Below are 56,240 nucleotides of genomic sequence, written 5' to 3'. Positions count from 1 at the left end.
CGCGCCATCATCAGCGGGGCGCGGCTGATTGCTGCCGGTCTGGCCGACGTAGCGCTGGTGGGCGGTGCGGACTCGCTCAGCCGCATGCCGATTAACGGCTTTGCCAGCCTCGATTCGCTGTCGGAACATCACTGCGCACCGTTCAGCGCCGGACGCGACGGAATTTCGATTGGCGAAGCGGCGGCGCTGCTGCTGCTGACGCGCGAGCCGCAGCCGCTGGCGCTGCTGGGTTGCGGTGAATCGTCAGATGCCTGGCACATGTCAGCGCCGCATCCGCAGGGCGTGGGCGCGGAAGCCGCCATGCGCATGGCGCTGCAGCAGGCCGGTTTGCAGCCGCACGAGGTGGGCTATATCAATCTGCATGGTACCGCCACGCCGCTCAACGATCAGGTTGAAGCGGCGGTGATTCACCGCCTGTTTGGCGATGCCGTGCCGTGCAGTTCCACCAAGCACCTCACCGGCCACACGCTGGGCGCAGCAGGCGCCACCGAAGCCGCGCTGGCGGCCCTGATTATCCAGCAACAGTTGTCGCTGCCGCCGCAGGATTTTTCGCACGCGACGCAGGATAGTACGCTGCCAGCCTGTGGACTGCTGACGGTGACACAGCCGCTGGCGCGCCCGGTGATTGCCTCCAACTCATTTGCCTTTGGCGGGAACAATACCTGCCTGATTGTAGGATCTTCGCATGAATGATTTTTTGCCGGTGGGCGATTACCTGCCGCACCGTGCGCCGCTGCTGCTGCTTGAGCGCGTGCTTGATGTCACGCCAGACAGTGTTGTCTGTGCAGTCACGGTGAGCCCGCACGGCGTGCTGGCACCGTTTCTCACGCCGCAGGGCGAGCTGCCGGCGTGGTTTGGCGTCGAGATTATGGCGCAGACCGTGGGCGTCTGGTCCGGCTTTCATGCCCGCCAGCGCGGTGCCAGTGACATCCGCCCCGGCATGCTGCTGGGCGGGCGCGGCTATCGCGCCAGTGCGTCCACCTTCGCGGCACACAGTGCGTTGCAGATTGAGATGCACCTGCTGATGCGCGATGACAAGCTGGGCAGTTTTGAGGGCGAGATCCGCTGCGGCACCAGCCTGCTGGCCAGCGGACGACTGAACACCTACCAGCCCGACGACGACGAATTAACCCGATTAGCGCAACAAGGAACCGAGTGATGACCCGCAGCGTATTAGTAACCGGGGCCAGTAAAGGTATTGGCCGTGCCATGGCTTTACGTCTGGCCGCCGACGGATTTGATATTGTGGTGCATTACCACCGCGACGCAGTCGGTGCACAGCAGACGCTGGCGCAGATCGTTGCCGCAGGCGGCCGCGGCCGCACGCTGCAGTTTGACGTGGCACAGCGGGAAGCCACGCGTAACGCGCTGGAGCAGGATATCGCCGCGCACGGGGCTTATTATGGTGTGATCAGCAATGCGGGCATTACCCGCGACGGTGCTTTTCCGGCGCTCACCGAAGACGAATGGGACAGCGTGATCCACACTAACCTCGACAGCTTCTACAACGTGATTCATCCCTGCGTCATGCCGATGATCGGCCTGCGCCAGGGCGGACGCATCATTACCCTCTCTTCGGTATCCGGTATGATGGGCAACCGCGGGCAGGTCAACTACAGCGCGGCCAAGGCCGGTATCATCGGCGCCACGAAAGCGCTGGCGATTGAACTGGCGAAACGCAAAATCACCGTTAACTGTATCGCGCCAGGTTTGATCGATACCGGCATGACCGATCTTGAGCCGCAGGTAATCGACGAAGCGCTGAAAATCATTCCGATGAAACGCATGGGCGCGGCAGACGAAGTCGCTGGCCTGGCCAGCTATCTGATGTCGGATATCGCTGGCTACGTTACGCGGCAGGTGATTTCCATCAACGGAGGGATGTTGTGATGCAGCGGGTAGTGGTTACCGGTATGGGCGGCGTCACGGCTTTCGGTGAGAGCTGGAGCGCGGTGGCGCAGCGCATTAAACAGGGCCAGAATGCGGTACGTAAAATGCCGGAGTGGCAAGTCTATGATGGCCTGCACACGCTGCTGGGCGCGACAGTCGATGACTTCACGCTGCCGCCGCACTATACGCGTAAACGCATCCGCGCCATGGGCCGCGTCTCACTGCTGGCGACGCGTGCCACCGAGCTGGCGCTGGAGCAGGCCGGCCTGATTGATCATCCGGTGCTGACCAGTGGTGAAACCGGTATCGCCTATGGGTCTTCGACCGGCAGCACCGGTCCGGTGAGCGAGTTTGCCACCATGCTGACGGAAAAGCACACCAACAACATCACCGGCACCACCTACGTGCAGATGATGCCGCACACCACGGCAGTCAATGCCGGACTGTTTTTTGGTCTGCGCGGTCGCGTGATCCCCACGTCCAGCGCCTGCACTTCCGGCAGCCAGGCGATTGGCTACGCGTGGGAAGCCATTCGCCATGGCTATCAGACCGTGATGGTCGCGGGCGGGGCAGAGGAGCTGTGCCCCTCGGAAGCCGCCGTGTTCGATACGCTGTTTGCCACCAGCCAGCGTAACGACGCGCCGCACACCTCGCCGGCACCGTTCGATCAACAGCGCGACGGTCTGGTGATTGGCGAAGGGGCGGGCACGCTGATTCTGGAATCGCTGGCACATGCGCAGGCGCGCGGCGCGACCATCTATGCGGAGCTGGTCGGTTTTCACACTAACTGTGACGCGGCCCATATCACTCAGCCGCAGCGTGAAACCATGCAGATTTGTATTCAGCGCGCGCTGGACAGCGCAGGGGTGACGGCAGCGCAGATTGGTTACATTAACGCACACGGTACCGCCACCGATCGCGGCGATATTGCTGAAAGCCAGGCGACGGCAGCGATTTTTGGCAATCGTACGCCCATCTCTTCGCTGAAAAGCTACTTCGGTCACACGCTGGGTGCCTGCGGGGCGCTGGAAGCCTGGATGAGTATTGAGATGATGCGTGAGGGCTGGTTTGCGCCAACGCTGAATCTGACGCAGCCCGCCGCCGAATGCGGTGAGCTGGATTACATCACTGGCGCGCCCCGGCAGCTACAGACCGATTACGTCCAGTCAAACAACTTTGCTTTTGGCGGTATCAACACCTCACTGGTGTTTAAACGCTGGCGCGACGCCTGAGTCTCTCTGTTTACCTTTTATTCCCGTCGTCCGGCGGGAATCTTCCTCCCCGATGATGCCTCTGGCGGTAACACACCGCCGGATTTCGCTTGCATTTAGCTGTACGCTGCGCATAATCGCAAACCGCAATAATAATGATTCTCAGTATAGTTTGCATCAGGGGATAACCATGCGCAGAACGCCTTTCAATCCCGGAATGAAACCGACGCTGCTGGCCATGCTGGTCAGCGCCGGTTGTTTGCCAGTGATGGCTGCTACCACTAACACCAGTAATGCTCCTCAGGGCGCTAACGAACAGCAGACGCTGACCGTTACCGCCACGCCGCAGAGTGAATTCAAACCCGGCGGCAACGACTTAGTACCGGCCTTTCTTGACGGCCAGATTGCCCACGGCGGTCGCCTCGGCATGCTGGGCGAGCAAAACGCCATGGACGTGCCGTTCAACGTCATCGGCTATACGGCAAAAATGATTCAGGACCAGCAAGCGCAAACCATCGCCGATGTGGTGCGCAACGATGCGGGCGTGCAGAACGTCAAAGGTTACGGCAATTTCGCTGAAACTTACCGCATTCGGGGGTTCACTCTCGACGGCGATGATATGACCTTCGGCGGTCTGCCCGGTGTGGTGCCGCGCCAGGTGATGGACGCTTCGCTGATCGATCGTGTGGAGATCTTCAAAGGCGCGAACAGTCTGGTTAACGGCGCAGCCAGTTCCGGCGTCGGCGGTATGATTAACCTCGAGCCGAAACATGCCGAAGATACGCCGATCAATCGCGTTGGCCTCGATTACACCTCCTCGTCTCAGGTTGGCGGAACGCTGGACGTGGGGCGTCGCTTTGGCGATAACAATCAGTTTGGCGTGCGGGTTAACGCCGTGCATCGCGAGGGCGAAACCGGCGTTGACGGCGAGAAAAAACGCACCACGGCGGCCTCGGTCGGTCTTGATTATCGCGGCGATCGGCTACGCACCTCGCTGGACGTTGGCTATCAGAAGAAAACCTTCCATGACGGCTTACAGGGCGTGAAATTCGCCAGCGCCGGCGTGATCCCGGCGGTGCCGTCAAATTCGCACAACTACAGCCAGAAATGGGTGTACAGCGATATGGAATCTGAATTCGGTATCGCCAAAGCAGAATACGATATTACCGACAGCTGGACGGCCTATGCCGGTCTCGGCGCACAGCACGCTCATGAAACCGGCAACTACGGCGCGCCGACCATTACCAACAGCAACGGTGACGGCACCATCAGCAGCTTCTACTCCAACCGTATTCAGGACAACATGAGCGGCATGGTGGGGCTGCGCGGTGAGTTCCACACCGGTTTCGTCAGTCATAAAGTCAACGTAGGTTACTCGGCGCTGACCACCAATGCGAAAAATGCCTACGACATGTCGCTGGTGGGCACGCCATTTAATATCTACCACAGCGGCGACGTGGCTGAACCGGCGGCCACCTTCGCCGGCGGCAAGTTCTCCGATCCGCTTACCACTTCGCGCACCCGCACCCAGGGCTATCTGCTGAGCGATACGCTCGGATTACTGGACGATACGCTGCTGGTGACCGTCGGTGCTCGCCATCAGAAAGTGGTGGTGCGCAGCTATAACTACAACACCGGCGCGGAAAGCGTTGATTCACGCTTCACCAACGACCGCTGGATGCCAACGTACGGCGTGGTTTACAAGCCGTGGAAAGAAGTGGCGCTGTACGCGAACCATACGGAAGCGCTGCAGCCTGGTGAAGTGGCCCCCAAAGACGCCGTCAACTATGGCACCGTGACCGGCGTGGCGCACTCGAAGCAGAATGAGATCGGTGTGAAAACGGATTTCGGCCGCATCGGCGGCTCGCTGGGGCTGTTTGAAATCCAGAAACCGTCCGGCCTGATCAACAGTGACAATGTCTACGTCATGGATGGCGAGCAGCGCCATCGCGGCGTGGAAGCCAACGTGTTTGGTGAGCCGGTGCTGGGCCTGCGCCTCAACGCCAGCGCCACCTGGATCGATCCGGTGATGAAGAAAACCGCCGGCGGCACTTACGATGGCAAACAGGCGATTGGCGTGCCGCGCTACACCTACGTGCTGGGCGCGGAGTATGACATCAAGCCGGTGGAGGGGCTGACGGCCACGGCGCTGCTCAACCACAGCGGCTCTCAGTATGCCAACTCGGCCAACACCCTCAAGCTGGACAGCTATACCACGCTGGATCTTGGTATGCGTTACCGCATGAAGGTGAATCAGAACGATCTGGTGTGGCGCGTGGCGGTCGAAAACGTCACCAATGAGAAGTACTGGTCAAACGTTGATGACACCGGCACCTATCTCGCGCAGGGCGACCCGCGCACGCTGAAAATCAGCATGAGCTACGATTTCTAAGCGGCCACCACGGGGCGTAGTGACGCTCCGTGGTCTTTTCCGACAGAAATAGTGCTGTACGTTGGCCGCTATTCCATTACACTCTGTGCGGCAATCCCGCTGAAAAACGCCTCTTTCCTGTTGAGTCATCATGAGTTCACCCGCGCCACCTGACGATCACGACGAACCTTTACGGCAACCGCTGGATGATGCGCACTTCGCCATTGTGGTACTTGCAGTGACCTCGGTTACCCTTATAATCTTCGTCCTGATGCTTACATTATGGATGAGCTGAGGCCAGCAACCGACTACGGACGCCCGCAAGGAGATGTCGATGGAATCCCGGGATGACAAACTGATCGCCATCATTGGACTGCTTTCCGCCTGCCTGATCGGCGTAGTGTTCCTTTTCACCATGACCTGGCTGACGGACGTGCGCCATCCAGCCGATCCGTCACTGGATGTACAAACCTGCCCGCCCAAAACCGCCAGCCCGGTGCAGCACTCTTAATCCTGGGTGCGCCATTTAATCTGCTGACTGCGTAACTCCAGCGCCAGCGCTTCGTGCAGGGTGCGATTGCCATTGGGATCGCCCAGACCAAACAGCGCGCCAGGCGAGCGCCGATCGTCAGCCCACGCCGGATACTCCACCACCGGATAGAGCGAAATGCCTTCCAGCGCCACGCCCTGCGCTAAGGCCAGCCGCGCTTCCTCACTGACATGCCGCAGCCAGGTCGCGCGCGCGTCGCCTTCCGCGCCGGTTTCCGCCAGCAGCAGCGGGCGCTGATAACGCTGCCAGCACTGCATCAGCAGCCGGTGCAGTGGCTGACGCTGCGGGTGGTCGGGCGGAATGGTGTCGCCGGAGAAGAACCAGTGGTTGTCGGGATAATAGTTCAGCCCCAGGATGTCGAGAAAATCGGGCTGACCACCCAGCTCCGGCGCATCGCGTCCCGCCAGCCAGTCCCAGGCTTCAAACTGCGCCTGATGCTGGCTGTCGGCATAGGGTTTGCTGTCGGGGTTATGCGGATCGGCGGCGATCTGCACCAGCGGGTCGGTCAGCACGAAGCGGGCGTCCGGATAGACGTCGCGAATGGCGTGCATGGCCGTCAGCGAGGCGCGCACCAGCTGACGTTTCAGTTCGCGACCTCGCGCGCTGGCGTAGGGATCGAGCCACGAGACATCGGCGCCGGCCCAGGACCAGAAGGATATCTGATTGATAGGCGTAAAGAACGGCTGCTCCACGCCCTCATCCCGCATCAGCTCAGCCATGGCGCGCGCGAAGCGGCCAAAGTGCTCCACAAACGCCGGCTTCCAGATATCGAGATGATCGGGGTAGCCAAAGTGCGCCAGCTCCCAGATGATTTGTAAATCATGGCGCGCCGCCGCGTGAATCATCGGCAGAAAGGTGCGCCAGTCGTATTCACCTGGCGTGGCCTCAATCAGGTGCCAGCGGGCGCCGTCGCGCGCGGTGCGCAATCCTTCCTGCGCCAGCGCGGCGTAATCTTTCTCCAGCAGCATGTCGTGGCCGCTGCTGATGACCATATCCAGTCGTCGCCCGCCGCTGCGGCAGGCGGTAGAGCAGGGGAAGCTGCCCTGAAAAAAGCTGCGAAATAGCCGGGGCTGATGGCGCGGGGATAGCTGAGTCATGATCTTCTCCTCACGAAGAACGCCGGATGCAGAACGCCTGGCTAAGTCTAGACTAAATTAACGCCGCACCTGACGCGGAAGTAGACGGCTCTGATTGCCTTTACGTGCGGTGATACCAACAATAACAGCTTCAGGGTAAGCAGGGATTGAGTATGAGCGAAGCGGCACTGCGTTCCTCACGCGAACGGCCGGGCGACGGGCTGAGAGAACATGCGCAACAGCAATGTGCCCGTCATCCGGGACTGAGCGGCATTCATCCGCTGAACGATGGGCTGGATGCATTTGCGGCACGCTATCTGCTGATGGGCATGGCGCAGCACACCATCGACGTTCAGTATTACATCTGGCACAACGACATGTCCGGACGCCTGCTGTTCAGCGCGCTGCTGGATGCGGCGGAGCGCGGCGTGCAGGTGCGCCTGCTGCTGGATGACAACAATACGCCCGGGCTGGATGAAACGCTGGCTGAACTCGATCGGCATCCGAATATCGCCGTGCGGCTGTTTAATCCCTTTTCGTTTCGAACCCTGCGCGCGCTGGGCTATCTGACCGACTTCGCCCGCCTGAATCGCCGGATGCACAACAAAAGCCTGACCGTGGACGGCGCGGTAACGCTGGTGGGTGGCCGTAACATCGGCGACGAATATTTTGGCACCGGCAATGAGCCGCTGTTTACCGATCTCGACGTGCTTGCGCTGGGGCCGGCGGTAGATGAAGTGGCGGAAGATTTCGCCCGCTACTGGCACAGCAAAGCGGTATCGCCATTGCGCAGCGTCGTGGACACCGGCGCACCGCCGCATGAAGCGGTGCGTTTACCGCCGGAGTGGCAGCAGAGCGAGGCGGTGCAGCGCTATCTGGCGCGGCTGGAGAAATCCTCGTTTGTCAGCCAGCTGGAGCAGGGCTCGCTGAGCATGACCTGGGCACACACGCGGCTGTTAAGTGACGATCCGCGCAAAGGGCTGGGCAAAGCGAAGCGCTCCTCTTTGCTGCCGCAGCGCATGCTGGAGGTGATCGGCACGCCGCAGCAGCAGTTCGATATCATCTCGGCCTATTTTGTCCCGACCCGGGCCGGCGTGGCGCAGCTGCTGGCGCTGAAGCGGCGGGGCGTTAAGATCGCCATCTTAACTAACTCGCTGGCCGCCAATGATGTCACCGTGGTTCACGCCGGCTATGCGCGCTGGCGCAAGAAGCTGCTGCGTCACGGCATTGCGCTCTACGAACTGAAGCCGCAGGCCAATGCCGCGGATGCCCCGCACGATCGCGGCCTGACCGGGAATTCCGGCTCCAGCCTGCACGCCAAGACTTTCACCGTCGATAACCGCAAAGTGTTTATTGGCTCGTTTAATTTCGATCCGCGTTCGGCGGTGCTGAATACGGAGATGGGGCTGGTGATTGAGAGCGAAGCGCTGGCGCAGCAGACCCATCAGCGCTTCAGCAGCGGCATGCGCGACCGCGCCTGGGCACTGCGACTGGATAAGTGGGGCCGCGTTAACTGGGTGGAGTACAGCGGCGAAGCGCGGGAAGTGGTGCATAAGCACGAGCCGCAGTGCACGCTGTTGCAGCGTTTGCTGGTGCGGCTGGTATGGCGTCTGCCGGTGGAGTGGCTGCTATAGCCGGGCTGCAACGCGCGCAGCCCGGCGGGTAAGTACGCCGTTACGTCTGCGCGGAGGTCTCTGGTTTGCGCTGCGGCTTGCCGGAGAACAAAAAGCGCAGCAGCGGGATACGCAGATGAATCTCGTACAGGGCAAAGGCAACGCCAAACACCATCAGCAGGCCGACAAAGAAGCCCAGCGTATTACTGCTGATGTGTGGCGTAACGTAGATGCCGTACAGGATGGTCAGCGGATGGTGCACCAGATAAATAAACAGCGACGCGTTCACCAGATACATGATGCGCGGCGAGTGGCTGTTCAGCAGCTTGTGGCCGAAGCTAAAGCAGACGTTCAGCATACACAAGCCCATCAGCGTAGAAATGATGGCATCAAGCTCGTACAGCCAGCCTTCACCGCTGCTGTAGCGCTGATTCAGGCTGTACGCGATAAACACCGCAATGGCACCAAAGCACATCACCGGATTAAAACGCACAAACAGCGCTTTCAGCGCCTGATGTTTCCAGCTCAGCGCACCCAGCATAAAGAACGGCAGGAAGAACAGCGACTGCATAACCGCAATGCTGAACAGGCCATCCATTAACAGCGCGGGAGCAAAGTGGAAAATCAGCCGGCGGAAGGCGCACCACACCAGCGCATAGGCCAGCAGGGCCAGCGTCAGCTTGCCCCAGCCAACCTGCTGATAATCGATGCGGCGCTGCTGATCGCGCAGCCAGCGGAAGCTCAGCATGCCAAACGCGGTGAGAATCACCAGTACCAGTAAAAACCACAGGTGCGAAATCAGATCCCACATCAGCGCGTTGTACTTGTCATAAAGCGAGAAGTTTGCCCAGTCGCCGACTTTGCTGGTGAGATTTTTCAGCATAAAAAACTGTGGCAGGGTAATGAGCGGCACCGCAGTTAACAGCGGAATGCCGACGCGCTCCAGCCGCACCTTCAGCCAGCGGTTGGGCTGATAGCGCAGATAGAGCATATACGAGAAATAACCTGAAATAACAAAGAACACCTGCATGCGGAAGGCGTGAATAAAATCATTCAGCACCGTCAGCCACAGTGAGGCGTCCTGGCTGTTAACCGACCAGCGTTGGGTCGAGTAAATCAGCGAGACGTGGAAAGGCACGCCCAGCAGCATTAAATACGCTCGAATCGAGTCGAGGAAATATTCACGTTCGGGTTTGGCTGAACTCATAAGCTTCCGGTTTGTCAGTTTACTTGCCGGTTTCACCCTGAAACCGGATTATGCCGGACGAAATTCTACCGGCTGTAAACAGCGTATACTATCAGGTGAATCTGTTTCTTAATCTTCCGGGTTTAATTATCCGAAAAGTACACTTTCGGCTTACGAATCAGGGGAACAATCTTTTACATAAGCTGTCGGAAAACCGAATAATCCTTTAAGATAAATGGGTTTGATCTAAGCACACGAAAGGGGGGGATGTGCTGACTAAAGTGAAGAATAATGGCGGGCTGGTGAAGATGCGCTGGGTAGGCGCAGCAGTTCTGCTGGCGTTGTACGCCAACAATAGCTGGGCGTTCAACATTGATGATGTGGCAAAGCAAGCTAAGGCGCTGGCAGGGAAAGGTTTTGAAGCGCCAAAAAGCAATTTACCCTCTCAGTTTCGTGAAATGAAGTTTGCTGACTATCAGCAGATCCAGTTTAACCACGACAAAGCATACTGGGGCAAACTGCGCACGCCGTTTAAGCTCGAGTTCTATCATCAGGGCATGTATTTCGACACGCCGGTGAAAATCAATGAAGTCACCGCGTCTTCGGTACGTGAAATCAAATATAACCCTGACTACTTCAATTTCGGCAACGTGAAACACGATGCCGATGCGGTGAAAAATCTTGGTTTTGCCGGTTTCAAAGTGCTGTATCCTTTAAATAAAAAGGGTAAAGACGATGAGATCACCAGCTTCCTGGGTGCCAGCTATTTCCGCGTGATTGGCGAAGGCCAGGTGTATGGCCTGTCGGCGCGTGGTCTGGCGATTGATACCGCGCTGCCTTCCGGTGAGGAGTTCCCGCGCTTTAAAGAGTTCTGGATTGAGCGGCCGAAGCCGCAGGATAAACAGCTGGTGATTTATGCGCTGCTGGATTCTCCGCGCGCCGCCGGTGCCTATCGCTTTGTGATCCAGCCGGGCAAAGAGTCCACCGTGGACGTGCAGTCTAAAGTGTATCTGCGTGACAACGTCGGCAAACTCGGCGTAGCCCCACTCACCAGTATGTTCCTGTTTGGCGCTAACCAGCCGTCGCCGGTCAGCAACTTTCGTCAGGAGCTGCATGATTCGAACGGCCTGTCGATTCACGCCGGAAATGGCGAGTGGATCTGGCGTCCGCTCAATAACCCGAAACACCTGGCGGTCAGCACCTTTACCATCGAAAACCCGAAAGGCTTCGGTCTGCTGCAGCGTGGCCGTGACTTCAGCCATTACCAGGACCTGGACGACCGCTATGATCTGCGTCCAAGCGGCTGGGTTGAGCCGCAGGGCGACTGGGGCAAAGGCCGCGTAGAGCTGGTGGAAATCCCGACGGCAGATGAAACCAACGATAACATCGTGGCCTTCTGGACGCCGGAGAGCCTGCCAGAGCCAGGCAAAGAGATGAATTTCAAATATCGTCTGCACTTTACGCGTGATGAAAACCAGCTGCATCAGGACGATGTGGCCTGGGTGAAAGACACGCTGCGTTCTGCGGGCGATGTGAAGCAGTCTAACCTGGTGCGTCAGCCGGATGGTTCCATCGCCTTTACCGTGGACTTTGTCGGTAAAGCGATGAGCAAGCTGCCGGAAAACACCCAGGTGGCGCCGCAGGTCAGCGTCGGTAACAACGCCGACGTGGTCGAGCAGAGCGTACGCTACAACCCGGTCACCAAAGGCTGGCGTCTGGTGCTGCGTCTGCGCGTGAAAGACAACAAGCAGCCGACCGAAATGCGTGCGGCGCTGGTGAGCGGCGACAAGACATTGACGGAAACCTGGAGCTATCAGTTACCTGCCAATGAATAAATCGACTTATTTACCTCAATCTTACGTGGAGGCGCTGCCGCTTGATGCGGCAGCACGCGCCACGCTCAGCGCCACGCTGCAGAATGCGCAGGCGTTTCATGCCATTCACAGCGCGCTGGGGCAGGATATCGCCGCCAGCGAACGGCCGGACGATGCGCCGCTGAAATCGGTCTCGTCGCGCGTATCCATGGCGTGGCCGGATTCGCTCGCCGATGGCCAGCAGCTCAGTAAAGATTATCTCGACCGCACCACGCTGAAGGCGATGCCGCCGGTGAAGCGTTCGCTGATGTTCCCTGAAGCCTGGCGGACTAACCCGATTGCGCGCGCCTGGGATTCCCTGCGCGGGCAGAAAGGCAATCCACGCTATGCCACGGTGGAAGAGCAGAAAGCGGAAGACAAATGGCGCCACGTGGGTTCCATGCGTCGCTACGTGCTGCTGATTCTGACCATTCTGCAGACCGTGGTCGCCACCTGGTACATGAAAACCATTCTGCCGTATCAGGGCTGGACGCTGCTCGATCCGGTCGAGCTGTTTAACCAGAACTGGCTGCAGTCGGTGGAGCTGATCCTGCCGTATATTCTGCAGACCGGCATCCTGTTCCTGTTTGCCATCCTGTTCTGCTGGGTATCGGCTGGTTTCTGGACCGCGCTGATGGGCTTCCTGCAGTTGCTGATCGGCCGCGATAAGTACAGCATCTCGTACTCGACCACCGGGGATGAGCCGCTCAATCCGGAACATCGCACCGCGCTGATCATGCCAATCTGTAACGAAGACGTGGAACGCGTGTTCGCCGGTCTGCGCGCCACCTGGGAGTCGGTGAAACGCACCGGTAACGCGGAGCATTTCGACGTTTACATCCTGAGCGACAGCTACGATGCCGACATCGCCATCGCCGAGCAAAAAGCGTGGATGGAGCTGGTGCGGGATGTCGGTGGGGCAGGCAAGATCTTCTATCGCCGTCGTCGCCGCCGCGTGAAGCGTAAAAGCGGCAACATCGATGACTTCTGCCGTCGCTGGGGCAGCAACTACAGCTACATGGTGGTGCTGGACGCTGACAGCGTGATGAGCGGTGAGTGTCTCACCGGTCTGGTGCGCATGATGGAAGCGAACCCGAACGCCGGTATTATCCAGTCGTCGCCGAAAGCGTCAGGCATGGATACGCTGTATGCGCGCTGTCAGCAGTTCGCCACCCGCGTTTACGGGCCGCTGTTTACCGCCGGTCTGCACTTCTGGCAGCTGGGCGAATCGCACTACTGGGGGCACAACGCCATCATTCGCGTGCAGCCGTTTATTGAACACTGTGCGCTGGCACCGCTGCCGGGTGAAGGCTCCTTCGCCGGTTCGATCCTGTCACATGACTTCGTGGAAGCGGCGCTGATGCGTCGTGCCGGCTGGGGCGTGTGGATCGCCTACGATCTGCCGGGTTCTTATGAAGAGCTGCCGCCGAACCTGCTGGATGAGCTGAAGCGTGACCGTCGCTGGTGCCACGGCAACCTGATGAACTTCCGCCTGTTCCTGGTAAAAGGCATGCACCCGGTGCACCGCGCGGTGTTCCTGACCGGCGTGATGTCCTACCTGTCGGCGCCGCTGTGGTTTATGTTCCTTGCGTTGTCGACCGCCCTGCAGGTGGTGCATACGCTGATGGAACCGACCTACTTCCTGCAGCCGCGTCAGCTGTTCCCGGTGTGGCCGCAGTGGCGTCCGGATTTGGCGATTGCGCTGTTCTCCACCACGCTGGTGCTGCTGTTCCTGCCAAAACTGCTCAGCGTGGTGCTGATCTGGTTTAAAGGGGCGAAACCGTACGGTGGCGCATTCCGCCTGTTCCTCTCGCTGCTGCTGGAGATGCTGTTCTCGGTGCTGCTGGCACCGGTGCGCATGCTGTTCCACACCGTATTTGTGGTCAGCGCGTTCCTCGGCTGGGAAGTGGTGTGGAACTCGCCGCAGCGTGACGATGACGCCACGCCGTGGAGCGAAGCGTTCCGTCGCCACGGTTCACAGATGCTGCTGGGCATTGTCTGGGCCGTCGGGATGGGCGTGCTCGATCTCAACTTCCTGTGGTGGCTGGCGCCAATCGTCTTCTCGCTGATTCTGTCGCCGTTTGTCTCGGTGATGTCGAGTCGCGCCACGGTCGGGCTGAAGAGTAAGCGTGCCAGGCTGTTCCTGATCCCGGAAGAGTATGAGCCGCCGAAAGAGCTGGTCGACACCGATCACTATCTGCAGCTGAACCGGGAACGTGCGCTGAAGCATGGCTTTATGCATGCGCTGTTCAATCCGGCGTTCAACGCGCTGGCGACGGCGATGGCGACATCGCGCCATAAGCAGAGCGCACTGCTGGATCACGCACGCGATCGCCGCGTCGATCAGGCATTGAGCGATGCACCGGAAAAACTGAATCGCGAACAGCGTCTGCAGCTGATCAGCGATCCGGTGGTGCTGGCGCGCGTGCACACGCGTTTGTGGGAAAGTGCGGATAAATATCATCAGTGGGTAGAGAGTTATCAGAAACTCACGCTTAACCCGCAGGCGCTGCCTCAGCGCGCCTGACAGGCTAACGGTGATGAAAAAGCGGCAGCGATGCCGCTTTTTTTATGCCTGCGCTTCAGCGAAGTGCTTAACGCGCCTCACACAATCTTTACGCATAAAGACATAGCGGTTTAGCTGCACCCGCAGCTAAAATGGCTCGATGACACGTGCCAGTGTTCCTGAGCACATTTAAACAGTCACTGACGCACATCAGAATCAGGGGTGTCAGTTCAGGGTGAGTAAATGCAGTGAAATATTGCCTGAAGTTAATCGCGCTGTGCGCCGCCATTTTGCTGCTGACGGGCTGTGGCAGCATTATCAGCCGCACCGTACCCGGACAGGGGCACGGCAACCAGTACTATCCAGGCGTGCAGTGGGATGTGCGTGACGGGCCGTGGCGCGTGCTGACCATTCTCGATCTGCCGCTGTCGCTGGTGATGGACACGCTGCTACTGCCGGTTGACGCACAGCACGGCCCGTACGAGTAACTTACGCCCAGTTGTCTGACGGACTGTCGTCGTCTTCCCACTCTTCGGCCGCTGCTTCGCCTTCTTCCAGGTCGCGCGGCGGCTCCAGCTGAAATTCGCCTTCATCCCATTCGTGCAGGGTATTTTCCGACTGCCACTCCTGGCGCAGCTCAATTTCATCGAAATTACCGTCGAACACCGCCTGCGCCGCTTCACCGCTGCAGATTGGCAGGCATTCGCCCTGGCCGTCTTCGTCAGCGAAAAACTCCGCCTGCCACATAATGTCGCCATCCTGCATCACGTACTTCTGCAGCGCAAACTGGCTGACACTGGCGTCATCCTGCTCCAGCTCAGGCTGGCTGGCGAGGAACTCTTCGCGTGCGGCTTCAATGGCTTCTTCTAACGTACTATACAGGCTCATCTGCAACTCCTTGTCAGTGCAAAAAGGGATTTCACAGAAGAATAGACGAAAATTGGCGGCTGTCAGGGCGGGAGAGAACAATGACGGGGTGGATGCGTAAAAAGTCATCCACCCGCGCCGGTTACATCATTTTTTGCGGAAAGTGCAGAACCGGTCGTACCGACTCGCGTAACACGGGTGCAGAATAACGGATGCAGCATTTAATACAGGGCTTCACCTTTTTAAAATTAATTCGTGCGGTGGCCAAAGCCTGATTTAAATTATAGAGCGTACCGATGAACACCATATCCTCCTTAACCGGCAGACGTTTACACTCTTTCCGATGCAGCAGATGGTAACCCTCCTGATCGGTACTGATCGTCACGTAGTAGTAGATACCTTTATTCATATTATGTGTCCTGAATATATTTGCTGTGTGTAATCTTTTTATATTTTTAAACGCGCAGTTAACGAGCTAACTGTCAGGGTCGAAACTAACTGGATTCGATCGGGCTAACCAATTCCATAAAGATATATTAAAGATGAATTTTTAATCAAAAAAGAATATGGCAGTTAACTTTCAGACAAATACTTGTTTAATCAGTAAAATTTATTAGATAAGTAAACAAGACGGCAAGCCTGAGTAAAATTAAATAGGAAAAGGCCTGGAAGTCATCAAAATCAGATCCGCACCCGTCATATTTACGCATATTGCCGTACAAACTCAGGCAATGAAAAGCAGCGGCGGGCGAGGGAGAACGCGTCGGCGTAGCAGCGAAAAACCGTGATTAATTCGTAAGATAGCAGCAGTCAGCGTAAAGGGTGTCGTTGACTTGAGTGTCGCCGTGTGGAAGGCATAGCAGTTCAGGCTGGGCCTTTTTTTGCGTGCCACTGCGCAGACAATCACGTGAATTAAGGCAAATGTGCGGTAAATAACGCGGGGCATTGATAATACCCCGCAACCGATTAATAGCGTGAAGGCTGCCCTTCAGGCCGGGTTTTAAAGCGGCGATGCAGCCACATATACTGCTCAGGCGCCAGCAGCACCGTCTCTTCCACCACTTTATTCATTACGATAGCGGTATCCAGTTCACTCTCCAGTGAGAATTTGTGGCGGATATCCGGCATCATTTTCAGTTCGTAGCCGCGGCCGTGCGGCAGGCGGCGTGCTAGGAACGGCACCACGCTCGGATTAGCCAGACGAATCAGCATATGCGTGCCGGTGGTGGTCGCGGCTTCCTGAACGGCAAAGAACGGGGCGAATACACTGCTGCGCGGGCCGTAGTCGTGATCGGGCGCATACCAGATGATGTCGTTGTTCTTCATGGCGCGGATCATGCCTTTCAGATCTTTGCGATCCAGCATGCTTTTATTGGAACGCATGCGTCCCCAGGTTTGCAGCCAGTCCAGTAACTTGTTGTCGTTAGGGCGATACACGCCAATGCCCGGGTTGTACATGCCAAACACGCGCGCACCCAGTTCCAGCGTCAGGAAGTGCATGCCAATCAGCAGGATGCCGCGCTTTTGGGCCAGCGCCTCGGTAACGTGCTCCAGGCCGCTGGTGCTGACCCATTTACGAATACGCCAGTCCGGCCAGAACCACGCCATGCCGGTCTCAATCAGCCCCATTCCCACCGATTCGAAATTGTGCTTCACCATGGCTTCACGTTCGCTGGTCGGCATATCCGGGAAGCACAGCGCCAGATTGCGTTGCGCAACCTGGACACGACGCTTCATAAAACGCATGGCAAGGCGTCCCAGCCCGCAGCCAGTCACGTACAGCAGCGGGTAGGGCAACAGCACCAGTACATAGAGGAAACCGATGCCCAGCCAGGTCAGCCAGTAGCGTGGATGAAGGAGTTCGCGGGTAAATTGCGGAAGTTGCGTCATGGAAATATCAATGTCCTGCGTCGTGTACCAGAGAGTCCGGTTTCTGTAATTGGCCGGGATTATGCCATTTTTTCTCTCTGACTGAAATCAACCATCCGTGCGTCAGCGCACGGCGAACAGCATTTCTGCGCAGATATTAGCGAGCACAACGCAGAACCCCGTCGATTGTGGCTGATGGCAGGAGAATTGCACCAGAGGCTTTGCATCACGCTCAATTCAGGTATCATATGCGCGCTAAATTTCTCTGATTGCTAACAGGTGTTCACCATGCCAGTGTTACACAACCTCGTTTCCAATAAAGAGCTGAAAGAACGTATGCTGGCCGAAACCGAGCCGCGTACCACAGTCTCTTTTTACAAATACTTCCAGATTGCCGATCCACAGGCATTCCGCGACCGTCTCTATGTTGCCTTAACCCAGCTGAAGGTGTTCGGCCGCGTCTACGTGGCGCAGGAAGGGATTAATGCACAAATCAGCGTGCCGGCCAGTCGCTATGAGGCGATGAAGGCGATGCTCTATGCCTTTGACCCGGCGCTGGACAATCTGCGCATGAACATCGCGCTGGATGACGACGGCAAATCGTTCTGGGTGCTGCGCCTGAAAGTGCGCGATCGCATCGTGGCTGACGGTATTGAAGACGGTAGCTTCGACGCCAGTAACGTCGGTAACTATCTCAAAGCGGCCGAAGTCAACGCCATGCTCGACGATCCGGATGCGGTGTTTGTGGATATGCGTAACCACTACGAATACGAAGTGGGCCACTTCGACAACGCGCTGGAAGTGCCAGCCGATACGTTCCGCGATCAGCTGCCGATGGCGGTGGATATGCTGCAGGCGCAGAAAGACAAAAAAATCGTCATGTACTGTACTGGCGGCATCCGCTGTGAAAAAGCCAGTGCGTGGATGAAGCACAACGGTTTTGATGATGTTTACCACATTGAAGGGGGCATCATCGAATATACCCGTCGCGCGCGCGAGCAGGGTTTACCGGTGCGCTTCAAAGGCAAAAACTTCGTGTTTGACGAGCGTATGGGCGAGCGTATCTCTGACGATATTCTCTCCAGCTGCCACCAGTGTGGTGCGCCGTGCGACAGCCACACCAACTGCGTCAATGACGGCTGCCATCTGCTGTTTATTCAGTGCCCGAGCTGTGCGGAAAAATATCAGAACTGCTGCAGCCCGCTGTGCATGGAAGAGTCGAAACTGGCGCCGGAAGAGCAGCGCGCGCGCCGCGCTGGCCGTGAAAATGGCAACAAAGTGTTCAATAAATCGCGCGGTTTACTCAACATGACCATGGCGATCCCCGCGCCGGACAAAAAGTAACGGCTTAACAGCCTGGCGCATTGCCCGCCAGGCTGTACTGCTGATTACTGACGCACACCTTCGACTGAAATGATCAGCTCGGCTTTTTGTGAGGCCGGACCGAGATCTTTGCTGATGTTAAACTCTTTCAGCACGATTTCGCCGCTGGCAGCAAAGCCGGCGCGATAACCGCCCCACGGATCCTTGCCTTCCCCAATCAGCTGCGCATCCAGCGTGATCGGCTTCGTTACGCCGTTGAGCGTCAGGTTGCCGGTGATCTTATAATCCTTGCCCTGTTTTTTAACCTCAGTCGAGCTGAAGCTGGCCTGCGGGAATTTGCCGGTATTGAGGAAATCCGCGCTGCGCAAATGCTTGTCGCGCTCGGCATGGTTGGTATCGAGGCTGTTGGTATTGATGGTCACGTTGACCTTGTCCGCGGCCGGATTGGCTTCATCAAAGGTAAAGCTGCCATCAAAATCTTTAAAGCTGCCGTACAGCCAGCTGTAGCCAAGATGCTGAATGCGGAACTGGACAAACGCGTGCTGACCCTCTTTATCAAACTTATACTCAGCCGCGCTGGCACTCAGGCTGGTCGAAAAGAGGGCAGCGGCGCTGAGCGCCAGCAGGGTTTTCCTGATCATATTACTTTTCCTTTTCAGAGGTTAAGGGGATGCGATAACCGAGCATCCGTTTCAGCGTCATGTCGCGATCGACAAAATGGTGTTTCAGCGCGGCCAGGGCGTGCAGGGCAGACAACAGCACCAGAGCCCACGCCAGCCATAAATGGACCTCACCGGCGACATCGGCCTGCTCACCCGCGCCGGTAAACAGTGCCGGTACCTCAAACCAGCCAAACACTGAGACCGGCTTGCCGTCTGCGGTAGAGATCAGATAGCCGCTGATCAGCAACACCAGCAGCAGGCCATACAGCAGCCAGTGCGCAGCATGGGCGGCACGGCGTACGTGCGGCGAGTAACTGTCGAGCGGTGCCGGCGGCGGCGATATGACGCGCCAGCACAGGCGCAGCAGCAGAGCAGCAAACAGTAAGATGCCGATGCCTTTGTGAATCTCAGGGGCGCTGTGATACCAGCCGTCGTAATAGCCAAGTCCGACCATCCATATACCCAGCGCGAACATACCGTAAATCGTCAGCGCCATCAGCCAGTGCAACGCAATGGTTAACGCACCGTAATGCCGTGGAGAATTACGCCACATAGTTAAGCCGTTATCAGGAAATAAGTGGTAATGAGAATCTACAACCTGAAATAGAAAATCAATCGTCCTTACTTTTCTATAACTTTGAATTTACGGGTTCGATATATATGGCGAAAGGTTGGTGGTGTAATTCAATAATTCTGAATAGATAAGCAAATAGCAGTTTTAATCCTGGCGGCAATGGGTATTGCTACACCAAATGCGCCATAAACGCGGGCGTAAAGTAAATCTGTGTCAGGAAAGGTCAACAACTGCCAGTGCGCTCCGCACCGGCAGCAACAAAATCAGGCAAAACGCGAAAGTGAGAAGGGCGTGAGGTCAAAGGAGAACGGTTTATTCTGCGCAAATTCGCTGGCCAGTTCACCCAGCACGCTGGCGAATTTAAACCCGTGGCCGCTCAGGCCGGTGATGATCAGTCGGTCAGGCTCACCGGGCAGGGTATCGATAATAAAATCTTCATCCGGCGTGTTGTCATAGCTGCAGGCTTCACCATGCAGGCACACGCCTACGCCTGGCAGAAACTGGCGCAGGAAGCTAAAGGCTTCGTTACCGTCAGCGGCGATGCTGCCGAACGGTTTGCGGTCCGCTGGCGTCTGCATCGGCTGACCGCCATCGTGGCGTCCCACTTTCAGGGCATTATTGTCTGCCGGGAAACCGTAGAAATGGCTGCCATCCGGCATCTCTACCGTAAAGCCGGGGAACTGGTTATTTTCGCTGTAGCGCCCATCGGCCTGATACCAGGCAAACACCTTGCGCACCGGCGTAACGGGCAGATTGTCCACCAGCTGACTGACCCAGGTGCCGGCGCTGATCAGCAGCTTGCGCGCGCGGAATACGCCATCGCTGGTGGTGACCTGCTGCAGATCGCCCTCGCGGCCAATCGCGCTGACCGGGCAGTTAAACAGCTGCGCGCAGCCGGCCTGTTCCGCCAGCTGCACCCAGCTGCGCACCGCCTGTTCACATTTCAGGAAGCCTGAGTTGGGCTCAAATACGCCTACGTAGCCGTCCGGAACGCTAAGCTGCGGCCAGCGTTTACGCACCTCATCGGCCTGTAACACCTGCACCGCTAACTGCCAGCGGTTAGCACTGTCGATTACGTTGTGAATGAAATCCGAGCTGGCCGGCGCCAGATTAAGAATGCCACTGCGGTGCATAATGCGTTCGCCGCTCTGGCGCTCCAGCTCATCCCACAGCGTCTGGGCGCGCAGCACCAGCGGCACGTAGCGTTCACCTTCGCCGTAAGCATGACGAATCAGGCGGGTTTCGCCGTGATGCGTCCCCTGGCTGTGGGGCGGGTGCGCGCTGTCGATCATCAGCACCGACAGGCCCGCCTGGGTTGCGTAGAAACCCGCGGCAGCTCCGACGGAACCACTTCCCACCACAATCAGATCATAAACCATGACGACATCACTCCTGTAAAACGGCGATTTTTTTCAACAGCATATCAAAAGAGTGCGCCCATGAAAAAGGCACCCTGTAGGGTGCCTTTTCACGCGATGGTGATGATTAGTGCTTGCGATTATCGCGTAGGTATTGCTCAGTGGACTCGATCTTTGCAATGCCAGCTTCGAGGATAGAGATAAACTGTCTGGCTACGTCAGTTGTCAGCCAGTATGTTGGGCCCACGTCAGCTTCTTCTTCTTTCTGGTCCTGCGATGATAGCGAGTGCAGGCGGATCATCATGGCGTCATAGCTGTCAACGGTGCTGATATCCCATCCCACCAGCGGATGGGTCTGGATGACGTCTTTACTTCTGTCCATTATAACCTCCTTATTACTCGTTAAACGAAGTGCTTTCGAGGTTCAATGCGTCTGTATCTTGCACTAGCGAGATAATTATAACATGGAATTAACAGTACAGTAGTTAAAAAGTGTGGTGACTAAAAACACAGCAAAATAAAAGCAGCCAAAAGCCGGTTTTCAACGAATAAATAAACGCCTTACGCAGCTGGGTATTTATTGTCGCAGCGCAACGTGTCGTCATACCGATTATCGGCATCTCAGCATTAAAACTTTAACGGGCTGAACGCCAGGGTAAAAATCTGAAATTATCCCTGCGACTCGGCAGGCAACTGCCCTTTGCGTCGATGGATCTCGTCGGCCAGCCGGGCAAAATGCTGCTGTAACTGAGCGTCATGATTCTGGTTTTGCGCTTCGAGCGTCAGATTGTGAGCCAGCAGCTGGCTGGCGCGATCGTCCAGACAGAAGGTCAGCGTAGCAAAGGCATTTTCCAGCACGGTCAAACGGCGTTGCTGTTCAGCAATGAAGGCCAGTAATTCCCCAAACGTCATCGCCTCTTCTGGTTTTTCAGTAGTCATGTGCAACACACCTCCTGTAAGCACGACGAGGCAAGAATAGGACATCGTTTAATCAGAGTCTAGCTGGCGCGGGTTTTTCTGGCGAGCGGGAAATAAAAACAAAAAAGCCGGGCGGCGGGCCCGGCAAAAACGGCACAGTGGCGGTTAATCGGTAATAAACCAGTCGTCAGCGCTTTCCCAGGTTTCCTGCAAAATATCGCTGATGCGGTCGCGTGATTCTTTACAGCCGCCAAACACGCTGAGCTGGTTACCACCGGCATAGCGCACTTTGACGTGATGATTGTCGTCGGGAAAATCGCGGGAGATACGGCGAGTGAGTTCAGCGCTCAGTGCATCCAGTGCACCGGCGGGAAGGGGCTGAGTCTTTGCTACGGTAATTTCAACACGCATAAACGCCTCCGGGATAATATACTGGTTATTTGTACAGTATAAAATTCCCGAAGGCAAGCGGCAGATGATTATTCTTTGATGCGCCAGTTAAGGGTTTCACCGGCGAGGAACGGAACCAGCGTATCGTCAGCGACCGTGATGCTCTCCTGCACCGTCCACGGCTCACGCACCAGCGTCAGGGTACCGTCGTTGAGCGGCAGGCCGTAGAACCTGGGGCCGTTCTCAGAGCAGAAGGCTTCAAAATGCTCCAGTGCGCCAAGCTCTTCAAACACGGTCAGATAAGCGGGCAGCGACGTCGGCGCATTAAATACGCCGGCACAGCCGCAGCTGGCTTCTTTCAGATGGCGCAGGTGCGGTGCCGTGTCGGTGCCCAGGAAGACACGACGGTTGCCGCTTGCCACCAGGTTACGCAGCGCTTCCTGATGAATGTTGCGCTTCAGAATGGGCAGACAGTAGAGATGCGGGCGCACGCCGCCCACCAGCATGTGGTTGCGGTTGAACATCAGATGCTGTGGCGTAATGGTCGCGCCAAGCAGTTCATTGCCGGCGGCCACATACTCCGCAGCTTCCTTCGTGGTGATGTGTTCCATCACCACTTTCAGGCCCGGGAACTGCTGGCGCAGCGGCTGCAGCACGGTTTCGATGAAGCGCGCTTCACGATCAAAGATATCAATGTGCGCATCGGTGACTTCGCCGTGCACCAGCATCGGCATACCGATTTCCTGCATGCGCTCCAGCACGCTGGCAATTGAGGCAATGTTGGTGACGCCATGGCTGGAGTTGGTGGTGGCGTGTGCCGGATAGAGTTTTGCCGCCGTAAAAATACCGCTGCGGAAGCCGCGTTCGATTTCGTCCGCATCAAGCGAATCGGTGAGGTAACAGGTCATCAGCGGCGTGAAGTGATGCTCAGCAGGCAGCGCCGCCATGATGCGTGCGCGATACGCTTCGGCAGCCGCAACGCTGGTGACCGGCGGAACCAGATTTGGCATGACAATCGCACGACCATTCACCGCGCTGGTATAGGGCAGCACTGCATTGAGCATCGCGCCATCGCGCAGGTGGATGTGCCAGTCGTCAGGGCGGCGAATCGTGATTTGCTGGGGTTGGGCTGTCATTCAAAAAGGCTCCGGCTGAGGTGAAAACGAAATGGCTCGTTTAGGCCGGGGACTAATCATAAGGGGGCGGGCAACCGTTTGCACGGGATTTTGCAGTGCGGGAGAGAAATAACCGCAGGCGCGGCAGGTTGCGTAGTTGCGTGGCAGGCGCGGGCAGAATCATGCCGGCATCCTGCCACGCTATGCAGGGCCGCCACTGAGAACGGCCGCTTGCAACGTTAATCGGTAAACGGAATCACCAGCTGGCCAGGCTTCACTTCCAGCCCTTTAGCCAGTTTCTTCGCCAGCGCCTCGCCTTTGCTGCGGTCGGCGCTTAGCACGTAGGCGGGTTTTTCATTGAAATAGCGCTTGAGGGATTCGTTCAGATACGGCGTAAGGGTTTTCATGATCGACGCCATCTTCTCAGGTTGCACCTGTGCGTCGACGATTTCGAGGTCCTGCAGATAAATGGCGCCCTGCTGCGCGTTATACACCGGTTGCGCTTTCATCTTCAGCTGCATTTCGGCCTGCTGCGGACCAAACAGCGAGCTGACGTTGATGTTGGCTTTACCAGACAGCGTCACTTTGCCGGGTTCTTCACGGCCAATCTGGCTGCTCAGGTCGGTCAGTACAATATGGGCATTCACCAGCCCGGACACGCCGATGTCTTTCTCGTAGTTGTTGCGCTTTTGCAGCGCCTGATTCACTTCCTGCTCGCTGATGGTGTATTGCGTCAATTGGTTACAGCCGCTGAGCAGCACGGCAAAAAACAGGGCAAACAGCCCGGGAAACGCCTTCTTCATGATTTCTTCTTCCTGGTTGATACGGCCAAACAGCCTTAAGCCTGCCTGATTCAGGGCCAGGTGTCACCAGGAGAGAGATGAGAAACGCAGCCGCGCGCTTCTCATCACAGCGTCATCAGGCCGCAATCGACGACAGCAGATTCACCTGCGTCTGTTTCGCCATATTATCGCGGTAGTCAGCAACGCGGCTCGGCCACTCGATACCGGAAACCAGCGTCAGCGAGCGCAGCAGCGGAAACAGATGAATGTCATCCTCAGACAACTCGCCGTTCACCGCATTGGGTTTGACGATCAATTTATCCAGCTGGCGCAGATCATCGCTGATATTTTTGATGAACCCCGGGGCATGCTTACGCAGTTCGGCAAAGTCACCGAGGCTGGCCTGTTTCTTTTCGCGGAAGTAATCACGTGCTTCGGGAGTGGCGAATTCAGCAAACGCGGCCTCGGCGATGCGCGGCAGCAGCAGCTTGTTGATGTAGCCATTGACCCGTCGCAGCCAGTCGGCGATGGCGGGATTTTGCTTGCCGGTCAGCAGCGGCTGGCGATCCTGATTATCGACAAAGCGCACGATATCCATGCTCTCCGGCATCGCACTGCCATCGGCTTTTTGCAGAATCGGCGCCATTTTCTGGCCAATCAGCTTTTTCGGCGTTGCTTCATCATCATTGAGCATCACAATCAGCTCAACCGGCAGGTTTTTCAGGCCAAATATCATGCGTGCTTTGACGCAGAAAGGGCAGTGATCGTAGATGTAAAGTTTCATCCCGTTTCTCCTGTGGTTCTCAGGGTGACAGAGGTCACCCTTTTTCCGGACGTGCGGGAAGTATGGAAGAGAACGCCTGAACCGGCAAACTAGCTGCTGAAGATCGCCGGTGCCACCTGGCGCGGCTGGAACTGCCACCACAGCGCCAGCAGCGTGATGATACCGACGGTGCTGAGCAGCATCCACGGCAGCTCCGGGAGGGCCAGCTGCTGGCCCATATCGAACATCCAGCCGCCACCGGAGTAGCCAATCAGCCCGCCAATCGCCAGACCGAGCCGGCTGAACCCCATGTAGCTGCCGCGTGCCCGGGCGCTGGCCAGGGAGGCACTCAGGGTTTCACGCGCCGGTTCAGCGATGATCGATCCGAGATAGAAGACGGCGATCAGCAAAAACAGCGACGGCAGCGAATCGGTCATGCCAACCGGCAGCAGGCTGAAGGTCATCAGAAACAGCCCGGCCATCAGGCGTGTCTCAAGGCGAAAGCGCTTTTCACTCCAGCGCGCCAGCGGATAGAGCAGGCTGAGTGACAGCAGCGCTTCAATCGCGTACATCCACTTCACCGCCGCCGGTGCGCCCGCCACCTGATTGACCATGACCGGCAGCATCAGCATCACCTGCACGGCGAGGATGTAATAGCCGGTCAGGGTAAAGACATACAGGCGGAAACGGCGGTCGCGCCACACACGCTGCATTCCCTCGCGCATGGCGATACGCTCCGTAGAGATGCGCCATGCTGGCAGCCACACGGCGTTAAAGATGGCGGCGACGACAAACACCGCCGCACCGACCCAGCACACCAGACGGAAATCCCACGCCAGCAGCCAGCTGCCAATCAGCGCGCCCAGCACCGCGCCGGCGCTGTCCTGCATCATCAGCAGCGAAAAGAAGCGTCCGCGCTCGCGTGCCCGCACCAGTTTCACCACCAGCGCGCTGCGTGGCGGATCGAACAGCGTGCCGCCCAGTCCGGACAGCAGACAGGCCAGCCACAGCAGCCACGGCTGATGCGCCAGTGCCATACAGGCGAAACCGGCAGCGCGCATCAGCATGCCGGTGACAATCAGCGGCCGCGCGCCAAAACGGTCAGCAATGGCCCCACCGAAGATGCCAAGGCCCTGCTGCACCAGCTGACGCAGGCCGAGCGCAATGCCCACCAGCAGCGCGGCCCAGCCAAGCTGTTCCACAAAGTGAATGGAGATCAGGGGAAACACCACAAAGAATCCCATTACCACCAGCATGTTATCGACTAACAGAAACGTTTTTCCAAGGCGTCGTGCCCGCGCAACCCGTGACATGCTGAATCCTGAGCAAGTGAGAGGGAAAAGTGACCAGTTGGTCTATTTTCTGCCTGCTCAGGCGGGAAAAATAGCGTTTTCAGGATGATATTTTTTTATCCAGCCTGAAGAGAAATTAATCCTTAATCGGAATCAATTGCCGTGAGCGATGCGCGGGGTTTTACCGCAGCCGGGGTGACGGTTATAGTGAGAAGTAACGCCGCTGGCGTACATCTTTCTTTCGTTATGGATTTCAGGAGTCATGATGTTTGGCTATCGCTCTGCTGGCCCGCGCGTGCGGCTTACCACCGATCGTCTGGTGGTGCGTCTAGTACATGAACGCGATGCCTGGCGTCTGGCGGATTACTACGCCGAAAACCGCGCCTTTCTTAAACCCTGGGAACCGGTGCGCGATGAAAGCCACTGTTATCCCTCTGGCTGGCAGGCGCGCCTGGGTTTAATTGCCGACATGCATAAACAGGGCTCCGCGTTCTATTTTGTGCTGATGGACCCGGAAGAGCATGAAGTGCGCGGCGTCGCTAACTTCAGCAATGTGCTGCGCGGATCGTTTCATGCCTGTTATCTCGGCTACTCGCTGGGAGAGAAGTGGCAGGGGCAGGGCATGATGTTTGAGGCGCTGCAGGCGGCGATTCGCTATATGCAGCGCCAGCAGCGCATTCATCGCATCATGGCCAACTATATGCCGCACAATCAGCGCAGTGGTGATTTGCTGGCGCGCCTCGGCTTTGAAAAAGAGGGCTACGCCAAAGACTATTTACTGATTGATGGCCGCTGGCAGGATCATGTGCTGACGGCGCTTACCTGGCGCGAATGGAACCCGGATCGTCGCGGACAATAATAAAAGGAACACGTAATGAAGATGGCTCTCTCCGCGCAGGCATTGCGCGTGATCGGCTGCCTGCTGGAGAAGCAGGTCACCACGCCGGATCAATATCCGTTATCCCTCAATGGCGTGGTCACCGCCTGTAATCAGAAATCTAACCGTGAGCCGGTAATGAACCTGAGCGAAAGCGAGGTGCAGGCTCAGCTTGATGAGCTGGTGAAAAAGCATCTGGTCACCGCTAACAGCGGTTTCGGTCAGCGTGTCAGCAAATATGAACAGCGTTTCTGCAACTCGGCGTTTGGCAATCTGCAGCTGAATGCCGCCGAAGTGGCGGTGCTGACGCTACTGTTCCTGCGCGGCGCGCAGACGCCGGGCGAACTGCGTACCCGCAGTGGTCGTCTGCATGAGTTTCAGGACATGGCCGAAGTGGAACGCACGCTGGAGGGGCTGGCAACGCGCGACGACGGCCCCATGGTCGTGCGTCTGGCACGCGAGCCGGGCAAGCGAGAAAGCCGCTATATGCACCTGTTTGGCGGCGAGGTGGCGGACGAACTACCTGCCAGCCACACAGCGTCGCCTGAACCTGAAGATCTGGCCGCGCGCGTTGCTCAGCTGGAAGCGCAGGTGGCGCGCCTTGATGCTCAGCTGCAGCAACTGCTGCAGCGGGAGGCGTGAAATGACGCTGCGTATTGGTGTGGTCGGGCTTGGCGGTATCGCGCAGAAAGCCTGGCTGCCGGTGCTGGCGCAGGCCAGCGGCTGGCAGCTGATGGGCGCGTTCTCGCCCAGCCAGGCGCGGGCGCAGCCGATCTGCGATAGTTACCGTATTCCTTATTTTAGTCAGCTGGATGCGCTGGCGGCGGCCAGCGATGCGGTGTTTGTACACAGCAGCACCGCCAGCCATTTTGAAGTGGTGCAGGCGCTGCTGCTGGCCGGTAAAGATGTTTGTGTCGATAAGCCGCTGGCCGAAACGCTGCAGCAGGCGGAGACGCTGGTGGCGCTGGCGGAAAAGCGCAAACGCAAACTGATGGTGGCCTTCAACCGGCGCTTTGCACCGCGCTACCAGCAGCTGAAAGCGCAGCTGCCGGGCGCGTCCTCGCTGCGCATTGAGAAACACCGGGCAGACAGCATCGGCCCGCACGACCTGCGCTTTACCCTGCTGGATGACTATCTGCACGTGGTCGATACCGCGCTGTGGCTGGCCGGCGGCAAGCTCAGGCTGGAGCTCGGCCATATCGACACCCATGATGACGGCGCAATGCTCTACGGTGAGCACCATTTCTCAGCCGGATCGCTGCAAATTACCACCAGTATGCATCGCCGCGCGGGCACGCAGCGTGAAGTGGTCAGCGCCATCTGCGACGGGCGTTACATAGAAATTAATGAGATGCGCGACTGGCGTGAAGAGACGCTTAGCGGCCTGCGCAGTGATGTCCCGCCTGCGTGGCAAAGTCATCTGACCCAGCGTGGCTTCAGCGGTGCGGCACACCATTTTATCCAGTGCGTGGAAAATCAGACGATGCCTGAAACCAGCGGTGAACAGGCGCTGGCGGCGCAGCGTCTGGTGGAAAAACTGTGGCGCGATGCCGTACAGGAATAATCCCTTGTAACACTCAATGCTGGTCATTTCCCACCGCAGCAGTAGACTATCGCCGGACATCGCAGGATGTCCGCGCTAAGTTGCTCATTTATCCGACACTTTTCAGGATGCGCCACTCATTATGAATTTGCTGAAATCGCTGGCTGCGGTCAGTTCGATGACCCTGTTTTCCCGCGTGCTGGGCTTTGCCCGCGACGCCATTGTGGCGCGCGTTTTCGGGGCTGGCATGGCCACCGATGCCTTTTTCGTGGCGTTCAAGCTGCCCAATCTGCTGCGCCGTATTTTCGCCGAAGGCGCCTTTTCACAGGCCTTCGTGCCAATTCTTGCCGAATATAAAAGCAAGCAGGGCGAAGACGCCACGCGGGTGTTTGTTGCCTATGTATCAGGCCTGCTGACGCTGGTGCTGGCGGTGGTGACGGTGCTGGGCATGGTCGCTGCGCCCTGGGTAATCGTGGTAACGGCGCCGGGTTTTGCCGATACCGCCGACAAGTTCGCCTTAACCAGTTCGCTGCTGCGCGTCACCTTTCCTTATATTCTGCTGATCTCGCTGGCGTCGCTGGCCGGGGCGATTCTTAATACCTGGAACCGCTTCTCCGTCCCGGCGTTCGCGCCCACGCTGCTGAATATCAGCATGATCGGCTTTGCGCTGTTTGCCGCGCCGCACTTCCATCCGCCGGTGATGGCGCTGGCGTGGGCAGTGGTCGTGGGCGGGCTGCTGCAGCTGTTTTATCAGCTGCCGCACCTGAAAAAGATTGGCATGCTGGTGCTGCCGCGCGTGAACCTGCGCGATGCCGGCGTGTGGCGGGTGATGCGCCAGATGGGGCCGGCGATTCTCGGCGTGTCGGTAAGCCAGATTTCCCTGATCATCAATACGATCTTCGCCTCGTTTCTGGTCTCGGGTTCGGTGTCGTGGATGTACTACGCCGACCGCCTGATGGAGTTTCCGTCTGGTGTGCTGGGCGTGGCGCTCGGCACCATCCTGCTGCCGTCGCTGGCGAAGAGTTTTGCCAGCGGTAATCACGACGAATACTCGCGCCTGATGGACTGGGGGCTGCGTCTGTGCTTCCTGCTGGCGCTGCCGAGCGCGGTGGCGCTGGGCATCCTGTCCGGTCCGCTCACCGTGGCGTTGTTCCAGTACGGTAAATTTACCGCTTTTGATGCGGCGATGACCCAGCGCGCACTGATCGCCTATTCGGTCGGGCTGATGGGGCTGATCGTGGTGAAAGTGCTGGCGCCGGGCTTCTATTCGCGTCAGGACATCAAAACGCCGGTTAAGATTGCCATTGCGACCTTGATCATGACCCAGCTGATGAACCTGGCGTTTATTGGTCCGCTGAAGCATGCCGGTCTGTCGCTGTCGATTGGTCTGGCAGCCTGCCTGAATGCGGCGCTGCTCTACTGGCAGCTGCGCAAGCAGCAGATCTTTCAGCCGCAGCCGGGCTGGCACGGTTTTCTGCTGCGTCTGCTGATCGCCGTCGCGGTGATGGCTGCTGCGCTGCTGGGCATTCTGCAGGTGATGCCGGCGTGGGAAGAGGGACAAATGTGGTGGCGATTGCTGCGGCTGGCGGCGGTGTGCGCCATTGGTGGCGGCGCGTACTTCGTAATGCTCGTGTTACTGGGCTTCCGTCCGCGTGATTTTGCCCGCCGTACGGCGGTGTGACTGGCAACAAAAAGGGTCGCCAGTGCGGCGACCCTGTTCAGCAGACAGAGATAACGTTTTGGCTCAGCCTTTGCGGCTCAGCGTGGCCTGGCCTAAACCGCGACCGTCCGGGCCGTAGAAGGACTGGGTCTGGTGCGGTTTCAGCACCGAAAGTGCCTGTTCGGTAAAGGTCATCTGATGCTGCAACAGCATGCCGTTGTGCTGATTGGCGTCGCGCAGACGCTGGGTGTGTTGCTGAATACTGTGCCAGCGGCGTGCGATATCACTGTGACCACGATAAGGCGCTTTGGTACCCAGCGACAGCTCGGTTTTGCGGCGCATCTCGTCCAGATAATTCAACGTGGTCAGCAGCGCGCTTTTATCTTCTGTAATGCGCTGCAGCAGGTTGCCATTAATCCGTCCGGCAGACAGCTGCTGTTGCTCTTCATCCATCACGACGTTAAGCGAACTCAGCACATCCTGCATTTTATCTAACGTGGTCAGCAGATTATCCATCGGGACTATTTACCCTCTAAAAACGCCCTGGTATCGGCGATCAGCGCGTCGGCGATCTTACCGGTATCCATTTTCAGTTCACCATTACGAATGGCGGTCTTCAGCTGCTCAACGCGCGCTGTGTTAATATCTTTGCTGCCCGGCTGCATCAGCTGCGCCTGAGCGGGACTCAGCGTCACTTCCGCACCGTTCTGGCTGGTGCTGGTGGCGGGCGCGCTGTTCTGACGCACTTTCGCCTGGTTGTCGCTGGTGTCACGGGTCTGTACAGTGCTCACCGGTTTTAAAGGCTGCGTTCTGTCGATACTCATGGTGTGGCTCCTGTTAGGGTCAGTTGGGGATCAGCCAACTGAGTCAGCATAGGGTAATATCATTGTTGATATCTCTATCGGCAGAACAACAGCGTTCTTTAACGCTTTATAGCGATATCAGAATATTCCCATCCTCGCTGACGCGACCGCTCACCACCTGGCCATTGCTCATGCGCACGCGCACCGTCTGCGCCGCGCTGGCGTTGTTTAAGGCGCGTCCTTCACTGCTGGCATTAAAGCCGTTACCGCTGGCGATCACCATCACATTCTGACCGGCTTTTACCCGCCACGGCTGGCGCAGCATGGTGGCCGTCACCGGCTGGCCTGGCGCAATGTCACGCAGGGCAATGGCGTCCGCCAGATTGCTGCTGCTGAGCAGCGCGCGCGCCGGCAGCGTATCCAGCCGGCCACTCTCCAGGCGGAAATCACTGGCGCTGACGTTGCTGCCACGCGCCAGCTGACGATTGGCCACCAGATACTCACCGGTGACCTGCACCTGCACCTGCAGATAGCGACGATTCTGGCCGCAGCTGGCGGCGATGCTCAGATTGCCCCACTGACGGCTGTTACCCGGCAGCAGCAGCTGCGGTGTGTCGCAGGCAGGCCACTGCGTCTGCGGCGTGCGGACCACCACGGTCATACCAGCGGCGTGCTGCGGATCGCGCGCCTGAAAGAACTGAGTCAGCTGCGCGCTGAGATCGGCGGCATAGCCGGGCGTCGCGAAGGCCAGCCACAGCAGGGCCAGCAGGGAAGAAGTTGTACGCATCAACGCCTCCTGTCGAAAAGATGGCACTGAGTCTACTCCGCGCACCAAAAATTCAAGGTGAAAAATAGCCACGATTTTTGCTGCTATTCAGACGATAGCCCTTGCTTTTGTCCCATTAAGCTGTCAGCTCGAAATTCTCATTCGCGGAGGAAGCATGCTCGACAAACTCGATGCCGCGCTGCGATTTGGTACAGAAGCATTAAACCTGCGGGCGCAGCGCCAGGAGATTCTGGCGTCTAACATTGCCAACGCCGATACCCCGGGCTACCAGGCGCGGGATATCGACTTTGCCAGCCAGCTGAGCAAGGTGATGCAGAACGGCCGTGCCGAAGGCAGCAGCCTGGCGCTCAATGTCACGTCATCACGTCACATTGAAGCGCAGACCAACTCACAGCCCGCACTGGATCTGCTGTACCGCATTCCCGATCAGCCTGCCGCGGATGGTAACACCGTGGATATGGATCGCGAGCGTACGCAGTTTGCGGATAACAGCCTGAAATACCAAACCGATCTCACCCTCATCAGTAGCCAGATCAAAGGCATGATGAGCGTTCTGCAGGGGCAATAATCATGGCATTGCTGAATATCTTTGATATCGCCGGTTCTGCGATGACCGCACAGTCACAGCGGCTCAACGTCAGCGCCAGTAACCTGGCCAACGCCGACAGCGTCACCGGGCCGGACGGCCAGCCGTACGTGGCGAAGCAGGTGATTTTCCAGACCGATGCCGCTCAGGGCGCGGCCACCGGCGGCGTCAAAGTAGCCGGTGTCGTGAACGACCCGACGCCCGCCAAACTGGTGTATGACCCGGGTAATCCGCTGGCTGACCAGAAAGGCTACGTCAAAATGCCTAACGTCGACGTGGTCGCCGAAACCGTTAACACCATGTCCGCGTCGCGCAGCTATCAGGCCAACGTCGAAGTGCTGAACACGGTGAAGTCAATGATGATGAAAACCCTCACCATGGGTCAGTAACGGAGACGCATTATGAGCCTTGCAGTAGGGATTAAAGACAACCTCGACCCCACGGTCCTCAGCTCCAGCAGCAGCACCGGCAGCGGCAACAGCGCGCAGGATCTGCAAAACCAGTTCCTGAACATGCTGGTGACGCAGCTGAAAAATCAGGACCCGACTAACCCGATGGACAACAGTCAGCTGACAACCCAGCTGACGCAGATCAACACCCTGAGCGGCATTGAAAAACTCAATACCACGCTGGGATCGATCTCCGGTCAGATCAGCACCAGCCAGTCGCTGCAGAGCTCAACGCTGATCGGCCATGGCGTGATGGTGAAGGGCAGCCAGGTGCTGGTCGGCAGCGGCACCAGCACGCCGTTTGGCGTGGAGCTGGGCACCGCGTCGACCGCCACCAGCGTCACCATCAAAGATGGCAACGGCAGCGTAGTGCGCTCTATCGATCTCGGCGGTCTCAGCGCCGGCGTTCACACCTTCTCGTGGGACGGCAAGATGGACGATGGCAGCGCCGCACCGGACGGCAAATATACGGTTTCACTCGCCGCCAGCAATGGCAGCACCCAACTGGTGGCACAGCCGCTGAACTACGCCTATGTCAACGGCGTCAGCACCGTGAATAACACCGCAAAACTGGATCTCGGCACCATGGGCTCCGCGACCCTCGATGAAATTCGTCAGATTCTCTGACTAACCTCTTAGCAGGAGAAATAGCATGTCATTTTCACAAGCGGTGAGCGGCCTGGGCGCTGCCTCCAGCAACCTCGACGTTATTGGTAACAACATCGCCAACTCGGCGACGGCCGGCTTTAAATCCAGCACCATCGCGTTTGCCGATATGTTCGCCGGTTCGAACGTTGGTATGGGTACCAAAGTCGCAGCGGTGATTCAGAACTTTAACGACGGCACCACCACTTCCACCAGCCGTGGGCTGGACGTGGCGCTGAGCGGCAACGGTTTCTTCCGTCTGACCGACGCCAGCGGCGGCGTGTTCTATTCGCGCAACGGCCAGTTCACGCTGGACGAAAACCGTAACCTGGTGAACACCCAGGGCCTGACCGTAACCGGCTATCCGGCTAACGGCACTCCGCCAACCATTCAGGCCGGTGCCAACCCGGTCGCGCTGAGCATTCCGACCACCCAGATGTCGGCGCGCGCCACCACTACCGCCACCATGGTATCCAACCTGAACTCAACCGATGCGGTGCCAACCGGCGGTGCGTTCACGGCAACCAACGTGGATACTTACAACGCGAAAAGCACCGTGACCGTGTACGACTCGCAGGGTAACGACCACGCGCTGGATCTGTACTACGTCAAAACGGCCGACAACAACTGGACGGTGCACGCGATTGATTCCACCACCGGTCAGGCTGCCGGTAACTTCAACATGGTATTCGATACCAGCGGTAACCTGACCTCGGCCAGCACAGTGGCGCTGACCATTCAGGGGGCGAACGGTGCCGCGGCCAACCAGGCGGTCAGCCTCAGCGTGCTCGGCAGCCTGCAGCAGAACACCGGCAAAACCAACTTCGGTAACCCAACCCAGGATGGCTATGCACCGGGCGATCTGACCAGCTACACCATCAACGATGACGGCACCATCACCGGGACTTACTCCAACCAGAAAACCCAGCTGCTGGGTCAGATTGTGCTGGCGAGTTTCTCTAACCCGGAAGGGCTGAAGTCCGAGGGCGATAACGTCTGGTCGGCAACCAACTCCTCGGGCCAGGCGGCAGTCGGTCTGGCAGGCACCGGTACCTACGGCAACCTGACCTCCGGCGCGCTGGAAGCGTCCAACGTCGACCTGAGTAAAGAGCTGGTGAATATGATCGTTGCCCAGCGTAACTATCAGGCCAACAGCCAGACCATCAAAACGCAGGACCAGATTCTTAACACCCTGGTCAACCTTCGTTAATACGCTAACGGGATTGCTTTATGGATCACGCAATATATACCGCGATGGGCGCGGCCAGTCAGACGATGGAGCAACAGTCTGTCACCGCCAGCAACCTCGCCAACGCCTCGACGCCGGGCTTTCGCGCTCAGCTCAATGCGCTGCGCGCGGTGCCGGTCAACGGCTGGTCGCTGCCAACACGTACGCTGGTCGCCGCTTCCACACCGGGGGCCGATATGTCGCAGGGCTCGCTCGATTATACCGAGCGTCCGCTCGATGTGGCGGTGCAGCAGGATGGCTGGCTGGCGGTGCGTACCGCTGACGGCAGCGAAGCTTATACCCGCAACGGTAACATGCAGATCAGCCCGACCGGCCAGCTGACCATTCAGGGCAATCCCGTGATGGGCGATGGCGGTCCGATTGCCGTGCCGCAGGGCGCGCAACTGACCATTGCCGCCGACGGCTCCATCACCGCGCTTAACGCCGGTGACGCGCCGAACGCCACGGTGCAGCTCGGACGGCTGAAGCTGGTACGTGCCACAGGCCAGGAACTGACGCGCGGTGATGACGGCATGTTCCGTCCCAACGCCGCCACTCAGGCACAGCGCGGCGCGGCGCTGCCGAATGACGCGACCGTGCAGGTGATGCCGGGCGTGCTGGAGGGCAGCAACGTGAAGCCCGTGGAAACCATGGTCGACATGATCGCCAACGCCCGACGTTTCGAGATGCAGATGAAAGTGATCTCCAACGTCGATGAAAACGAACAGCGGGCTAATCAGCTGCTCAATATGAGCAGCTAAGGCTTAAGGAAAACACAATGATTCGTTCTTTATGGATCGCGAAAACCGGTCTTGACGCACAGCAGACCAACATGGACGTCATCGCCAACAACCTGGCGAACGTCAGCACCAACGGCTTTAAGCGTTCACGCGCGGTGTTCGAAGACCTGATGTACCAGACCCTGCGTCAGCCGGGTGCGCAGTCGTCAGAACAGACCACGCTGCCGTCGGGCCTGCAGATCGGTACCGGTGTGCGTCCGGTGACCACCGAACGTCTGCACAATCAGGGCAACCTGTCGCAGACCAGCAACTCAAAAGATGTGGCGATCAACGGTCAGGGCTATTTTCAGGTGCAGATGCCGGACGGTACGTCGGCGTATACCCGCGACGGCTCTTTCCAGGTGGACCAGAACGGCCAGCTGGTGACCAACGCCGGTTTCCCGGTGCAGCCAGGCATTACTATTCCGGCGAATGCCACCAGCATCACCATTGCGCGTGACGGCGTGGTGACGGTGACACAGCAGGGGCAGACGCAGCCGGCGCAGGTTGGCCAGCTGACACTCAGCACCTTCATGAACGATGCCGGACTGGATAGCGTCGGGGAAAACCTCTATCAGGAAACCCAGGCCTCCGGTGCGCCGACCGAAAGCACGCCGGGCCAGAACGGGGCCGGTCTGCTGTATCAGGGTTACGTGGAAACCTCCAACGTCAACGTGGCGGAAGAGCTGGTGACCATGATCCAGACGCAGCGCGCTTATGAGATCAACAGCAAAGCGATCAGCACCTCCGATCAGATGCTGCAGAAGTTAACCCAGCTGTAATGCCGGGATCGTTGGGCCAGCGCGTCTGGCCCGATTAAGAACATGAAAAAGGTCAGAACTCCGTGGCGAAGCAAGTGATTCTCAAGCCTGGGCATTGGTTAGTAGCCACGCTGCTACTGACCCTTAACGGTTGTGCGCTGGTGCCGCGCACGCCACTGGTACAGGGTGCGACGACGGCTGAGCCGACGCCATCCGCACCGCCGGTGGTGAACGGTTCCATTTTTCAGGGCGTGGCGCCGCTCAACTACGGCTATCAGCCGCTGTTTGAGGATCGTCGTCCACGTAACATTGGTGACACCCTGACCATTACGCTGCAGGAAAACGTCAGCGCCAGCAAAAGCTCTTCAGCCAATGCCAGCCGCGACGGCAGCAACAGTTTTGGCCTGAGCGCCATCCCAACCGGCCTGGCCGGACTGGTGGGTGCCGGCGGCGAAAAAGCCGCGCTCGACGCCAACGGCAAAAACGATTTCGCTGGCAAAGGTGGCGCGACCGCCAACAACACCTTTACCGGCACCATCACCGTCACCGTTAACCAGGTGCTGTCGAACGGCAACCTGCGCGTGGTCGGCGAGAAACAGATTGAAATCAACCAGGGCACCGAATTCATTCGCTTCTCTGGCGTAGTGAACCCGCGCACCATCAGCGCCAGCAACGCGGTGCTGTCAACGCAGGTCGCCGATGCACGTATTGAGTACGTCGGTAACGGTTATATCAATGAGGCGCAGACCATGGGCTGGTTCCAGCGCTTCTTCCTGAACGTCTCGCCGATGTAAGAGGTCATGATGAAAAACACTACACTGCTGCGTTTGGGCCTGGGCCTGTTGCTCGGCATCAGCAGCCTGATGGCGCAGGCCGATCGCATCCGCGATCTCACCAGCGTGCAGGGCGTACGCGATAACCAGCTGATTGGTTACGGTCTGGTGGTTGGCCTTGATGGCACCGGTGACCAGACCACCCAGACGCCGTTCACCACGCAAACGGTGAGTAACATGCTGTCGCAGCTGGGCATCACCGTGCCTGCTGGCACCAACATGCAGCTGAAAAACGTGGCGGCGGTGATGGTCACCGCCAAACTGCCGTCGTTTGCCCGTCAGGGACAGACGGTTGATGTGGTGGTGTCCTCACTGGGTAACGCCAAAAGCTTGCGCGGCGGTACGCTGCTGATGACGCCGCTGAAGGGCGTCGATAACCAGGTTTACGCGCTGGCGCAGGGTAACATCCTGGTCGGCGGGGCGGGCGCCTCGGCCGGTGGCAGCAGCGTACAGGTTAACCAGCTCAACGGCGGCCGCATTACCGGTGGCGCCACCGTGGAGCGCGAGCTGCAGAGCAACTTCGGCAGCCAGAACACCATCAACCTGCAGCTTAACAACGAAGATTTCACTATGGCGCAGCGCATCGCCGATGCCATCAACAGCCGTGGCGTAGGGTCAGCGCTGCCGCTGGACGCCCGTACCGTGCAAATTCGCGTGTCGCCAAACAACAGCTCGCAGGTACGTCTGCTGGCGGAGATCCAGAACATCGACGTGTCGGTACCGCTGGAAGACGCCAAAGTGATCATTAACTCGCGCACCGGTTCAGTGGTGATGAATCGCGAAGTGACGCTCAACACCTGTGCGGTGGCGCAGGGCAACCTGTCGGTCACGGTTAATCAGCAGCAGAACGTCAGCCAGCCGGATACGCCGTTTGCCGGTGGTCAGACGGTTGCCACCACGCAAACGCAGATCGATCTGCGTCAGAGCGGTGGCGCGCTGCAGCGGGTTAACGCCAGTGCCAACCTGAACAACGTAGTGCGGGCGCTGAATGCGCTGGGTGCGACACCGATTGAGCTGATGTCGATTCTGCAATCGATGGAGAGCGCGGGCTGCCTGCGCGCGAAGCTGGAAATTATCTGATGACCGATACGCAATCGCTGATGAACGCGGCGTATGACAGCCGCTCGCTGAACGAACTGAAACGCCAGGCTGCCGTGGATCCGAAAGGCAAAGCGCTGCAGGTGGCGAAGCAGGTCGAAGGGATGTTCGTGCAGATGATGCTGAAGAGCATGCGTGAAGCGCTGCCGCAGGATGGCATGCTGAGCAACGATCAGACGCGGCTTTACACCTCGCTGTACGATCAGCAGATTGCGCAGGAAATCGGCAAGCGCGGGCTGGGTCTGGCCGACACCATTGTCAAACAGATGCAGCCAGCGCAGGCACCGGACGAAAGCGCCGGTACCGTGCCGATGAAACTGGATAACAGCTTCATCTATAGCAGTATGGCGCCCACGCAGCTGGAGCAGATGGTGCGCAAAGCGGTGCCGCGTCTGCCGGTCTCGCCGGCCAGCCTGCCGGGTGACAGCAATGAGTTTATCGCCCAGCTGGCGCAGCCGGCGAAAGTGGCCAGCCAGCAGAGCGGCATTCCTCACCATCTGATTCTGGCGCAGGCGGCACTGGAGTCCGGCTGGGGCCAGCGGCAGATCCTGACGCGCGACGGCAAGCCGAGCTACAACGTGTTCGGGATCAAAGCCAGCGGCGACTGGAAGGGCGAAACCACCGACATCATGACCACGGAATACGAGGGCGGTGAAGCGAAGAAAGTGCGCGCCACCTTCCGCGTTTATGGCTCCTATTTCGAAGCGCTCAGCGACTACGTCCGGTTGATTTCCAGTAATCCACGTTATGCGGCGGTGGCGAACGCACCGAGCGCCGAGCAGGGTGCGCGCGCGCTGCAGGCGGCCGGCTACGCGACTGACCCGAAATATGCGCAGAAACTGGTAGGAATGATCCAGCAATTCAAAAACATGGGCGAAAAAGTGGTTAAGGCTTACAGCCAGGATTTCACCGACCTGTTCTGATTTTTCTGCTCAAGTTTCGCTTAAGCACGCCGATAACCTTCACATGCCGCGGGCGTTGTGGCCCGCGCAATCGCACTGATGACTGCCAGCCCGGTTAACGGGAAAAAGGAACCGAGATGTCCAGCATAATTAACTCCGCGATGAGCGGGCTGAGCGCCGCACAGGCCGCATTAAGCACCACCAGTAACAACATCAGTAATTACACCGTGGCCGGTTATTCGCGCCAGACGATTTTGCTGTCGCAGGCCAACAGCACGCTGCAGGGCAGCAACTATTATGGCAACGGCGTCAACGTGACCGGCGTGCAGCGTGAATACGATGAGTTTATTACCGCCCAGCTGCGCGGTAACAGCGCCAACTACAGCGCAGTCAATTCACAGTACAACCAGATTTCGAATATTGATGATCTGCTGTCGACGTCGACCACCAGCCTGTCTGACTCGATTCAGAGCTTTTTCACTAACGTGCAGAACGTGGTGAGTAACGCAGACGATCCTTCTGCGCGCCAGTCTATGCTGAGCTATGCGCAGGGACTGGTAAACCAGTTCCAGACCACCGCACAGTATCTGACCAGCATGCAAAACAGCGTCAATACGGACATCAAAGCCAGCGTCGAGCAGATCAACACTTACTCCAGCCAGATTGCCGATCTCAACACGCAGATCGCCAAGCTGACCACCGGCGGCGGCTCTGCGCCTAACGACCTGCTCGATCAGCGCGATCAGCTGGTCAATAACCTGAATGGCCTGGTCGGTGTTAACGTGTCGCAGCAGGACGGTAACTATATCGTCTCGATGGGTAACACCACGCTGGTCAACGGCAGCAAAACCACCTCGCTGATCGCCATGCCTTCCAGCAGCGATGCGTCGCGCATTACCGTGGGCTATGTCGATAAGCAGGCCGGTAACGTTGAGATCCCGGAAAAAACGCTGACCACCGGTTCGCTCGGGGGCCTGCTGGCGTTCCGTACCCAGGATCTGGATAACGCGCAGAACCAGCTCGGGCAGCTGGCAGCGGCATTCACCACCAGCTTCAACCAGGTGCACAGCCAGGGCTATGACAGCAAAGGCAACACCGGCATCAACTTCTTCAATATTGGTAGCCCGACAGTGGTGACCAACAGCAAAAACACCTCTGCCGCTACCGTCAGTGCCAGCTGGACCGATACCGGGGCGATGAAAGCCTCTAACTACAGCGTGAGCTATGACGGCAGCAACTGGTCGGTGACGCGTCTTTCGGACAACGTGAAAGTGACGCCGACCATGGGCAGCGACGGTGCCGGCAATACCACCATGAGCTTTGACGGACTGTCATTAACGGTAAATGGAACGGCTAACGCCAAAGACAGCTTCCTGGTCAAACCGGTGCAGGATGTGATTAGCGGCATGTCAGTGGCTATCACCAGTGAATCGCAGATCGCGGCAGCTTCGGCTGCGGGTGGCGCCAGCGATAACCGTAACGCGCAAAAGCTGCTGGACCTGCAGGATGCCAAACTGATTAACGGTAACGCCACGCTGGCGCAGGGTTATGCCAGCCTGGTGAGCACCGTCGGCAACAAAACCAAAAACCTCGAAACCGCCGCTACCACCCAGAAGGGCGTGGTGACGCAGCTGACCGAACGTCAGCAGTCGGTTTCTGGCGTAAACCTCGACGAAGAGTACGCCAACCTGAGCAAATATCAGCAATTTTACATGGCGAACGCGCAGGTACTGCAAACCGCCAATACCATTTTCGATGCTCTGATGAGCATTCGCGGTTAATACGGGAGGCCTGACCGATGAGACTCAGTACCAATATGATTTTCGACCAGCAGGTGCGCGGCGTCACTGACGCGCAATCCTCCTGGCTGAAAGCGGGTGAACAACTGTCAACCGGTCGCCGCGTGACCAATCCGTCTGACGATCCGATCGCCGCTTCGCGCGCTGTGGTGCTGTCGCAGACGCAGGCGCGCGACAGCCAGTTTGCGCTGGCGCGTTCGTTCGCAAATCAGGGACTGTCGGTGGAAGAGAGCACGCTGAGTGATGTCACGACGGCGATTCAGTCGGCGCAATCCACGCTGATCAGCGCCGGTAACGGCTCGCTGAGTGACGATGACCGTGCGTCTTATGCTACCCAGCTGGAGGGCATTCGCTCGCAGCTGCTCAACCTGGCCAACAGCAAAGACGGGAACGGCCGCTACCTGTTTGCCGGCTATGAGTCCGACAAGCCGCCGTTCACCGAAGATGCCAGCGGTAAAATCATCTATAGCGGTGGCAGCGACGCGATCACCCAGAAAGTCGACAGCGAACGCACCATGACGGTGGGCCATACCGGTAATTCAATTTTTGACCAGCTGACCAGCAACGCCAAGCCGGAGCCGGATGGCAGCGCCAGCCAGACTAACCTGTTCGATATGCTGGATGACGCCATTGCGGCGCTGAAAGTGCCGCAGAATGACGCTGACGATGCCACTAAACAGACCTTCAGCGCGGCGATGGACAAGGCCAACCGTGGCTTCAGCAACTCGCTGAACAATGTGCTGGCGGTGCGTTCTGAAATTGGTACCCAGCTGGACGAACTGGATACGCTGGATGCAAAAGGTGACGACCGCAAGGTGACGCTGAAAGATCAGATGAGCACGCTGGTTAACGTCGATTACACCGAAGCCATTTCTACCTACACCATGCAGCAGCAGCTACTGCAGGCGTCGTACACCACCTTCAGCGATATGTCGAAGATGTCGTTGTTCCAGATGAATAAATAAACCTGACTGTTTGAGCGTACTTAAACCGGGTACGCTTAGTTTTTCCCACTGCCTGCGAGGGCCGTGGGATTTTTTTTTGGCTTTTATTCAGAGTGTTCAGTCAGGTGGGAGGGGAGAATGCGGGCAATAAAAAACCCCGGACCAGCCGGGGTTTGGATACGGTAATGTTCTACAGCAGAGACTTACGCGCTTTCCGGACGGGTAGCCGGTGCGGTAGCCTGATGCGTGGCACTGTGACCACCGGCTGAACCGCGTCCTTCAAAGTTGAAGGCCGGACGGACCCAGTCACTGTGGCGCACGGGCTCAGGTTCCCATGCCGGTGCCGGTGCTTTGGTCATCGGCGCCGTAGCGTGATGCTTAAAGCGGGTCTCAGCATGGCTGACCCCGGTATCACGGGCGGCAACCGGTGCGTGCGGTTCGGTGACCGGCGCGACTGGTGCTTCGGCCGCTACCGGCGCGGACAGCACTTCTTCTACCTGCGCTTCAACCGCGGGTGACACCTCGATCGGAGCCTGTTCCGCTGCGCTAACCGCTTCGGTAACCACTTCGGTAACCACTGGCGGCGTCTCTTCGGCAGGCGTAACAGCCGGTTGCGCTTCTGCTGCGGTTTCCTGTGCAACTGCTTCATCGGCTGCGGAAATCACTGCTGGCTGGTGATCAACCGGTGCCGCCACTGGCGTCAGGTCATCAGTATTCACCACCGGCACCTCAGTGTGCGCCTGCGGTTCAGCCTGATGCACCACTTCTGGCGCTGGCGTTTCGGGCTGTGCCACGGCAGCGGCTTCGACAGCCACAGGCAGTTCTTCCGCCGGCGCGGCATCCTGATAGCCATAGTCTGGCATTTCGTTCAGCGCCTGGTTAGAAGTGAAGTGCTCGTGAGTCTGCGTGACCGGATAGGTGATCCACACTTTGCCTGACGCCATCTCTGGTGAGGCAGCTGCTGTTTCCAGCGGCATCGCAGACTGCGTAGGGTAACGCTCGTCACGATAGCGACGACGACGCTGACCGCTGACGCGCAGATGACGCGGTGAGCGACGTGAACGGCGCGGCATGTTGGCCCCGTCACGGTTCTCGCTGTCATCCTGCTCATCCTGAGCGGTTTCGGCTTGCTCTTTCAGCTGGGCGCGCTGGCTGTTTTCCTGCACCGCTTCAGTAACGGCAGCGGCAGGCAGCTCAGCAGGCATCGCGTCAGCGTTGTCACCTACGCGCACGCGCTGACTGAGCTGGCGTTGTTTGCGACGCGGCATAACCTGAACGCGTTCGTCTTCCTGCGCAACGCTGTCATCAACGCTATCTACAACAGGCACCTGCTCAGCAACTTGTGGTTCCTGCTGCGCACGCTTCTCTTCCTGACGACGACGCTGGCGCTCAGCACGCTGTTCGCGACGCTGTTGCTGCTGCTCATCACGCTGCTGCAGTTGCTCTTCAGTCAGCGCCGGACGCTCACCGCGCGCGTCATTCTGACGCTTGTTACGGCGGTTATCCTGATCGCGTGGCTCGCGGGCTTCTCGAGGCTCACGGGGTTCACGCGGCTCGCGCGCTTCACGTGGCTCACGGCCTTCACGGCTCTGCGCATGCTCACCGTTGCGCGGCGTGCGCTCGCGGCGATTGTTGTTGCGGCGATTGTTACGACGCTCACCACGCTGCTGCGTATTCTCACCGTCAGCCGTTTTCGCTTCGGTCTTCTCTTCAGCAGGGGCTGCGGCGGGCGCATCACCGGCAAACAGTTTTTTCAGGCCACCCAGCAGGCGCGCAACAAAACCGGTGCTGACCGTCGCGGGTGCTGCGACCGCCGGTTTGGCTTTGACGTCAACCGCTGCCGGCTGGCTCTCTTCGCTCACTTCAACCGGAGCCGGTGGTGCATCCGGCATCACGAAGGCGGCCAGTGCAGGCTGCTCCGGACGACGACGCTCAGCGTGCTCTTCTTCCGAAGGCAGCGCCATCTCAGCTTCATGCAGTTTCGGCAGGTGATAGGAGAGGGTTTGCGTCTCTTCACCTTTGCGCACGCGCAGCACCGAGTAGTGCGGCGTTTCCATCTGATCGTTTGGCACGATGATGGCACGCACGCCGCCCTGACGTTTCTCAATCGCACTGACCGCTTCACGTTTTTCGTTCAGCAGGTAAGAGGCCACCTGAACCGGCACAATGGCGTGCACTTCTTTGGTGTTGTCTTTCAGCGCTTCTTCTTCAATCAGACGCAGGATCGACAGCGACAGCGATTCGTTATCACGAATGGTGCCGGTACCGCTACAGCGCGGGCAGACGTGATGGCTGGACTCACCCAGTGACGGGCTGAGGCGCTGACGCGACATCTCCAGCAGACCAAATCGTGAAATGTGGCTGATCTGGATACGCGCCCGGTCCTGACGTACCGCTTCACGCAGACGGTTTTCCACGGCGCGCTGATGGCGCACAGGCGTCATATCGATGAAGTCGATAACAATCAGACCACCGAGGTCGCGCAGACGCAGCTGACGGGCAATCTCGTCGGCGGCTTCCAGGTTGGTGTTGAAGGCGGTCTCTTCGATATCGCCACCGCGTGTCGCGCGGGCGGAGTTGATATCGATGGCAGTCAGCGCTTCGGTGCTGTCGATAACGATAGAACCGCCGGACGGCAGACGCACTTCGCGCTGGAACGCCGATTCAATCTGCGATTCGATCTGGTAGTGGCTGAACAGCGGAATTTCACCGGTGTACAGTTTGATTTTGCTGCTGAAGTCCGGACGACCGAGCGCGGCGATGTGCTGACGCGCCAGCTCCAGCACTTTCGGGTTATCGATAAGGATTTCACCGATATCCTGACGCAGGTAGTCGCGGAAGGCGCGCACAATCACGTTACTTTCCTGATGAATCAGGAACGGTGCCGGGCGGCTGTCTGCGGCTTTTTTGATGGCTTCCCAGTGCTTCAGACGGAAGCTGAGGTCCCACTGCAGCGATTCGGCAGATTTGCCAACGCCAGCGGTACGCACGATCAGGCCCATGCCGTCCGGCAGCTCCAGCGCTGACAGCGCCTCTTTCAGCTCGGTACGGTCGTCACCTTCGATACGGCGGGAAATGCCGCCGGCGCGCGGGTTGTTGGGCATCAGCACCAGATAGCTACCGGCCAGCGAAATAAAGGTGGTCAGTGCTGCCCCTTTATTACCGCGCTCCTCTTTATCGATTTGTACGATCACTTCCTGGCCTTCACGCAGCACATCTTTGATGTTCGGACGGCCATGCGCGTTGTAATTAGCAGGGAAGTATTCGCGGGAAATTTCTTTCAGAGGGAGGAAACCGTGACGCTCGGCACCGTAATCAACAAACGCAGCTTCGAGGCTGGGTTCAATACGGGTGATTTTACCTTTGTAGATGTTGGCTTTTTTCTGCTCGTGTCCGGGGCTTTCGATATCCAGATCGTACAGACGTTGTCCGTCAACAAGGGCAACGCGCAACTCCTCCTGCTGAGTTGCGTTGATTAACATTCTTTTCATCGTGACTTACTCGTTATTCTCACATGAGTGATAAAGCTGCGGGCATCGTTACCCTGGACGAGAATCAACCGATGGCCCCGTGTCTGCATGCACTGACGTCAACCTCACGGTTGTCGGCGGCTAAAGGGGCGCAAATCTTGTCGGTGGCCTGTTTTTCATAAGGAAAACCAGCGCCTGAAGGTGGAAGTGCTACAGAGTATTCAAAAATCCACACATCCCAGTCTGTCGTCCAGGCCGCAACCCGCAGCCCGCTAAGTGCCTGATTAAACATCACGTCTTACGCCATTGCTGCGTGTCCGTTTCATCCGGCAAAATACCTTAATTTCGCTCTTTTTCCTGCCTGACTCTTTCCAGGACAGAAACCTCTGCATTATTCCATTGCTTAGCAACTTATAGCAAGGCGACTTTTACCGAGCTGTGAAGTTTGTTCATCCTTAACCTGTTCATTTGCAGGAGTAATCATCGCATCGTTGAAAAAGCCAGCATTCTGGCCGCGTAACGCGGCGATAAAGTCAGAGTTAAGCACAGAAAAAGGGGTGGCGCTATCCGGGGACACTATTTAGAATCGCCGCCATGAAAACAGAGAATCCCGGCGTACAGTTTGTCGCCATCACGGCTGAAAATGCCGGTCAACGCATTGATAACTTTTTGCGCACCCAGCTGAAAGGAGTGCCGAAAAGCATGATTTACCGCATTCTGCGTAAAGGCGAGGTGCGGGTGAATAAGAAGCGCGTAAAACCTGAATATAAGCTGGAAGACGGCGACGAAGTGCGCGTGCCGCCGGTGCGCGTGGCCGAGCGTGAAGAGCAGGCAGTGTCGCCCAAACTGGATAAAGTGGCGGCGCTGGAGTCGTGCATTCTGTATGAAGACGATTATCTGCTGGTGCTGAACAAACCGTCCGGCACCGCGGTGCACGGCGGCAGCGGGCTGAGCTTCGGCGTGATTGAAGGGCTGCGCGCGCTGCGCCCGGAGGCGCGTTTCCTGGAACTGGTGCACCGTCTCGATCGTGACACGTCCGGCATTTTGCTGGTGGCGAAGAAGCGCTCGGCGCTGCGTTCACTGCACGAGCAGCTGCGTGAGAAGGGCATGCAGAAGGATTATCTGGCGCTGGTGCGCGGCGACTGGCCATCGCACCTGAAAGTGGTGCAGGCGCCGCTGCTGAAAAACATTCTGCAAAGCGGCGAGCGCGTGGTGCGGGTCAGCGCCGAGGGCAAGCCGTCAGAAACGCGCTTCAAAGTTGAAGAACGTTTTGGCCTGGCGACATTAGTTAAAGCCAGTCCGGTGACCGGACGTACGCATCAGATTCGCGTGCATACCCTGCATGGCGGGCACCCGATTGCCTTTGACGATCGCTATGGCGATCGCGAATTCGATCGCCAGCTGGCACCAACCGGTCTGGCGCGGCTGTTCCTGCATGCTGCCGCACTGACGTTTACCCATCCCAACACCGGCGAAAGCCTGCGTATGGAAGCGCCGCTGGATAAGGCACTGAAGCACTGCCTGTCCCAGCTGCGCCAGCAGAAAAAAGCCTGACAGCGTGGCATCAGCTCAGCGGGTTGATGCCCGCCTGCCTTAGCAGGCCATTCAGCGCGATCAGCGGTAAGCCAATCAGGCTATTGGGATCGCGCCCCTCCAGCCGTTCGAACAGACAAATCCCCAGTCCCTCACTTTTGAAACTGCCGGCGCACTGCAGCGGCTGCTCCAGCTCGACGTAGCGCGCAATCTCTGCCGCGCTCAGTTGCCGAAAATGCACGGTAAAGGGTTCACACAGCACATGCTGCTGCGCGCTGGCAGGGTGAATCAGTGCCAGACCGGTATAAAAGGTGATGGCTTTACCGCTCGCCAGCGCCAGCTGCTGGCAGGCGTTCTCTGCGGTATGCGGCTTGCCGGCGATGTGGCCATCCAGTACACAGACCTGATCGGACCCAATGATCCAGTGGGCAGGATAGCGCGCGGCCAGCGCCTGCGCTTTGGCGATGGCCAGACGCTGCACCAGCTGCGGCGCGGCTTCTCCCGGCAGCGGCGTTTCATCGCTTTCAGGGGCGGCAGTGATAAACGGCAGGCCGAGCTTGCGCAGCAGCGCCTGACGGAACGGAGAGGTTGAGGCTAAAACCAGCGGTGTCATCATTTTTTTGCAGAAGTGATAGCGTAAAGATGACAGGCATTTTAAACTATGCGCCGCACTGGATGCGACTAACGGGTGAAAGATGCTGTAAACCGGCCTTTTTCTTTGACTCTATGACGTTACAAAGTTAATATGCGCGCCCTATGCAAAAGGTAAAATTACCCCTGACGCTCGATCCGGTCCGCGCCGCGCAAAAACGCCTGGATTATCACGGTGTTTACGCACCTGAATTGGTGGCGCGCCTGGCCGAAACGGTCGTGAGTGTGGACAGTGATGTGGAATGTGCCATGTCGTTTGCGGTTGACAACCAGCGCCTCGCGGTTCTGCAAGGAACAGCCGATGTGCAGGTAACGTTGTTATGTCAACGCTGCAACCAACCGTTCCCGCATGCTGTGCACGTAAGCTATTGCTTCAGTCCTGTCTCTTCTGATGAGCAGGCCGAGGCACTGCCGGAAGCCTACGAGCCGGTCGATGTCAACGATTTCGGTGAAATCGACCTGCTGGCGGTGATCGAAGATGAACTCATCCTCGCGCTGCCGGTCGTTCCGGTGCATGATTCTGAACACTGTGAAGTGTCCGACGCGGACATGGTCTTTGGCCAGCTGCCTGAAGAGGTGGAAAAACCAAACCCATTTGCCGTATTAGCCAGTTTAAAGCGTAAGTAATAGGAGTAAGGTCCATGGCCGTACAACAGAATAAACCAACCCGTTCTAAGCGTGGTATGCGTCGTTCGCACGATGCGCTGACCACTACCACTCTGTCAGTAGATAAAGTTTCTGGTGAAACTCATCTGCGTCACCATATCACTGCGGATGGTTACTACCGCGGTCGCAAGGTTATCACCAAGTAATTCTTTGCGGTTACGCAAGGCGATACCTTGACACGTTTGACCCTGGCAGTTGATGCCATGGGCGGGGACTTCGGTCCCTGCGTGACAGTGCCTGCAGCCTTGCAGGCACTGGCCTCTCATTCGCAGCTGGTTCTTCTTCTGGTCGGCGATCCCGACATCATCTCGTCATTTCTTGCCAAAGCGGATTCCTCGTTACTGGGGCGTGTGCAGGTAATCCCTGCCGAATCGGTTATTGCAAGTGATGCCAAACCCTCGCAGGCGATTCGTAACAGCCGCGGCAGCTCCATGCGCGTGGCGTTAGAGCTGGTGAAAGAGGGGAAAGCGCAGGCGTGCGTCAGTGCCGGCAATACCGGTGCGCTGATGGGCCTGGCAAAATTATTACTGAAGCCGCTGGATGGCATTGAGCGTCCGGCGTTGATGACCGTGCTGCCACATCAGCAGCACGGCAAGACGGTGGTGCTGGATCTGGGCGCTAACGTCGATTCCGACAGTGAAATGCTGGTGCAGTTTGCAGTGATGGGTGCGGTGATGGCGGAAGAAGTGCTGGAAATCAGCCAGCCGCGCGTCGCGCTGCTCAACATCGGTCAGGAAGAGACGAAGGGGCTGGAGACGATTCGCGCCGCATCGGCGGTGCTGCGGGCCTCGCCGCAGATCAACTATATTGGTTACCTTGAGGGGAACGATCTCCTCACCGGCAAGACGGATGTGCTGGTCTGTGATGGCTTCGTGGGTAATGTCACGTTGAAGACCATGGAAGGCGTGGTAAGAATGTTTCTTTCTCTGCTCAAATCGTCAGGTGAAGGAAAAAAACGGGCCTGGTGGCTGAAATGGCTGGGACGCTGGATCCAAAAGCGTCTGGCTAAACTTTTCGGTCATCTCAACCCCGACCAGTACAATGGCGCTTGTCTGTTAGGATTGCGCGGGACAGTGATCAAGAGCCACGGCGCGGCGAATCAACGCGCGTTTGCCGTGGCGATAGAACAGGCAGAGCAGGCGGTGCGCAAGCAAGTTCCCGAGAGAATTGCCGCGCGCCTTGACGCTGTATTAGCCAGGAGTGACAAAGCGTAGATGTTTACCAAAATTATCGGTACGGGCAGCTATTTGCCTGAGCAGGTTCGCAGCAATGCGGACCTGGAAAAAATGGTGGAGACTTCGGACGAGTGGATTGTCACCCGGACCGGTATTCGTGAACGTCGCATTGCGGCACCGGATGAAACGGTGGCCAGCATGGGCTTCACCGCTGCCCAGCGTGCGCTGGAGATGGCGGGCGTGGCAGCCAGCGACGTTGGCCTGATCATCGTGGCAACTACTTCTTCCAGCCACGCCTTCCCGAGCTCAGCGTGCATGATTCAGCAGATGCTGGAAATCAACGACTGCGCCGCCTTCGATCTCGCGGCCGCCTGTGCCGGCTTTACCTATGCACTGAGCGTGGCCGATCAATACATCAAAAACGGTGCGGTGAAGCACGCGCTGGTGATTGGCGCGGATGTGCTGGCTCGCACCCTCGATCCTGACGATCGCGGTACCATCATCCTGTTTGGTGATGGCGCGGGTGCCGTGGTGCTCGGCGCAAGTGAAGAAGCGGGCATTCTCTCCACGCATCTGCATGCCGATGGCCGCTACGGTAAGCTGCTGACGCTGCCGTACCAGGATCGCGCGCATCAGGATGAGCCTGCTTACCTTACCATGGCCGGCAACGAAGTATTTAAAGTCGCGGTCACTGAGCTGGCGCATATCGTCGATGAAACGCTGCAGGCGAATAATCTCGATCGTGAACAGCTTGACTGGCTGGTGCCGCATCAGGCGAACCTGCGCATCATCAGCGCCACCGCCAAAAAGCTCGGCATGGGCATGGATAAAGTGGTGGTGACGCTGGATCGACACGGCAACACCTCGGCAGCGTCGGTGCCAAGCGCGCTGGACGAAGCGGTACGTGATGGCCGCATCAAGCCCGGACACCTGATTTTGCTCGAGGCCTTTGGTGGCGGTTTCACCTGGGGCTCGGCGCTGGTTCGCTTTTGATTGACAGGAACGCAAGATGACGCAAATTGCTTTTGTTTTCCCGGGACAGGGATCGCAGACCGTCGGCATGCTGGCCGATCTGGCAGCGGAAAATCCACAGGTTGAAGCCACTTTCCGTGAAGCTTCTGACGCGCTGGGTTACGATTTATGGCAGCTGGTCCAGCAGGGCCCGGCTGAAGAGCTGAATAAAACCTGGCAGACCCAGCCGGCGCTGCTGGCAGCCTCGGTCGCGATTTATCGCGTCTGGCAGAGCAAAAATGGCGCGCAGCCCGCGCTGATGGCCGGACACAGCCTCGGTGAATACTCTGCGCTGGTGTGTGCGGGCGTGCTGAATTTTGCTGACGCCATCAAGCTGGTTGAACTGCGCGGTAAACTGATGCAGGAAGCGGTGCCGGAAGGTACGGGCGCCATGCAGGCGATTATCGGTCTCGACGACGCGGCAATTCGCAAAGCTTGTGAAGAGAGCGCGCAGGGCCAGGTAGTTTCGCCGGTCAACTTCAACTCGCCGGGTCAGGTGGTTATCGCCGGCAATAAAGAAGCGGTTGAACGTGCCGGTGCCGCCTGTAAAGCGGCCGGCGCCAAGCGCGCGCTGCCGCTGCCGGTCAGCGTGCCGTCACACTGCGCGCTGATGAAACCTGCGGCGGATAAGCTGGCGGTGGCGCTGGAAAGCGTGACCTTCAATGTACCGTCGGTACCGGTGGTCAATAACGTTGACGTTAAGTGCGAAAGCGACGCCGCGGCGATTCGCAGCGCGCTGGTGCGTCAGCTGTACAGCCCGGTGCGCTGGACTGAGGCGGTTGAGTTTATTGCTGCACAGGGCGTGACTGAACTGCTGGAAATCGGTCCGGGTAAAGTGCTGACCGGCCTGACCAAACGAATTGTGGACAGCCTGACGGCTGCAGCGGTGAACGATCCGTCGTCACTGGCTGCGGCGCTTGGCCAGGAATAAGAGGAAAATCATGAGCTTTGAAGGTAAAGTAGCGCTGGTGACCGGCGCCAGCCGCGGTATCGGACGTGCCATCGCGGAAACGCTGGCGGCACGCGGTGCAAAAGTGGTGGGTACTGCCACCAGCGAAAGCGGCGCGGAAGCCATCAGTGCTTACCTCGGCGACAAGGGCAAAGGTCTGCTGCTGAACGTGACCGATGCGGCCTCTATTGAGAGCGTGCTCGAGAAAGTTCGCGCCGAATTTGGCGAAGTTGACATTTTGGTCAATAATGCAGGCATTACGCGTGACAATCTGCTGATGCGCATGAAAGACGATGAGTGGGCGGATATCCTCGATACCAACCTGACATCGGTGTTCCGCCTGTCGAAGGCGGTCATGCGTGCCATGATGAAAAAGCGCGTGGGCCGTATCATTACCATCGGTTCGGTAGTTGGAACCATGGGTAACGCGGGTCAGGCAAACTATGCGGCAGCAAAAGCAGGTTTGATTGGCTTTAGCAAATCACTGGCGCGAGAAGTTGCGTCACGTGGCATTACCGTAAACGTCGTGGCTCCGGGCTTCATTGAGACGGACATGACGCGTGCACTGAACGAAGATCAGCGCTCGGGCATTCTGGCAGAAGTGCCGGCAGGTCGTTTAGGCGACCCGCAGGAGATTGCCAATGCTGTTGCATTCTTAGCCTCTGACGAAGCCGCCTACATCACGGGTGAGACGCTGCACGTCAATGGCGGCATGTACATGGTCTGATAATCACGAAATCATTTGCATTATCTGCGGTAAACACCGCAGAATAACGCAAAATCGTGGTTCGACCAGCCGGGATTTTGTTGCATCTTTTTCAACATTTTATACACTACGAAAACCATCGCGAAAGCGAGTTTTGATAGGAAATTAAATAGTATGAGCGATATCGAACAACGCGTTAAGAAAATCGTAGCTGAGCAGCTGGGCGTTAAAGAAGACGAAGTGGTTAACGGCGCTTCTTTCGTTGAAGACCTGGGTGCAGATTCTCTTGACACCGTTGAGCTGGTAATGGCTCTGGAAGAAGAGTTTGATACTGAAATTCCAGACGAAGAAGCTGAGAAAATCACTACCGTTCAGGCAGCGATCGACTATATCAATAACCATAAAGGTTAATGAATATCTTCAGGCGGTCATTCGACCGCCTGAGTTTTATGTTTGCCCCACATAGCGTCATTATTTCCCTCCCTGGAGGACGAACGTGTCTAAGCGTCGTGTAGTTGTGACCGGTCTTGGCATGTTGTCTCCTGTCGGCAATACCGTAGAGTCTACCTGGCGTGCTCTCCTTGCCGGTCAGAGCGGCATTAACCTGATCGACCATTTTGATACCAGTGCCTACGCAACGCGTTTTGCGGGTCTGGTGAAAGATTTTAACTGCGATGAATACATCTCGCGCAAAGATCAACGCAAGATGGATGACTTCATCCAGTACGGCATTGTGGCCGGTATTCAGGCTATGGCGGACTCCGGTCTGGTCGTAACCGACGAGAATGCCGGACGCATCGGTGCGGCTATCGGTTCCGGCATCGGCGGTCTGGGTTTGATCGAAGATAACCATACCTCGCTGGTCAATGGCGGTCCGCGCAAAATCAGCCCATTCTTTGTGCCTTCAACCATCGTTAACATGGTCGCTGGCCACCTGACCATTATGTACGGCCTGAAAGGCCCGAGCATCTCGATTGCGACCGCCTGTACGTCTGGCGTGCACAATATTGGTCATGCGGCGCGCATCATCGCGTATAACGACGCGGATGTGATGCTGGCCGGCGGTGCTGAGAAAGCCAGTACGCCACTGGGCGTGGGCGGTTTCGGCGCGGCGCGTGCGCTCTCTACCCGTAACGACAATCCACAGGCGGCGAGCCGTCCGTGGGATAAAGATCGTGACGGTTTCGTGCTGGGCGACGGTGCCGGTATCGTGGTGCTGGAAGAGTACGAACACGCGAAAAAACGCGGTGCGAAGATTTATGCGGAAATTGTTGGTTTCGGCATGAGCAGCGACGCTTACCACATGACATCACCACCGGAAGACGGTTCAGGTGCAGCCGCAGCGATGGTCAACGCGCTGCGTGACGCGCAGCTGGATCCGGCGCAGATTGGCTATGTTAACGCGCACGGCACCTCAACGCCGGCCGGTGACAAAGCCGAAGCGCAGGCGGTGAAGTCGGTATTTGGTGCGTCAGCGCACAGCGTGATGGTCAGCTCGACCAAGTCGATGACCGGTCACCTGCTGGGTGCGGCGGGCGCGGTAGAAGCGATTTACTCGATTCTTGCGCTGCGCGACCAGGCGGTTCCGCCCACCATCAACCTCGACAATCCTGACGAAGGTTGCGATCTGGACTTTGTGCCGCACACGGCGCGCCAGGTCAGCGGACTGGAGTACACGCTGTGTAACTCCTTTGGATTCGGCGGCACCAACGGCTCGCTGATCTTCCGCAAGGTATAAGCGCTATCCAGCCGAACAGAGGCCCGCAATGCGGGCCTTTTTTATATTTTGTCACGCAGTGGCGTGGAATGTTACGCGCCACAGTGCTATTCAACGCTGACGCCAGCGGCAGAGGAGAAGCGCATGTGGATTAACGGAGTGGCACAGGACACCCTTTCTGCCCGCGACCGCGCGGTGCAGTTTGGTGACGGCTGTTTCACCACGGCGGCAGTCAGAGAGGGCCGTATCCAGCTGCTGGAGGCGCATCTGCAGCGTCTGCAGGACGGCTGCCAGCGTTTGCTGATGGCCGCGCCGGATCGCGCCTTACTGGCGGAAGAGATGCGCCGCGCGGCGGCGGGCCAGCGCGAAGCGGTGCTCAAAGTGATCCTGACGCCCGGCGCGGGCGGACGCGGCTACAGTCGCGCCGGCTGCACGCAACCCACGCGTATCATCGCGCTCGCACCCTGGCCACAGCACTACGCCACGCTGCAGCAGCAGGGCGCGCGGCTGGTGACCAGCCCGGTGCGGCTGGCGCAGAACCCGCTGCTGGCCGGCATCAAACATCTTAACCGGCTGGAGCAGGTGCTGATTCGCCAGCAGCTGGACGCGTGCGACGCTGACGAAGCGCTGGTGCTTGACACCGCCGGGACGGTAGTGGAATGCTGTGCGGCCAATTTATTCTGGCGCAGCGGTGAGGCCATTTTCACGCCGCGCCTCGCGCAGGCCGGCGTTGATGGCATCATGCGTCGTTATCTGCTGGCGCGGCTGGCCCAGGCCGGTCACGACTGCCAGCAGGTGGAGGCCAGCCGATCGGCGGTGTTAAGCGCCGATGAAGTGGTGATCTGTAACGCGCTGATGCCAGTATTACCCGTGCGGCAAATTGACGACGTCACCTTTTCCGCACGCACGCTGTACCAGCAACTGCTCGCCAGTTGCCAGACGATGGAAGCATCATGACCCGAATGAAAAAAATAGTTGCCGGCGCCGTAGTCATCGCTGGCCTGGCTGCCGCATTGAGCTACTGGCAGATTAAACGCTTTGCCGCGACGCCATTAACCATTCACCAGGAAACCCTGTATACCCTGCCGGCCGGCAGCGGTCGCGTGGTGCTGGAAGCGCAGCTGGAGAGCCAGCACATCATTCCGCAAAGCATCTGGTTTGGCCCGTTGCTGAAGCTGGAGCCCGATCTGGCTAACTTCAAAGCCGGGACGTATCGCCTTGAGACCGGCATGACGGTGCGCCAGCTACTGCAATTGCTGGCCAGCGGCAAAGAGGCGCAATTTCCGCTGCGCTTTGTCGAGGGTTCCCGGCTGAAAGAGTGGCTGGCTGAGCTGCGTAAAGCGCCATACCTTAAACACACGCTGCCGGATGATGAATTTGCCAGCGTTGCGGCCGCGCTTAAGCTTGATGTCAGCCAGCTGGAAGGCGGTTTCTATCCGGATACCTATCTGTATACTGCCAACACCAGCGATGTGGCACTGCTGGAGCGGGCGCACGTGCGCATGAACAAGCTGGTGGATGAGATCTGGCAGGGGCGGATGGCCAGTCTGCCGTATAAAACGCCGCAGCAGATGGTCACCATGGCGTCGATTATAGAAAAAGAGACCGGCGTCAGCGAAGAGCGCGCGCGCGTTGCCTCGGTATTCATCAATCGCCTGCGCACCGGTATGAAACTGCAGACCGATCCCACGGTGATCTACGGAATGGGCGGCAGCTATACCGGTACGCTGACGCGCAAGGATCTTGAGACCCCGACCGCGTACAATACCTATACCATCAGCGGCCTGCCGCCGGGACCGATTGCCATGCCGGGGCGCGCCTCGCTGGAAGCGGCGGCCCATCCGGAGAAGACCAATTACCTCTATTTCGTCGCGGATGGCAAAGGCGGTCACACCTTTACCACCAATCTGGCCAGTCATAATAAAGCCGTGCAGGTTTACCGGCTGGCGATGAAGGAAAAAAATGAAAAGTAAGTTTATCGTCATCGAAGGGCTGGAAGGCGCGGGCAAAACCACCGCGCGTGAGGCGGTGGTTGCGGTCCTGCATGAGCAGGGCATTGAAGACGTGGTCTTTACCCGTGAGCCGGGCGGCACGCCCTTGGCCGAACAGCTGCGCGTGCTGGTGAAGCAGGGCATTGATGGCGAACAGGTGAGTGATAAAGCCGAGCTGCTGATGCTGTATGCCGCGCGGGTGCAGCTGGTAGAAAACGTCATCAAACCGGCGCTGGCACGCGGTGCCTGGGTAGTGGGCGATCGTCACGATCTTTCGTCGCAGGCGTATCAGGGCGGCGGTCGCGGACTCGACACTCAGCTGATGACCACGCTGCGCGATGCGGTGCTGGGCGATTTTCGTCCCGACCTGACGCTCTATCTCGACGTCACGCCGGAGATTGGCCTGCAGCGTGCCCGGGCGCGCGGCGAACTGGATCGCATTGAGCAGGAGTCGCTGAACTTTTTTACCCGCACGCGCGAACGCTACCAGGCGCTGGCCGCTGCCGAT

58 protein-coding genes (2 of these 58 cut by a window edge) are annotated in these 56,240 nt (G+C 58.2%); 38 read left to right on the top strand and 20 right to left on the bottom strand.

What is annotated here, in order from left to right:
• From OXR61_RS03615 to OXR61_RS03590, 6 genes are all read left to right on the top strand, one after another.
• Positions 1–693, top strand: the 3' portion of a protein-coding gene (locus tag OXR61_RS03615; RefSeq protein ID WP_021506455.1) for a beta-ketoacyl-[acyl-carrier-protein] synthase family protein. The gene continues 465 nt to the left of window position 1, outside the view; 693 of the gene's 1,158 nt are visible here — the last part of the coding sequence; the start codon falls outside the window, past its left edge; its stop codon occupies positions 691–693.
• Positions 686–1,159: a hotdog family protein gene (locus tag OXR61_RS03610; protein WP_021506454.1), complete on the top strand. Its 474-nt coding sequence runs from the start codon at positions 686–688 to the stop codon at positions 1,157–1,159. Before OXR61_RS03615 ends, OXR61_RS03610 begins: the two co-directional genes overlap by 8 nt.
• Complete coding sequence (locus OXR61_RS03605; RefSeq protein ID WP_021506453.1) at positions 1,159–1,890, top strand: 3-ketoacyl-ACP reductase FabG2; 732 nt, start codon at positions 1,159–1,161, stop codon at positions 1,888–1,890. Before OXR61_RS03610 ends, OXR61_RS03605 begins: the two co-directional genes overlap by 1 nt.
• On the top strand, positions 1,890–3,122 hold the full coding sequence (locus tag OXR61_RS03600) for a beta-ketoacyl-ACP synthase (protein ID WP_267411267.1): 1,233 nt from the start codon (positions 1,890–1,892) through the stop codon (positions 3,120–3,122). The genes OXR61_RS03605 and OXR61_RS03600 overlap by 1 nt, the downstream gene beginning before the upstream one ends.
• 169 nt (positions 3,123–3,291) lie before the next feature.
• Entirely contained in the window at positions 3,292–5,493 is a 2,202-nt protein-coding gene (locus tag OXR61_RS03595; RefSeq protein ID WP_031279293.1) for a TonB-dependent siderophore receptor, read from the top strand.
• A gap of 313 nt (positions 5,494–5,806) precedes the next feature.
• Positions 5,807–5,983 (top strand): hypothetical protein, encoded by a 177-nt coding sequence (locus OXR61_RS03590; protein WP_021506450.1) that lies wholly within the window; start codon positions 5,807–5,809, stop codon positions 5,981–5,983.
• Here OXR61_RS03590 and OXR61_RS03585 read toward each other — a convergent pair.
• Complete coding sequence (locus tag OXR61_RS03585) at positions 5,980–7,119, bottom strand: hypothetical protein (protein WP_031279291.1); 1,140 nt, start codon at positions 7,117–7,119, stop codon at positions 5,980–5,982. The two genes, OXR61_RS03590 and OXR61_RS03585, sit on opposite strands and share 4 nt — an antisense overlap.
• A 152-nt stretch (positions 7,120–7,271) precedes the next feature.
• On the opposite strand from OXR61_RS03585, the gene OXR61_RS03580 reads away from it, so the two are divergent.
• Complete coding sequence (locus OXR61_RS03580; RefSeq protein ID WP_021506448.1) at positions 7,272–8,732, top strand: phospholipase D family protein; 1,461 nt, start codon at positions 7,272–7,274, stop codon at positions 8,730–8,732.
• Between the two features lie 40 nt (positions 8,733–8,772).
• Here OXR61_RS03580 and mdoC read toward each other — a convergent pair whose 3' ends face one another.
• Positions 8,773–9,918 (bottom strand): glucans biosynthesis protein MdoC, encoded by a 1,146-nt coding sequence (mdoC, locus tag OXR61_RS03575; RefSeq protein WP_021506447.1) that lies wholly within the window; start codon positions 9,916–9,918, stop codon positions 8,773–8,775.
• Between the two features lie 278 nt (positions 9,919–10,196).
• Between mdoC and OXR61_RS03570 the strand changes: the two genes are divergently transcribed.
• The 3 genes from OXR61_RS03570 to OXR61_RS03560 all read left to right on the top strand — a co-directional run bounded on the left by OXR61_RS03570 (position 10,197) and on the right by OXR61_RS03560 (position 14,744).
• On the top strand, positions 10,197–11,732 hold the full coding sequence (locus OXR61_RS03570) for a glucan biosynthesis protein G (RefSeq protein ID WP_182688977.1): 1,536 nt from the start codon (positions 10,197–10,199) through the stop codon (positions 11,730–11,732).
• A complete protein-coding gene (gene mdoH, locus OXR61_RS03565; RefSeq protein WP_031279289.1) occupies positions 11,725–14,277 on the top strand; it encodes a glucans biosynthesis glucosyltransferase MdoH in 2,553 nt (850 codons plus the stop codon). Before OXR61_RS03570 ends, mdoH begins: the two co-directional genes overlap by 8 nt.
• Positions 14,278–14,504: 227 nt before the next feature.
• The gene (locus OXR61_RS03560; protein ID WP_021506444.1) at positions 14,505–14,744 is read left to right on the top strand and encodes a YceK/YidQ family lipoprotein; all 240 of its coding nucleotides are present in this window, start codon (positions 14,505–14,507) and stop codon (positions 14,742–14,744) included.
• A 1-nt stretch (position 14,745) separates the two neighbouring features.
• Here the strand turns inward: OXR61_RS03560 and OXR61_RS03555 are convergent, their stop codons facing one another.
• From OXR61_RS03555 to OXR61_RS03545, 3 genes are all read right to left on the bottom strand, one after another.
• Positions 14,746–15,144, bottom strand: a complete 399-nt coding sequence (locus OXR61_RS03555; RefSeq protein WP_021506443.1) for a MysB family protein — start codon at positions 15,142–15,144, stop codon at positions 14,746–14,748.
• A 121-nt stretch (positions 15,145–15,265) separates the two neighbouring features.
• The gene (locus OXR61_RS03550; protein WP_021506442.1) at positions 15,266–15,532 is read right to left on the bottom strand and encodes a hypothetical protein; all 267 of its coding nucleotides are present in this window, start codon (positions 15,530–15,532) and stop codon (positions 15,266–15,268) included.
• 557 nt (positions 15,533–16,089) lie between these two features.
• Positions 16,090–17,013 carry a Kdo(2)-lipid IV(A) acyltransferase gene (locus OXR61_RS03545; protein ID WP_021506441.1) on the bottom strand — a complete coding sequence of 308 codons (924 nt, stop codon included), beginning with the start codon at positions 17,011–17,013 and terminating at the stop codon, positions 16,090–16,092.
• Positions 17,014–17,280: 267 nt separating this feature from the next.
• On the opposite strand from OXR61_RS03545, the gene OXR61_RS03540 reads away from it, so the two are divergent.
• Entirely contained in the window at positions 17,281–18,336 is a 1,056-nt protein-coding gene (locus tag OXR61_RS03540; protein ID WP_021506440.1) for a rhodanese-related sulfurtransferase, read from the top strand.
• A 44-nt stretch (positions 18,337–18,380) separates the two neighbouring features.
• Here the strand turns inward: OXR61_RS03540 and OXR61_RS03535 are convergent, their stop codons facing one another.
• The 10 genes from OXR61_RS03535 to mdtH form a co-directional block, all read right to left on the bottom strand.
• On the bottom strand, positions 18,381–18,956 hold the full coding sequence (locus OXR61_RS03535) for a YceI family protein (protein WP_021506439.1): 576 nt from the start codon (positions 18,954–18,956) through the stop codon (positions 18,381–18,383).
• 1 nt (position 18,957) lies between these two features.
• Entirely contained in the window at positions 18,958–19,530 is a 573-nt protein-coding gene (locus OXR61_RS03530; RefSeq protein ID WP_021506438.1) for a cytochrome b, read from the bottom strand.
• A 284-nt stretch (positions 19,531–19,814) separates the two neighbouring features.
• Positions 19,815–20,930: an N-methyl-L-tryptophan oxidase gene (solA, locus tag OXR61_RS03525; protein WP_021506437.1), complete on the bottom strand. Its 1,116-nt coding sequence runs from the start codon at positions 20,928–20,930 to the stop codon at positions 19,815–19,817.
• Positions 20,931–21,036: 106 nt separating this feature from the next.
• Positions 21,037–21,291 (bottom strand): biofilm formation regulator BssS, encoded by a 255-nt coding sequence (gene bssS, locus OXR61_RS03520; RefSeq protein ID WP_021506436.1) that lies wholly within the window; start codon positions 21,289–21,291, stop codon positions 21,037–21,039.
• 287 nt (positions 21,292–21,578) lie between these two features.
• Complete coding sequence (locus OXR61_RS03515; protein WP_010617279.1) at positions 21,579–21,848, bottom strand: hypothetical protein; 270 nt, start codon at positions 21,846–21,848, stop codon at positions 21,579–21,581.
• Between the two features lie 144 nt (positions 21,849–21,992).
• Positions 21,993–22,238, bottom strand: coding sequence for a DNA damage-inducible protein I (dinI, locus tag OXR61_RS03510; protein ID WP_021506435.1), 246 nt, complete (start codon positions 22,236–22,238; stop codon positions 21,993–21,995).
• A gap of 68 nt (positions 22,239–22,306) precedes the next feature.
• Positions 22,307–23,353, bottom strand: a complete 1,047-nt coding sequence (pyrC, locus tag OXR61_RS03505; RefSeq protein WP_021506434.1) for a dihydroorotase — start codon at positions 23,351–23,353, stop codon at positions 22,307–22,309.
• Between the two features lie 218 nt (positions 23,354–23,571).
• Positions 23,572–24,135 carry a lipoprotein gene (locus OXR61_RS03500; protein WP_021506433.1) on the bottom strand — a complete coding sequence of 188 codons (564 nt, stop codon included), beginning with the start codon at positions 24,133–24,135 and terminating at the stop codon, positions 23,572–23,574.
• A gap of 115 nt (positions 24,136–24,250) precedes the next feature.
• Positions 24,251–24,898, bottom strand: coding sequence for a glutaredoxin 2 (grxB, locus tag OXR61_RS03495; protein WP_021506432.1), 648 nt, complete (start codon positions 24,896–24,898; stop codon positions 24,251–24,253).
• A gap of 89 nt (positions 24,899–24,987) precedes the next feature.
• Positions 24,988–26,190 (bottom strand): multidrug efflux MFS transporter MdtH, encoded by a 1,203-nt coding sequence (mdtH, locus tag OXR61_RS03490; protein WP_021506431.1) that lies wholly within the window; start codon positions 26,188–26,190, stop codon positions 24,988–24,990.
• A gap of 244 nt (positions 26,191–26,434) precedes the next feature.
• On the opposite strand from mdtH, the gene rimJ reads away from it, so the two are divergent.
• The 4 genes from rimJ to murJ all read left to right on the top strand — a co-directional run bounded on the left by rimJ (position 26,435) and on the right by murJ (position 30,270).
• Positions 26,435–27,028, top strand: a complete 594-nt coding sequence (rimJ, locus tag OXR61_RS03485) for a ribosomal protein S5-alanine N-acetyltransferase (RefSeq protein WP_021506430.1) — start codon at positions 26,435–26,437, stop codon at positions 27,026–27,028.
• A gap of 15 nt (positions 27,029–27,043) precedes the next feature.
• Positions 27,044–27,688 carry a DUF480 domain-containing protein gene (locus OXR61_RS03480; RefSeq protein WP_021506429.1) on the top strand — a complete coding sequence of 215 codons (645 nt, stop codon included), beginning with the start codon at positions 27,044–27,046 and terminating at the stop codon, positions 27,686–27,688.
• Position 27,689: 1 nt separating this feature from the next.
• Positions 27,690–28,610: a Gfo/Idh/MocA family oxidoreductase gene (locus OXR61_RS03475; protein WP_021506428.1), complete on the top strand. Its 921-nt coding sequence runs from the start codon at positions 27,690–27,692 to the stop codon at positions 28,608–28,610.
• A 121-nt stretch (positions 28,611–28,731) separates the two neighbouring features.
• Positions 28,732–30,270 carry a murein biosynthesis integral membrane protein MurJ gene (gene murJ / locus OXR61_RS03470; RefSeq protein ID WP_021506427.1) on the top strand — a complete coding sequence of 513 codons (1,539 nt, stop codon included), beginning with the start codon at positions 28,732–28,734 and terminating at the stop codon, positions 30,268–30,270.
• 63 nt (positions 30,271–30,333) lie between these two features.
• Here murJ and flgN read toward each other — a convergent pair whose 3' ends face one another.
• The 3 genes from flgN to flgA all read right to left on the bottom strand — a co-directional run bounded on the left by flgN (position 30,334) and on the right by flgA (position 31,839).
• A complete protein-coding gene (flgN, locus tag OXR61_RS03465) occupies positions 30,334–30,765 on the bottom strand; it encodes a flagellar export chaperone FlgN (protein WP_021506426.1) in 432 nt (143 codons plus the stop codon).
• A 5-nt stretch (positions 30,766–30,770) separates the two neighbouring features.
• Positions 30,771–31,073, bottom strand: a complete 303-nt coding sequence (flgM, locus tag OXR61_RS03460) for a flagellar biosynthesis anti-sigma factor FlgM (RefSeq protein WP_021506425.1) — start codon at positions 31,071–31,073, stop codon at positions 30,771–30,773.
• Between the two features lie 106 nt (positions 31,074–31,179).
• Positions 31,180–31,839, bottom strand: a complete 660-nt coding sequence (gene flgA / locus OXR61_RS03455) for a flagellar basal body P-ring formation chaperone FlgA (protein WP_021506424.1) — start codon at positions 31,837–31,839, stop codon at positions 31,180–31,182.
• 154 nt (positions 31,840–31,993) lie between these two features.
• On the opposite strand from flgA, the gene flgB reads away from it, so the two are divergent.
• From flgB to flgL, 11 genes are all read left to right on the top strand, one after another.
• A complete protein-coding gene (gene flgB, locus OXR61_RS03450; RefSeq protein ID WP_021506423.1) occupies positions 31,994–32,407 on the top strand; it encodes a flagellar basal body rod protein FlgB in 414 nt (137 codons plus the stop codon).
• 2 nt (positions 32,408–32,409) lie between these two features.
• Positions 32,410–32,814, top strand: a complete 405-nt coding sequence (gene flgC / locus OXR61_RS03445) for a flagellar basal body rod protein FlgC (protein WP_021506422.1) — start codon at positions 32,410–32,412, stop codon at positions 32,812–32,814.
• 12 nt (positions 32,815–32,826) lie between these two features.
• Positions 32,827–33,501, top strand: coding sequence for a flagellar hook assembly protein FlgD (gene flgD, locus OXR61_RS03440; RefSeq protein WP_021506421.1), 675 nt, complete (start codon positions 32,827–32,829; stop codon positions 33,499–33,501).
• 25 nt (positions 33,502–33,526) lie between these two features.
• Positions 33,527–34,729: a flagellar hook protein FlgE gene (gene flgE / locus OXR61_RS03435; protein WP_021506420.1), complete on the top strand. Its 1,203-nt coding sequence runs from the start codon at positions 33,527–33,529 to the stop codon at positions 34,727–34,729.
• A 20-nt stretch (positions 34,730–34,749) separates the two neighbouring features.
• Complete coding sequence (locus tag OXR61_RS03430) at positions 34,750–35,508, top strand: flagellar basal body rod protein FlgF (protein ID WP_021506419.1); 759 nt, start codon at positions 34,750–34,752, stop codon at positions 35,506–35,508.
• 17 nt (positions 35,509–35,525) lie between these two features.
• On the top strand, positions 35,526–36,308 hold the full coding sequence (gene flgG, locus OXR61_RS03425; RefSeq protein ID WP_021506418.1) for a flagellar basal-body rod protein FlgG: 783 nt from the start codon (positions 35,526–35,528) through the stop codon (positions 36,306–36,308).
• A gap of 62 nt (positions 36,309–36,370) precedes the next feature.
• Positions 36,371–37,081 (top strand): flagellar basal body L-ring protein FlgH, encoded by a 711-nt coding sequence (locus OXR61_RS03420; protein WP_021506417.1) that lies wholly within the window; start codon positions 36,371–36,373, stop codon positions 37,079–37,081.
• A gap of 69 nt (positions 37,082–37,150) precedes the next feature.
• A complete protein-coding gene (locus tag OXR61_RS03415) occupies positions 37,151–38,200 on the top strand; it encodes a flagellar basal body P-ring protein FlgI (protein WP_230201060.1) in 1,050 nt (349 codons plus the stop codon).
• The gene (gene flgJ / locus OXR61_RS03410) at positions 38,200–39,141 is read left to right on the top strand and encodes a flagellar assembly peptidoglycan hydrolase FlgJ (RefSeq protein WP_021506415.1); all 942 of its coding nucleotides are present in this window, start codon (positions 38,200–38,202) and stop codon (positions 39,139–39,141) included. The genes OXR61_RS03415 and flgJ overlap by 1 nt, the downstream gene beginning before the upstream one ends.
• 116 nt (positions 39,142–39,257) lie before the next feature.
• Positions 39,258–40,901 carry a flagellar hook-associated protein FlgK gene (flgK, locus tag OXR61_RS03405; RefSeq protein WP_021506414.1) on the top strand — a complete coding sequence of 548 codons (1,644 nt, stop codon included), beginning with the start codon at positions 39,258–39,260 and terminating at the stop codon, positions 40,899–40,901.
• 17 nt (positions 40,902–40,918) lie between these two features.
• Entirely contained in the window at positions 40,919–41,884 is a 966-nt protein-coding gene (gene flgL, locus OXR61_RS03400) for a flagellar hook-associated protein FlgL (protein ID WP_267410790.1), read from the top strand.
• A 182-nt stretch (positions 41,885–42,066) separates the two neighbouring features.
• Here the strand turns inward: flgL and rne are convergent, their stop codons facing one another.
• Complete coding sequence (gene rne, locus OXR61_RS03395) at positions 42,067–45,354, bottom strand: ribonuclease E (RefSeq protein WP_031279276.1); 3,288 nt, start codon at positions 45,352–45,354, stop codon at positions 42,067–42,069.
• 573 nt (positions 45,355–45,927) lie between these two features.
• On the opposite strand from rne, the gene rluC reads away from it, so the two are divergent.
• The gene (gene rluC, locus OXR61_RS03390; RefSeq protein WP_021506411.1) at positions 45,928–46,887 is read left to right on the top strand and encodes a 23S rRNA pseudouridine(955/2504/2580) synthase RluC; all 960 of its coding nucleotides are present in this window, start codon (positions 45,928–45,930) and stop codon (positions 46,885–46,887) included.
• Positions 46,888–46,897: 10 nt separating this feature from the next.
• On the opposite strand, the gene OXR61_RS03385 is transcribed toward rluC, so the two are convergent.
• Entirely contained in the window at positions 46,898–47,482 is a 585-nt protein-coding gene (locus OXR61_RS03385; protein WP_031279273.1) for a nucleoside triphosphate pyrophosphatase, read from the bottom strand.
• A gap of 140 nt (positions 47,483–47,622) precedes the next feature.
• Between OXR61_RS03385 and yceD the strand changes: the two genes are divergently transcribed.
• The 11 genes from yceD to tmk all read left to right on the top strand — a co-directional run.
• Entirely contained in the window at positions 47,623–48,144 is a 522-nt protein-coding gene (gene yceD / locus OXR61_RS03380; RefSeq protein WP_021506409.1) for a 23S rRNA accumulation protein YceD, read from the top strand.
• Between the two features lie 14 nt (positions 48,145–48,158).
• Positions 48,159–48,329 (top strand): 50S ribosomal protein L32, encoded by a 171-nt coding sequence (gene rpmF / locus OXR61_RS03375; protein WP_016192161.1) that lies wholly within the window; start codon positions 48,159–48,161, stop codon positions 48,327–48,329.
• A gap of 27 nt (positions 48,330–48,356) precedes the next feature.
• Complete coding sequence (plsX, locus tag OXR61_RS03370) at positions 48,357–49,397, top strand: phosphate acyltransferase PlsX (protein WP_031279271.1); 1,041 nt, start codon at positions 48,357–48,359, stop codon at positions 49,395–49,397.
• A complete protein-coding gene (locus OXR61_RS03365; RefSeq protein WP_021506407.1) occupies positions 49,398–50,351 on the top strand; it encodes a beta-ketoacyl-ACP synthase III in 954 nt (317 codons plus the stop codon).
• Positions 50,352–50,367: 16 nt separating this feature from the next.
• Positions 50,368–51,300 carry an ACP S-malonyltransferase gene (gene fabD, locus OXR61_RS03360; protein ID WP_021506406.1) on the top strand — a complete coding sequence of 311 codons (933 nt, stop codon included), beginning with the start codon at positions 50,368–50,370 and terminating at the stop codon, positions 51,298–51,300.
• 10 nt (positions 51,301–51,310) lie between these two features.
• On the top strand, positions 51,311–52,045 hold the full coding sequence (gene fabG / locus OXR61_RS03355) for a 3-oxoacyl-ACP reductase FabG (RefSeq protein ID WP_021506405.1): 735 nt from the start codon (positions 51,311–51,313) through the stop codon (positions 52,043–52,045).
• A gap of 153 nt (positions 52,046–52,198) precedes the next feature.
• On the top strand, positions 52,199–52,435 hold the full coding sequence (acpP, locus tag OXR61_RS03350) for an acyl carrier protein (RefSeq protein ID WP_010617251.1): 237 nt from the start codon (positions 52,199–52,201) through the stop codon (positions 52,433–52,435).
• A gap of 85 nt (positions 52,436–52,520) precedes the next feature.
• Positions 52,521–53,762, top strand: coding sequence for a beta-ketoacyl-ACP synthase II (fabF, locus tag OXR61_RS03345; protein ID WP_031279267.1), 1,242 nt, complete (start codon positions 52,521–52,523; stop codon positions 53,760–53,762).
• Positions 53,763–53,885: 123 nt separating this feature from the next.
• A complete protein-coding gene (gene pabC / locus OXR61_RS03340; RefSeq protein ID WP_021506403.1) occupies positions 53,886–54,698 on the top strand; it encodes an aminodeoxychorismate lyase in 813 nt (270 codons plus the stop codon).
• Entirely contained in the window at positions 54,695–55,714 is a 1,020-nt protein-coding gene (mltG, locus tag OXR61_RS03335; protein ID WP_031279266.1) for an endolytic transglycosylase MltG, read from the top strand. The genes pabC and mltG overlap by 4 nt, the downstream gene beginning before the upstream one ends.
• Positions 55,704–56,240, top strand: the 5' portion of a protein-coding gene (gene tmk, locus OXR61_RS03330; RefSeq protein WP_021506401.1) for a dTMP kinase. The gene runs 99 nt beyond the window's last position; only the first 537 of its 636 coding nucleotides appear in the window; it begins with the start codon at positions 55,704–55,706; the stop codon falls past the right edge of the window. The genes mltG and tmk overlap by 11 nt, the downstream gene beginning before the upstream one ends.

Source organism: Pantoea sp. GM_Pan_4, assembly GCF_026541005.1.
Lineage (GTDB): Bacteria > Pseudomonadota > Gammaproteobacteria > Enterobacterales > Enterobacteriaceae > Pantoea > Pantoea dispersa.
This window is presented reverse-complemented; position numbering and strand designations above follow the sequence as displayed.

What these genes read in the sequence shown, in the direction of transcription:
- OXR61_RS03610 (WP_021506454.1), top strand. Translation starts at nt 686, where the DNA reads ATGAATGATTTTTTGCCGGTGGGCGATTACCTGCCGCACCGTGCGCCG.
- OXR61_RS03605 (WP_021506453.1), top strand. Translation starts at nt 1,159, where the DNA reads ATGACCCGCAGCGTATTAGTAACCGGGGCCAGTAAAGGTATTGGCCGT.
- OXR61_RS03600 (WP_267411267.1), top strand. Translation starts at nt 1,890, where the DNA reads ATGCAGCGGGTAGTGGTTACCGGTATGGGCGGCGTCACGGCTTTCGGT.
- OXR61_RS03595 (WP_031279293.1), top strand. Translation starts at nt 3,292, where the DNA reads ATGCGCAGAACGCCTTTCAATCCCGGAATGAAACCGACGCTGCTGGCC.
- OXR61_RS03590 (WP_021506450.1), top strand. Translation starts at nt 5,807, where the DNA reads ATGGAATCCCGGGATGACAAACTGATCGCCATCATTGGACTGCTTTCC.
- OXR61_RS03585 (WP_031279291.1), bottom strand. Translation starts at nt 7,119, where the DNA reads ATGACTCAGCTATCCCCGCGCCATCAGCCCCGGCTATTTCGCAGCTTT.
- OXR61_RS03580 (WP_021506448.1), top strand. Translation starts at nt 7,272, where the DNA reads ATGAGCGAAGCGGCACTGCGTTCCTCACGCGAACGGCCGGGCGACGGG.
- mdoC (WP_021506447.1), bottom strand. Translation starts at nt 9,918, where the DNA reads ATGAGTTCAGCCAAACCCGAACGTGAATATTTCCTCGACTCGATTCGA.
- mdoH (WP_031279289.1), top strand. Translation starts at nt 11,725, where the DNA reads ATGAATAAATCGACTTATTTACCTCAATCTTACGTGGAGGCGCTGCCG.
- OXR61_RS03555 (WP_021506443.1), bottom strand. Translation starts at nt 15,144, where the DNA reads ATGAGCCTGTATAGTACGTTAGAAGAAGCCATTGAAGCCGCACGCGAA.
- OXR61_RS03550 (WP_021506442.1), bottom strand. Translation starts at nt 15,532, where the DNA reads ATGAATAAAGGTATCTACTACTACGTGACGATCAGTACCGATCAGGAG.
- OXR61_RS03545 (WP_021506441.1), bottom strand. Translation starts at nt 17,013, where the DNA reads ATGACGCAACTTCCGCAATTTACCCGCGAACTCCTTCATCCACGCTAC.
- OXR61_RS03540 (WP_021506440.1), top strand. Translation starts at nt 17,281, where the DNA reads ATGCCAGTGTTACACAACCTCGTTTCCAATAAAGAGCTGAAAGAACGT.
- OXR61_RS03535 (WP_021506439.1), bottom strand. Translation starts at nt 18,956, where the DNA reads ATGATCAGGAAAACCCTGCTGGCGCTCAGCGCCGCTGCCCTCTTTTCG.
- OXR61_RS03530 (WP_021506438.1), bottom strand. Translation starts at nt 19,530, where the DNA reads ATGTGGCGTAATTCTCCACGGCATTACGGTGCGTTAACCATTGCGTTG.
- solA (WP_021506437.1), bottom strand. Translation starts at nt 20,930, where the DNA reads ATGGTTTATGATCTGATTGTGGTGGGAAGTGGTTCCGTCGGAGCTGCC.
- bssS (WP_021506436.1), bottom strand. Translation starts at nt 21,291, where the DNA reads ATGGACAGAAGTAAAGACGTCATCCAGACCCATCCGCTGGTGGGATGG.
- OXR61_RS03515 (WP_010617279.1), bottom strand. Translation starts at nt 21,848, where the DNA reads ATGACTACTGAAAAACCAGAAGAGGCGATGACGTTTGGGGAATTACTG.
- dinI (WP_021506435.1), bottom strand. Translation starts at nt 22,238, where the DNA reads ATGCGTGTTGAAATTACCGTAGCAAAGACTCAGCCCCTTCCCGCCGGT.
- pyrC (WP_021506434.1), bottom strand. Translation starts at nt 23,353, where the DNA reads ATGACAGCCCAACCCCAGCAAATCACGATTCGCCGCCCTGACGACTGG.
- OXR61_RS03500 (WP_021506433.1), bottom strand. Translation starts at nt 24,135, where the DNA reads ATGAAGAAGGCGTTTCCCGGGCTGTTTGCCCTGTTTTTTGCCGTGCTG.
- grxB (WP_021506432.1), bottom strand. Translation starts at nt 24,898, where the DNA reads ATGAAACTTTACATCTACGATCACTGCCCTTTCTGCGTCAAAGCACGC.
- mdtH (WP_021506431.1), bottom strand. Translation starts at nt 26,190, where the DNA reads ATGTCACGGGTTGCGCGGGCACGACGCCTTGGAAAAACGTTTCTGTTA.
- rimJ (WP_021506430.1), top strand. Translation starts at nt 26,435, where the DNA reads ATGTTTGGCTATCGCTCTGCTGGCCCGCGCGTGCGGCTTACCACCGAT.
- OXR61_RS03480 (WP_021506429.1), top strand. Translation starts at nt 27,044, where the DNA reads ATGAAGATGGCTCTCTCCGCGCAGGCATTGCGCGTGATCGGCTGCCTG.
- OXR61_RS03475 (WP_021506428.1), top strand. Translation starts at nt 27,690, where the DNA reads ATGACGCTGCGTATTGGTGTGGTCGGGCTTGGCGGTATCGCGCAGAAA.
- murJ (WP_021506427.1), top strand. Translation starts at nt 28,732, where the DNA reads ATGAATTTGCTGAAATCGCTGGCTGCGGTCAGTTCGATGACCCTGTTT.
- flgN (WP_021506426.1), bottom strand. Translation starts at nt 30,765, where the DNA reads ATGGATAATCTGCTGACCACGTTAGATAAAATGCAGGATGTGCTGAGT.
- flgM (WP_021506425.1), bottom strand. Translation starts at nt 31,073, where the DNA reads ATGAGTATCGACAGAACGCAGCCTTTAAAACCGGTGAGCACTGTACAG.
- flgA (WP_021506424.1), bottom strand. Translation starts at nt 31,839, where the DNA reads ATGCGTACAACTTCTTCCCTGCTGGCCCTGCTGTGGCTGGCCTTCGCG.
- flgB (WP_021506423.1), top strand. Translation starts at nt 31,994, where the DNA reads ATGCTCGACAAACTCGATGCCGCGCTGCGATTTGGTACAGAAGCATTA.
- flgC (WP_021506422.1), top strand. Translation starts at nt 32,410, where the DNA reads ATGGCATTGCTGAATATCTTTGATATCGCCGGTTCTGCGATGACCGCA.
- flgD (WP_021506421.1), top strand. Translation starts at nt 32,827, where the DNA reads ATGAGCCTTGCAGTAGGGATTAAAGACAACCTCGACCCCACGGTCCTC.
- flgE (WP_021506420.1), top strand. Translation starts at nt 33,527, where the DNA reads ATGTCATTTTCACAAGCGGTGAGCGGCCTGGGCGCTGCCTCCAGCAAC.
- OXR61_RS03430 (WP_021506419.1), top strand. Translation starts at nt 34,750, where the DNA reads ATGGATCACGCAATATATACCGCGATGGGCGCGGCCAGTCAGACGATG.
- flgG (WP_021506418.1), top strand. Translation starts at nt 35,526, where the DNA reads ATGATTCGTTCTTTATGGATCGCGAAAACCGGTCTTGACGCACAGCAG.
- OXR61_RS03415 (WP_230201060.1), top strand. Translation starts at nt 37,151, where the DNA reads ATGGCGCAGGCCGATCGCATCCGCGATCTCACCAGCGTGCAGGGCGTA.
- flgJ (WP_021506415.1), top strand. Translation starts at nt 38,200, where the DNA reads ATGACCGATACGCAATCGCTGATGAACGCGGCGTATGACAGCCGCTCG.
- flgK (WP_021506414.1), top strand. Translation starts at nt 39,258, where the DNA reads ATGTCCAGCATAATTAACTCCGCGATGAGCGGGCTGAGCGCCGCACAG.
- flgL (WP_267410790.1), top strand. Translation starts at nt 40,919, where the DNA reads ATGAGACTCAGTACCAATATGATTTTCGACCAGCAGGTGCGCGGCGTC.
- rne (WP_031279276.1), bottom strand. Translation starts at nt 45,354, where the DNA reads ATGAAAAGAATGTTAATCAACGCAACTCAGCAGGAGGAGTTGCGCGTT.
- rluC (WP_021506411.1), top strand. Translation starts at nt 45,928, where the DNA reads ATGAAAACAGAGAATCCCGGCGTACAGTTTGTCGCCATCACGGCTGAA.
- OXR61_RS03385 (WP_031279273.1), bottom strand. Translation starts at nt 47,482, where the DNA reads ATGATGACACCGCTGGTTTTAGCCTCAACCTCTCCGTTCCGTCAGGCG.
- yceD (WP_021506409.1), top strand. Translation starts at nt 47,623, where the DNA reads ATGCAAAAGGTAAAATTACCCCTGACGCTCGATCCGGTCCGCGCCGCG.
- rpmF (WP_016192161.1), top strand. Translation starts at nt 48,159, where the DNA reads ATGGCCGTACAACAGAATAAACCAACCCGTTCTAAGCGTGGTATGCGT.
- OXR61_RS03365 (WP_021506407.1), top strand. Translation starts at nt 49,398, where the DNA reads ATGTTTACCAAAATTATCGGTACGGGCAGCTATTTGCCTGAGCAGGTT.
- fabD (WP_021506406.1), top strand. Translation starts at nt 50,368, where the DNA reads ATGACGCAAATTGCTTTTGTTTTCCCGGGACAGGGATCGCAGACCGTC.
- fabG (WP_021506405.1), top strand. Translation starts at nt 51,311, where the DNA reads ATGAGCTTTGAAGGTAAAGTAGCGCTGGTGACCGGCGCCAGCCGCGGT.
- acpP (WP_010617251.1), top strand. Translation starts at nt 52,199, where the DNA reads ATGAGCGATATCGAACAACGCGTTAAGAAAATCGTAGCTGAGCAGCTG.
- pabC (WP_021506403.1), top strand. Translation starts at nt 53,886, where the DNA reads ATGTGGATTAACGGAGTGGCACAGGACACCCTTTCTGCCCGCGACCGC.
- mltG (WP_031279266.1), top strand. Translation starts at nt 54,695, where the DNA reads ATGACCCGAATGAAAAAAATAGTTGCCGGCGCCGTAGTCATCGCTGGC.